General features: G+C 71.8%; 58 protein-coding genes (2 of these 58 running past the window's edge). 16 read left to right on the top strand and 42 right to left on the bottom strand.

Annotated features, from left to right (window positions below):
- From cmk to AC1ROW_RS06080, 6 genes are all read right to left on the bottom strand, one after another.
- On the bottom strand, positions 1-494 hold the 5' portion of the coding sequence (gene cmk / locus AC1ROW_RS06055) for a (d)CMP kinase (RefSeq protein WP_493017937.1). The gene continues 244 nt to the left of window position 1, outside the view; the window shows 494 of its 738 coding nt (coding positions 1-494); it begins with the start codon at positions 492-494; its stop codon lies beyond the left edge, outside the window.
- Positions 491-1,579, bottom strand: a complete 1,089-nt coding sequence (locus AC1ROW_RS06060; RefSeq protein WP_493017938.1) for a prephenate dehydrogenase — start codon at positions 1,577-1,579, stop codon at positions 491-493. The genes cmk and AC1ROW_RS06060 overlap by 4 nt, the downstream gene beginning before the upstream one ends.
- Before the next feature lie 131 nt (positions 1,580-1,710).
- On the bottom strand, positions 1,711-2,475 hold the full coding sequence (locus tag AC1ROW_RS06065; RefSeq protein ID WP_493017939.1) for a pseudouridine synthase: 765 nt from the start codon (positions 2,473-2,475) through the stop codon (positions 1,711-1,713).
- Positions 2,465-3,079, bottom strand: a complete 615-nt coding sequence (gene scpB / locus AC1ROW_RS06070) for an SMC-Scp complex subunit ScpB (protein ID WP_493017940.1) — start codon at positions 3,077-3,079, stop codon at positions 2,465-2,467. Before scpB ends, AC1ROW_RS06065 begins: the two co-directional genes overlap by 11 nt.
- Positions 3,069-3,896, bottom strand: a complete 828-nt coding sequence (locus AC1ROW_RS06075; protein ID WP_493017941.1) for a segregation and condensation protein A — start codon at positions 3,894-3,896, stop codon at positions 3,069-3,071. The genes scpB and AC1ROW_RS06075 overlap by 11 nt, the downstream gene beginning before the upstream one ends.
- Entirely contained in the window at positions 3,880-4,779 is a 900-nt protein-coding gene (locus tag AC1ROW_RS06080; RefSeq protein ID WP_493017942.1) for a ParA family protein, read from the bottom strand. Before AC1ROW_RS06080 ends, AC1ROW_RS06075 begins: the two co-directional genes overlap by 17 nt.
- A gap of 147 nt (positions 4,780-4,926) precedes the next feature.
- Between AC1ROW_RS06080 and AC1ROW_RS06085 the strand changes: the two genes are divergently transcribed.
- The gene (locus AC1ROW_RS06085) at positions 4,927-5,448 is read left to right on the top strand and encodes a GNAT family N-acetyltransferase (RefSeq protein ID WP_493017943.1); all 522 of its coding nucleotides are present in this window, start codon (positions 4,927-4,929) and stop codon (positions 5,446-5,448) included.
- On the opposite strand, the gene xerD is transcribed toward AC1ROW_RS06085, so the two are convergent.
- The 9 genes from xerD to tyrS all read right to left on the bottom strand — a co-directional run bounded on the left by xerD (position 5,430) and on the right by tyrS (position 15,509).
- A complete protein-coding gene (xerD, locus tag AC1ROW_RS06090) occupies positions 5,430-6,335 on the bottom strand; it encodes a site-specific tyrosine recombinase XerD (protein WP_493017944.1) in 906 nt (301 codons plus the stop codon). The two genes, AC1ROW_RS06085 and xerD, sit on opposite strands and share 19 nt — an antisense overlap.
- Positions 6,332-7,024, bottom strand: a complete 693-nt coding sequence (locus AC1ROW_RS06095; protein WP_493017945.1) for an NUDIX domain-containing protein — start codon at positions 7,022-7,024, stop codon at positions 6,332-6,334. Before AC1ROW_RS06095 ends, xerD begins: the two co-directional genes overlap by 4 nt.
- Positions 7,024-8,784 carry a CTP synthase gene (gene pyrG, locus AC1ROW_RS06100; RefSeq protein ID WP_493018367.1) on the bottom strand — a complete coding sequence of 587 codons (1,761 nt, stop codon included), beginning with the start codon at positions 8,782-8,784 and terminating at the stop codon, positions 7,024-7,026. Before pyrG ends, AC1ROW_RS06095 begins: the two co-directional genes overlap by 1 nt.
- 52 nt (positions 8,785-8,836) lie before the next feature.
- The gene (gene recN / locus AC1ROW_RS06105; protein ID WP_493018368.1) at positions 8,837-10,555 is read right to left on the bottom strand and encodes a DNA repair protein RecN; all 1,719 of its coding nucleotides are present in this window, start codon (positions 10,553-10,555) and stop codon (positions 8,837-8,839) included.
- A gap of 58 nt (positions 10,556-10,613) precedes the next feature.
- Positions 10,614-11,540 (bottom strand): NAD kinase, encoded by a 927-nt coding sequence (locus AC1ROW_RS06110; RefSeq protein WP_493017946.1) that lies wholly within the window; start codon positions 11,538-11,540, stop codon positions 10,614-10,616.
- A 129-nt stretch (positions 11,541-11,669) separates the two neighbouring features.
- Positions 11,670-12,935 (bottom strand): hypothetical protein, encoded by a 1,266-nt coding sequence (locus tag AC1ROW_RS06115; RefSeq protein ID WP_493017947.1) that lies wholly within the window; start codon positions 12,933-12,935, stop codon positions 11,670-11,672.
- 245 nt (positions 12,936-13,180) lie between these two features.
- Positions 13,181-13,972, bottom strand: coding sequence for a TlyA family RNA methyltransferase (locus AC1ROW_RS06120; protein ID WP_493017948.1), 792 nt, complete (start codon positions 13,970-13,972; stop codon positions 13,181-13,183).
- On the bottom strand, positions 13,965-14,150 hold the full coding sequence (locus tag AC1ROW_RS06125; protein WP_493017949.1) for a hypothetical protein: 186 nt from the start codon (positions 14,148-14,150) through the stop codon (positions 13,965-13,967). Before AC1ROW_RS06125 ends, AC1ROW_RS06120 begins: the two co-directional genes overlap by 8 nt.
- 27 nt (positions 14,151-14,177) lie before the next feature.
- On the bottom strand, positions 14,178-15,509 hold the full coding sequence (gene tyrS, locus AC1ROW_RS06130) for a tyrosine--tRNA ligase (RefSeq protein WP_493017950.1): 1,332 nt from the start codon (positions 15,507-15,509) through the stop codon (positions 14,178-14,180).
- 135 nt (positions 15,510-15,644) lie between these two features.
- On the opposite strand from tyrS, the gene AC1ROW_RS06135 reads away from it, so the two are divergent.
- Positions 15,645-16,271 (top strand): DNA-binding protein, encoded by a 627-nt coding sequence (locus AC1ROW_RS06135; protein ID WP_493017951.1) that lies wholly within the window; start codon positions 15,645-15,647, stop codon positions 16,269-16,271.
- A complete protein-coding gene (locus AC1ROW_RS06140) occupies positions 16,268-16,867 on the top strand; it encodes a hypothetical protein (RefSeq protein WP_493017952.1) in 600 nt (199 codons plus the stop codon). The genes AC1ROW_RS06135 and AC1ROW_RS06140 overlap by 4 nt, the downstream gene beginning before the upstream one ends.
- A 3-nt stretch (positions 16,868-16,870) precedes the next feature.
- On the opposite strand, the gene AC1ROW_RS06145 is transcribed toward AC1ROW_RS06140, so the two are convergent.
- The 15 genes from AC1ROW_RS06145 to infC all read right to left on the bottom strand — a co-directional run bounded on the left by AC1ROW_RS06145 (position 16,871) and on the right by infC (position 32,032).
- Positions 16,871-17,500 (bottom strand): DNA-3-methyladenine glycosylase, encoded by a 630-nt coding sequence (locus AC1ROW_RS06145; protein ID WP_493017953.1) that lies wholly within the window; start codon positions 17,498-17,500, stop codon positions 16,871-16,873.
- 120 nt (positions 17,501-17,620) lie between these two features.
- Positions 17,621-19,075: an argininosuccinate lyase gene (gene argH / locus AC1ROW_RS06150; RefSeq protein ID WP_493017954.1), complete on the bottom strand. Its 1,455-nt coding sequence runs from the start codon at positions 19,073-19,075 to the stop codon at positions 17,621-17,623.
- Complete coding sequence (gene argF / locus AC1ROW_RS06155) at positions 19,072-20,010, bottom strand: ornithine carbamoyltransferase (protein WP_493017955.1); 939 nt, start codon at positions 20,008-20,010, stop codon at positions 19,072-19,074. The genes argH and argF overlap by 4 nt, the downstream gene beginning before the upstream one ends.
- Positions 20,011-20,041: 31 nt before the next feature.
- On the bottom strand, positions 20,042-21,271 hold the full coding sequence (locus tag AC1ROW_RS06160) for an acetylornithine transaminase (RefSeq protein ID WP_493017956.1): 1,230 nt from the start codon (positions 21,269-21,271) through the stop codon (positions 20,042-20,044).
- On the bottom strand, positions 21,268-22,203 hold the full coding sequence (gene argB / locus AC1ROW_RS06165; RefSeq protein ID WP_493017957.1) for an acetylglutamate kinase: 936 nt from the start codon (positions 22,201-22,203) through the stop codon (positions 21,268-21,270). The genes AC1ROW_RS06160 and argB overlap by 4 nt, the downstream gene beginning before the upstream one ends.
- A 1-nt stretch (position 22,204) precedes the next feature.
- Positions 22,205-23,359 carry a bifunctional glutamate N-acetyltransferase/amino-acid acetyltransferase ArgJ gene (gene argJ, locus AC1ROW_RS06170; RefSeq protein WP_493017958.1) on the bottom strand — a complete coding sequence of 385 codons (1,155 nt, stop codon included), beginning with the start codon at positions 23,357-23,359 and terminating at the stop codon, positions 22,205-22,207.
- Positions 23,356-24,405, bottom strand: a complete 1,050-nt coding sequence (argC, locus tag AC1ROW_RS06175) for an N-acetyl-gamma-glutamyl-phosphate reductase (protein WP_493017959.1) — start codon at positions 24,403-24,405, stop codon at positions 23,356-23,358. The genes argJ and argC overlap by 4 nt, the downstream gene beginning before the upstream one ends.
- A 342-nt stretch (positions 24,406-24,747) precedes the next feature.
- Positions 24,748-27,291, bottom strand: a complete 2,544-nt coding sequence (gene pheT, locus AC1ROW_RS06180) for a phenylalanine--tRNA ligase subunit beta (protein WP_493017960.1) — start codon at positions 27,289-27,291, stop codon at positions 24,748-24,750.
- On the bottom strand, positions 27,291-28,331 hold the full coding sequence (pheS, locus tag AC1ROW_RS06185) for a phenylalanine--tRNA ligase subunit alpha (RefSeq protein ID WP_493017961.1): 1,041 nt from the start codon (positions 28,329-28,331) through the stop codon (positions 27,291-27,293). The genes pheT and pheS overlap by 1 nt, the downstream gene beginning before the upstream one ends.
- 73 nt (positions 28,332-28,404) lie before the next feature.
- Positions 28,405-29,445, bottom strand: coding sequence for an SRPBCC family protein (locus tag AC1ROW_RS06190; protein WP_493017962.1), 1,041 nt, complete (start codon positions 29,443-29,445; stop codon positions 28,405-28,407).
- The gene (locus AC1ROW_RS06195) at positions 29,442-29,834 is read right to left on the bottom strand and encodes an ArsR/SmtB family transcription factor (protein WP_493017963.1); all 393 of its coding nucleotides are present in this window, start codon (positions 29,832-29,834) and stop codon (positions 29,442-29,444) included. Before AC1ROW_RS06195 ends, AC1ROW_RS06190 begins: the two co-directional genes overlap by 4 nt.
- Before the next feature lie 46 nt (positions 29,835-29,880).
- Positions 29,881-30,684: a TrmH family RNA methyltransferase gene (locus AC1ROW_RS06200; protein WP_493017964.1), complete on the bottom strand. Its 804-nt coding sequence runs from the start codon at positions 30,682-30,684 to the stop codon at positions 29,881-29,883.
- 80 nt (positions 30,685-30,764) lie between these two features.
- Positions 30,765-31,148: a 50S ribosomal protein L20 gene (gene rplT / locus AC1ROW_RS06205; protein ID WP_185278177.1), complete on the bottom strand. Its 384-nt coding sequence runs from the start codon at positions 31,146-31,148 to the stop codon at positions 30,765-30,767.
- A 33-nt stretch (positions 31,149-31,181) separates the two neighbouring features.
- Positions 31,182-31,376: a 50S ribosomal protein L35 gene (rpmI, locus tag AC1ROW_RS06210; protein WP_493017965.1), complete on the bottom strand. Its 195-nt coding sequence runs from the start codon at positions 31,374-31,376 to the stop codon at positions 31,182-31,184.
- On the bottom strand, positions 31,376-32,032 hold the full coding sequence (infC, locus tag AC1ROW_RS06215) for a translation initiation factor IF-3 (RefSeq protein ID WP_185278829.1): 657 nt from the start codon (positions 32,030-32,032) through the stop codon (positions 31,376-31,378). Before infC ends, rpmI begins: the two co-directional genes overlap by 1 nt.
- Positions 32,033-32,315: 283 nt before the next feature.
- Here infC and AC1ROW_RS06220 point away from each other — a divergent pair, with 283 nt between their 5' ends.
- On the top strand, positions 32,316-32,690 hold the full coding sequence (locus AC1ROW_RS06220; RefSeq protein ID WP_493017966.1) for a DUF1844 domain-containing protein: 375 nt from the start codon (positions 32,316-32,318) through the stop codon (positions 32,688-32,690).
- An 8-nt stretch (positions 32,691-32,698) separates the two neighbouring features.
- Positions 32,699-33,031: an MmcQ/YjbR family DNA-binding protein gene (locus AC1ROW_RS06225; protein WP_493017967.1), complete on the top strand. Its 333-nt coding sequence runs from the start codon at positions 32,699-32,701 to the stop codon at positions 33,029-33,031.
- A 166-nt stretch (positions 33,032-33,197) separates the two neighbouring features.
- Here AC1ROW_RS06225 and AC1ROW_RS06230 read toward each other — a convergent pair whose 3' ends face one another.
- A complete protein-coding gene (locus AC1ROW_RS06230; RefSeq protein WP_493017968.1) occupies positions 33,198-33,932 on the bottom strand; it encodes a YoaK family protein in 735 nt (244 codons plus the stop codon).
- 56 nt (positions 33,933-33,988) lie between these two features.
- Here AC1ROW_RS06230 and AC1ROW_RS06235 point away from each other — a divergent pair, with 56 nt between their 5' ends.
- Complete coding sequence (locus tag AC1ROW_RS06235) at positions 33,989-35,785, top strand: gamma-glutamyltransferase family protein (protein ID WP_493017969.1); 1,797 nt, start codon at positions 33,989-33,991, stop codon at positions 35,783-35,785.
- A 7-nt stretch (positions 35,786-35,792) separates the two neighbouring features.
- Here the strand turns inward: AC1ROW_RS06235 and AC1ROW_RS06240 are convergent, their stop codons facing one another.
- The 3 genes from AC1ROW_RS06240 to AC1ROW_RS06250 all read right to left on the bottom strand — a co-directional run bounded on the left by AC1ROW_RS06240 (position 35,793) and on the right by AC1ROW_RS06250 (position 39,312).
- A complete protein-coding gene (locus AC1ROW_RS06240) occupies positions 35,793-37,166 on the bottom strand; it encodes a pyridoxal phosphate-dependent decarboxylase family protein (RefSeq protein ID WP_493017970.1) in 1,374 nt (457 codons plus the stop codon).
- Positions 37,167-37,304: 138 nt separating this feature from the next.
- Positions 37,305-38,714 (bottom strand): amidase, encoded by a 1,410-nt coding sequence (locus AC1ROW_RS06245; RefSeq protein ID WP_493018369.1) that lies wholly within the window; start codon positions 38,712-38,714, stop codon positions 37,305-37,307.
- Positions 38,715-38,907: 193 nt separating this feature from the next.
- Positions 38,908-39,312 (bottom strand): VOC family protein, encoded by a 405-nt coding sequence (locus AC1ROW_RS06250; RefSeq protein ID WP_493017971.1) that lies wholly within the window; start codon positions 39,310-39,312, stop codon positions 38,908-38,910.
- Between the two features lie 32 nt (positions 39,313-39,344).
- Between AC1ROW_RS06250 and AC1ROW_RS06255 the strand changes: the two genes are divergently transcribed.
- Positions 39,345-39,683 (top strand): DMT family transporter, encoded by a 339-nt coding sequence (locus AC1ROW_RS06255; protein WP_493017972.1) that lies wholly within the window; start codon positions 39,345-39,347, stop codon positions 39,681-39,683.
- A gap of 24 nt (positions 39,684-39,707) precedes the next feature.
- Here the strand turns inward: AC1ROW_RS06255 and AC1ROW_RS06260 are convergent, their stop codons facing one another.
- Genes AC1ROW_RS06260 through AC1ROW_RS06280 form a run of 5 tightly spaced genes read right to left on the bottom strand, consistent with a single transcriptional unit; the run spans position 39,708 to position 42,354 of the window.
- Positions 39,708-39,932 (bottom strand): hypothetical protein, encoded by a 225-nt coding sequence (locus AC1ROW_RS06260; RefSeq protein WP_493017973.1) that lies wholly within the window; start codon positions 39,930-39,932, stop codon positions 39,708-39,710.
- Between the two features lies 1 nt (position 39,933).
- A complete protein-coding gene (locus AC1ROW_RS06265) occupies positions 39,934-40,482 on the bottom strand; it encodes a DUF2781 domain-containing protein (protein ID WP_493017974.1) in 549 nt (182 codons plus the stop codon).
- A gap of 26 nt (positions 40,483-40,508) precedes the next feature.
- Complete coding sequence (locus AC1ROW_RS06270) at positions 40,509-41,087, bottom strand: GNAT family N-acetyltransferase (protein ID WP_493017975.1); 579 nt, start codon at positions 41,085-41,087, stop codon at positions 40,509-40,511.
- Between the two features lie 35 nt (positions 41,088-41,122).
- A complete protein-coding gene (locus AC1ROW_RS06275) occupies positions 41,123-41,815 on the bottom strand; it encodes a uracil-DNA glycosylase (RefSeq protein ID WP_493017976.1) in 693 nt (230 codons plus the stop codon).
- 17 nt (positions 41,816-41,832) lie between these two features.
- Entirely contained in the window at positions 41,833-42,354 is a 522-nt protein-coding gene (locus AC1ROW_RS06280) for a phosphoribosyltransferase (protein WP_493017977.1), read from the bottom strand.
- Positions 42,355-42,396: 42 nt separating this feature from the next.
- Here AC1ROW_RS06280 and AC1ROW_RS06285 point away from each other — a divergent pair, with 42 nt between their 5' ends.
- Positions 42,397-43,857 carry an MFS transporter gene (locus AC1ROW_RS06285; RefSeq protein WP_493017978.1) on the top strand — a complete coding sequence of 487 codons (1,461 nt, stop codon included), beginning with the start codon at positions 42,397-42,399 and terminating at the stop codon, positions 43,855-43,857.
- A 23-nt stretch (positions 43,858-43,880) separates the two neighbouring features.
- Positions 43,881-44,672 (top strand): nucleotidyltransferase domain-containing protein, encoded by a 792-nt coding sequence (locus AC1ROW_RS06290; RefSeq protein WP_493017979.1) that lies wholly within the window; start codon positions 43,881-43,883, stop codon positions 44,670-44,672.
- Between the two features lie 94 nt (positions 44,673-44,766).
- On the opposite strand, the gene AC1ROW_RS06295 is transcribed toward AC1ROW_RS06290, so the two are convergent.
- The gene (locus AC1ROW_RS06295; protein ID WP_493017980.1) at positions 44,767-46,089 is read right to left on the bottom strand and encodes a bifunctional o-acetylhomoserine/o-acetylserine sulfhydrylase; all 1,323 of its coding nucleotides are present in this window, start codon (positions 46,087-46,089) and stop codon (positions 44,767-44,769) included.
- A 130-nt stretch (positions 46,090-46,219) separates the two neighbouring features.
- Here AC1ROW_RS06295 and AC1ROW_RS06300 point away from each other — a divergent pair, with 130 nt between their 5' ends.
- Entirely contained in the window at positions 46,220-46,996 is a 777-nt protein-coding gene (locus tag AC1ROW_RS06300; RefSeq protein WP_493017981.1) for an SDR family oxidoreductase, read from the top strand.
- Positions 46,997-47,006: 10 nt separating this feature from the next.
- Positions 47,007-47,723, top strand: a complete 717-nt coding sequence (locus AC1ROW_RS06305; protein ID WP_493017982.1) for a potassium channel family protein — start codon at positions 47,007-47,009, stop codon at positions 47,721-47,723.
- 6 nt (positions 47,724-47,729) lie between these two features.
- On the opposite strand, the gene AC1ROW_RS06310 is transcribed toward AC1ROW_RS06305, so the two are convergent.
- The gene (locus AC1ROW_RS06310; RefSeq protein ID WP_493017983.1) at positions 47,730-49,232 is read right to left on the bottom strand and encodes a flotillin family protein; all 1,503 of its coding nucleotides are present in this window, start codon (positions 49,230-49,232) and stop codon (positions 47,730-47,732) included.
- Positions 49,233-49,234: 2 nt separating this feature from the next.
- Positions 49,235-49,726 carry an NfeD family protein gene (locus tag AC1ROW_RS06315; RefSeq protein WP_493017984.1) on the bottom strand — a complete coding sequence of 164 codons (492 nt, stop codon included), beginning with the start codon at positions 49,724-49,726 and terminating at the stop codon, positions 49,235-49,237.
- Positions 49,727-49,848: 122 nt separating this feature from the next.
- Here AC1ROW_RS06315 and metX point away from each other — a divergent pair, with 122 nt between their 5' ends.
- The 5 genes from metX to AC1ROW_RS06340 all read left to right on the top strand — a co-directional run.
- A complete protein-coding gene (gene metX / locus AC1ROW_RS06320; RefSeq protein WP_493017985.1) occupies positions 49,849-51,054 on the top strand; it encodes a homoserine O-acetyltransferase MetX in 1,206 nt (401 codons plus the stop codon).
- A 16-nt stretch (positions 51,055-51,070) separates the two neighbouring features.
- Positions 51,071-52,237, top strand: a complete 1,167-nt coding sequence (locus AC1ROW_RS06325) for a sensor histidine kinase (RefSeq protein ID WP_493017986.1) — start codon at positions 51,071-51,073, stop codon at positions 52,235-52,237.
- Positions 52,234-53,532, top strand: a complete 1,299-nt coding sequence (locus tag AC1ROW_RS06330) for a hypothetical protein (RefSeq protein ID WP_493017987.1) — start codon at positions 52,234-52,236, stop codon at positions 53,530-53,532. The genes AC1ROW_RS06325 and AC1ROW_RS06330 overlap by 4 nt, the downstream gene beginning before the upstream one ends.
- A gap of 61 nt (positions 53,533-53,593) precedes the next feature.
- Positions 53,594-54,247 carry a response regulator gene (locus AC1ROW_RS06335; protein ID WP_179607489.1) on the top strand — a complete coding sequence of 218 codons (654 nt, stop codon included), beginning with the start codon at positions 53,594-53,596 and terminating at the stop codon, positions 54,245-54,247.
- Positions 54,248-54,356: 109 nt separating this feature from the next.
- Positions 54,357-55,399, top strand: partial view of an MFS transporter gene (locus AC1ROW_RS06340; RefSeq protein ID WP_493017988.1) — the 5' portion only. The gene runs 238 nt beyond the window's last position; only the first 1,043 of its 1,281 coding nucleotides appear in the window; it begins with the start codon at positions 54,357-54,359; the stop codon falls past the right edge of the window.

The following is a 55,399-nucleotide window of genomic DNA, read 5'->3' on the forward strand; positions in this document are numbered from 1 at the left end:
GCATCGGGGCAGACCACGGTCGTGATGTCGCGGCCCTCCACGACGATGCCGCGCTTCTCGCCGTGCGCGATGATCGCGCGGAACAGCCCGGTCAGGAACGTTCGCACCTCCGGGACGCGCGCGATCGCGCTCACCACCGCGGTCACCTCCGGCTCGCGGATGACGTCGGTGACGTCGTGGTCGCCGACGAAGACGTGGTAGGTGTCCGGGTCGGTCCCGATCCGGTAGTCGAAGTCGGGCAGAGCGTCGATGACGGCCGCGGAGTCGGTCGGGTCGAGCCGGCGCTGCACGACGAACCAGCTGAGCGCCCGGTAGGCGGCGCCGGTGTCGAGGTACGACCAGCCGAGCTTGCGCGCGGTCGCCTTCGAGACGGACGACTTGCCGCTCCCGGCGGGCCCGTCGACCGCGACGACGATCGGGAGGCCGGCGGCCTCGGTGTTGTCGGCGGCGTTGGTGCGGTCGGCGGTGTCGGTGGGGTTGGTCGGGTCGGTCATCCGGCGATCCTCCAGCCGCGGTCGGTCAAGTCGGTCACGGTGCGCTGCCACACCTCGGGGAGCACGGCGATCTCCGCCAGGCCGAAGGCGGCGCCCGGCGAGTGCTCCAGGCGCAGGTCCTCCAGGTTCACGTCCAGCTCGCCCAGCTCGGCGAGGAGGCGCGCGAGTTCGCCCGGGCGGTCGTCCACCATGACGACGAGGCTGGAGAAGCGCTTGTCCTGCCCGTGCTTGCCCGGCAGGCGCGAGACGCCGAGGTTGCCGCCGGCGATCTCCTCCGCGATGGTGCGACGCGCGCCGGCGGCGTCCACGTCGTCCAACGCCGCGAGCACCCGGTCGAGGTCGTCGCGGTACGCGCGCAGGATCGAGACGATCGCGGGCGCGTTCGCGCCGAGGATCTGCACCCACAGCTCCGGCTCGCTGCCCGCGATGCGGGTCACATCGCGCACGCCCTGGCCGGCGAGGCCGAGCGCGGCGTCGGTGGAGGCCGCGAGGCGCTTCGCCATCAGCGAGGACACGATCTGCGGCGTGTGCGAGACGAGCGCGACGGCGGCGTCGTGGTCGTCCGCCGCCATCTCGACCGGCGTCGCGCCGAGGTCGAGGATGAGCGCCTCCACCAGGTTGACCGACGCGCGGGCGTTCTCGGGCCGGGCGGCGACCACCCACGGGCGGCCGATGAAGAGGTCGGCACGGGCGGCGCTGGGGCCGCCGCGCTCCCGGCCGGCGAGTGGGTGCGAGCCGACGTAGCGGGACAGGTCGACGCCGGCCTCCACCAGCTCGGCGAGCGGCTGGCCCTTGACGCTCGCGACGTCGGTGACGACGGCGGCGGGATGCGCGGCCAGCTCCTCCGCGACGACGCGCGACACCAGGTCCGGCGGCACCGCCACGACGATCAGTGCGGGTTCGGCGGCCCCGTCGTCCGGGCGCCCCGCGCCGTAGTCGGCGGCGAGGCGCAGGTGGGCCGGAGAGGCGTCGGCGAGCAGCACGTCCACGCCGCAGGCGCGCAGCCCGAGCCCGACGGACGCCCCGAGCAGCCCCGCACCGACCACGCGGACGGGTCCGGCAACCCGAGAGGCGGTATCAGTCACGCATCCACCTTAGTCGGGGCGGAATCCGCGCTCCTCCCGAAGGAGCTTCGCGCCGACGCGCCGCCTGGACTCCTTCGGAACGCGCTTCGGAAGGAGGATCCAGCCGAGTCTCCTGATGAAGCGCTCGCGGGCTATTGCCGCGAGATCGTCAGGAGCGCGCCCAGCTCCTCCTTCGTCAGGTCCCGCATCGCCCCCACCTTCAGCGTCCCGAGGTGCAGCGGCCCGAACTGGCGCCGCACCAGCTCGATCACGGGATGCCCGACCTCCGCCATCATCCGGCGGACGATCCGGTTGCGGCCGGAGTGCAGGGTGATCTCCACGAGGCTGTCGCCGCCGCCCGACCGCGACTGCAGCAGCCGCGCCTTGTCGGCGGCGATCGGGCCGTCCTCCAGCTCGACGCCCTTGGTCAGGCGGGCGATCGTCTGCGGGGCGACCGTGCCGCGCACCCGGGCGATGTAGGTCTTGGTCACGCCGAAGCTCGGGTGCGCGAGCACGTGCGCGAGTTCGCCGTCGTTGGTGAGGATGAGGAGGCCGGACGTCTCCGCGTCCAGGCGCCCCACGTTGAACAGTCGCTCCGGGTAGTCCGCGGTGAAGCGGGACAGGTCGGGGCGCCCCTGCTCGTCGCGCATCGAGCTGACCACGCCGACCGGCTTGTTGAGCATCACGTAGCGGCGGGAGGTGTCCAGCTGCACCGCGGTGCCGTCCACGGCCACCCGGTCGGTCGCGGGGTCGACGCGGCGGCCGAGCTCGGTGACGACCTGCCCGTTCACGGTGACGCGCCCGGCCACGATCAGGCCCTCGGAGACCCGGCGGGAGGCCACGCCGGCGGCGGCCATCACCTTCTGGAGGCGCTCGCCCTGCGCGGCCGCGCCGCCGTTCGCACCGTCAGCGGACATCGTCGAACCCTTCCGCGCCGTCGGCCAGCAACGGCGAGATCTTCGGCAGCTCCTCGATCGAGTTGATGCCGAGCTGGGTCAGCAGCAGGTCGGTGGTGCCGTAGTTGATCGCGCCGGTCTCGCTGTCCGTGAAGAGCTCGGTGATGAGCCCACGGCCGAGCAGGGTGCGGACGACGGAGTCCACGTTGACGGCACGGATGGACGCGACGGCGCCGCGGCTGATCGGCTGCTTGTAGGCGATCACCGCGAGCGTCTCCAGCGCCGCCTGCGACAGCCGGGTGGGGTTCTGCTGGAGGACGTAGCCCGACACGACCGCGTCGAACTCCGGCCGCACGTAGACGCGCCAGCCGCCGCCGACCTCCCGCAGCTCGAAGCCCCGGCGCACGCCGGGCGTGCCGTCCGGTCCGGCCGCGCCATCGAAGTCGGCCACCAGGGCGTCGACCGCCGCACGGACGCGCTTCACCGGCGCGCCCACGGCCGTCGCGAGCGTCACGAGGCTCATCGGCTCGTCGGCGACCATCAGGATGGCCTCCAAGGCGCGCTCGATCTGGGCGTCCTCGACGCCCGCCGGCTCGGTCTCCAGCTCGGTTCCGTCAACCGTCATAATCCGCTCCCAGGTTCGACAGGTTCTCCTCCGACCAGTGCTCGGCCGTCCAGCGCAGCGTCAGCTCGCCCAGGGGCTCCAGCTGCTCGAACGCGATCGCCGCGTGCCGGTACAGCTCCAGTACGGCGAGGAACCGGGCGATCACGACGCCCTTCTGCTCCGCTCCCGCCACGAGCTGCCGGAACGACAGCGGCTCCCCCGCTCGCAGCATGCCGACCACCACGGCAGCCTGCTCGCGGATGCTGACCAGAGGGGCGTGCAGATGGTCGAGCCCGACGACGGGGATCTCGCGCGGCGTCATCGCCAGCGTCGCGAGCGCCGCGAAGTCCTCCGCGGTCAGGGTCCAGACCAGCTCCGGCGTGCGCTGCCGGTACTTGTCCTCGAGCCGCACCGCGCGTGCGTGCCGCGAGCTCTCGGCGTCGAGGCGCGCGGCGAACCAGGTCGAGGCCTCCTTGAAGGCCCGGTACTGCAGCAGCCGCGCGAACAGCAGGTCGCGCGCCTCCAGCAGCGCCACGTCCTCGGCGTCGACCAGCTCGCCCTGCGGCAGGAGGCCGGCGATCTTCAGGTCGAGGAGTGTCGCCGCGACGAGCAGGAACTCGCTCGCCTCGTCCAGGCTCTCGTCCGCGTCGAGGCGGCGCAGGTAGGCGATGAACTCGTCGGTGACGCGGCTGAGCGAGATCTCGGTGATGTCGAGCTCGTGCTTGGAGATCAGCGACAGCAGGAGGTCGAACGGCCCCTCGAAGTGACCGACGGCGACGCGGAAGCCGCCTTCGCCGGCGGTGTCCTGATCCTGCGGCGCGTCAGGCGACGGCGCCACGGAAGATCAGTTCCCTCGCGAGCTGGCGGTAGGCCTCCGCCGCCTGGTGCTCGGGCGCGAACTGCGTGATCGGTGTCGCCGCGACCGAGGCGTCCGGGAACTTCACCGTGCGCGAGATCACCGTCTCGAGCACGCGGTCGCCGAACGCGTCGACGACGCGCTCCAGCACCTCGCGCGAGTGCAGTGTGCGGGAGTCGTACATCGTCGCGAGGATGCCGTCCAGCTCGATGGCCGGGTTGAGCCGCTCGCGCACCTTGTCGATGGTCTCGATCAGCAGCGCGACGCCGCGCAGGGCGAAGTACTCGCACTCCAGCGGGATGAGCACGCCGTGGCTGGCGGTCAGCGCGTTGACGGTGAGGATGCCGAGCGACGGCTGGCAGTCGATGAGGACGACGTCGTAGTCGGCCGACACCTTGCGCAGCACACCCGCGAGGATCTGCTCGCGCGCGACCTCGTTGACCAGGTGCACCTCGGCGGCCGAGAGGTCGATGTTCGCCGGGATGATGTCCAGCCCGGCGACGCCGGTGGTCTGGATGGCCTCCTGCACGTCCGCGTGGCGGTTCACGAGCAGGTCGTAGATGGTGGTGACGTCGTGGGTCTTCGCGCCGAGCCCGGCCGAGAGCGCACCCTGCGGGTCGAAGTCGACAGCGAGCACCCGGCGGCCGTATTCGGCCAGCGAGGCGCCCAGGTTGATGGAGGTCGTGGTCTTGCCGACCCCGCCCTTCTGGTTGCACAGCGCCACGATCTTGGCGGGTCCGTGCTGCTTCAGTTCGGCGGGCGCGGGGAACGCGCGCAGCGGGCGCCCGGTGGGTCCGAGCGGCGCGGCGATGGATGCGGTGTCCATGCCGGGAAGCTCCGTCCTGACCTCGTCGTTGCGCGTCACCTGGCTGATCCTCGTCCCTTTCGATCGTCGGCCGTTCACGGCCTGTTCACGGGCTCCATCCTATCCGCGAGCACCCCTGTCCGCGGGCCGCGACGGCGGCGGGTCACGGCGTCGGTCGCTGACCGGCCCCAGGGGTACGCTGTGCGGATGCCGACGATGCCTGCCGAGCTCGCCACCGAGCGCCTGCGCCTGCGCCTCCGCGACGGGCGCGACGCCGAATGGAATCTCGCGCTGCTCGCCGAGGACCCCGCACAGGAGGCCCGCACCGTCGAGGAGGAGCGCGAGCGCCTGGACGCGCAGCGGCGCGCCGCCGACGAGCGCGGCTTCGGCGTCTACGCGGTCGAGCTCACGGACACCGGCGAGGCGATCGGATACTGCGGCCTGGTCACCAGGCGCACGAGCGACGCGCAGCCGGAACTCGCGTACGAGCTGCTGCGGCGGCACGTCGGCAGCGGCTACGCGACCGAGGCCGCCGCGGCTGTCGCCGATGCGGCGTTCGACGCAGGATTCCCGTTGCTGTGGGCGGTCGTCGAGCGCTGGAACGCGCCGTCGTTCCGCATCCTGGACAAGCTCGGGTTCAGGCCGTCACGGGTGACGGGCGAGGGCGGGAAGGTGCTGGTCTGGCTGTACCGGAAGGCGCCGCGGGGGCGTCACCGCGCCCGCGGGTGAGCCGTCACGTACACGTCCCGCAGCGCGTCGGCCGTCACCAGCGTGTAGATCTGCGTCGTCGCCACCGAGGAGTGGCCGAGCAGCTCCTGGACCACGCGCACGTCGGCACCGCCGGCGAGCAGGTGCGTGGCGAACGAGTGCCGGAGGGTGTGCGGCGAGATCTCCACGCCGAGCTGTGCACGCTCGGCCGCCGCCCGGATGATCAGCCAGACGTTCTGGCGTGACAGCCGCGCGCCGCGCATCCCGAGGAACAGCGCGGGCGTCGCCCTCCCCCGCGCCGACAGCACCGGACGCGCCCGCACCAGGTAGGCGGAGACCGCGGCCTGCGCGAAGCTGCCGAGCGGCACGATGCGCTGTTTGGAGCCCTTGCCGGTGAGGCGCACCACGTCGGTGTCGATCACGTCGTCCACGTTGAGGCCGACCGCCTCGCTGACCCGCGCGCCGGTCGCGTACATCAGCTCCAGCAGCGCCTTGTCGCGGAGCTGGTCAAGCTCGTCGCCGTCGGTGGCCGCCAGCAGCGCCGTGACCTGGTCGACGCTGATCGCCTTCGGGAGGGTGCTCGGCTGCTTGGGCGGCCGGATGTCGCGGGCCACGTCCACCTCCACGCGGCCCTCCTCCAGCAGGAAACGGTGGAACCCGCGCACCGTGGACAGCATCCGGGCGAGGGACGTCGCGGTCAGCGGCGACTCCTCGCGCGAGGCGAGATGGGCGAGGTAGGTCGAGACTGTGGCGGGCTGGACCTCCCGGACGTCGCCGATCCCCTCCTCGTCCAGCCAGAGCGTGTAGACCGAAAGGTCGCGCCGGTACGCGGCGACGGTGTTCGCCGAGAGGCCGCGCTCGATGGCGACGTGCCTCAGGAAGGCGTCCGCGTCGGCCGCGACCGTCATCCCGCGGCGCTCTGCTCGCTCAGCTCGGTGGCGCCGGCATCGCCCAGCTTGGGGTTGCTCGGCCACGGCGCGTCGGCGGCGCCGAGGGTCGCCCAGCCCTTCTCGCGCGCCACCCGCGCCGCGAGCACGGCGATGGTGAGCGGGGCGTTGTGCAACCGCTGCTCCAGCACCGCGTCGACCGCGTCCTCCAGCGGCACCCAGGCCACCTCGATGTCGGCTTCCTCGGCCTCGCGCGCGAACGCCTCGCCGGTCGGCCGGACGTCGCGCGCCAGGTAGATGCGGATGGCCTCGTCATTGCCGCCCGGGCTGGTGAAGATGTCCGTCAGGACGTTCCACCGGCCGGCCTGGAGGTCGGCCTCCTCGGCCAGCTCGCGCTGCGCCGCGGTCAGCGGGTCCTCGCCGTGGACGTCGAGGAGCCCGGCCGGGATCTCCCAGTCGCGGTGGCGGACGGGATGCCGGTACTGCTTGATCAGCAGCACCCGGCCCTCGTCGTCCAGCGCGAGCACCGCGACGGCGCCGGTGTGGTCGACGTACTCGCGGGTGATCTCCTCGCCGTTGTAGCGGAAGGTGTCGCGCCGGACATCCCAGATCTTCCCGTCGAAGACGACCTCCGAGGCGACGATCTCCGGGCGGAAGGGCTCATCGCGCAGCACGCCGGGTTCCCGCGCGCCGCCCGCCTCCGCCGCCATCAGGCGTCCGCGCCGACTTCGAGCGCACCGTCCACAGCGGCGCCGACCTCGTCGTCCGCCGGGACCTCGAACAGGAGGCTGGCCTTCTGGCGGTCGAGGGCCGCGCCGACGAGCCCGGCGAACAGCGGGTGCGCGTGGTTCGGCCGCGACCGCAGCTCCGGGTGCGCCTGGGTGCCGATGTAGAACGGGTGCACGTCGCGCGGCAGCTCCACGTACTCGACCAGGTGGCCGTCCGGCGAGGTGCCGGAGAACCAGAGGCCGGCGTCGGCGATCTGCTCGCGGTAGTTGTTGTTGACCTCGTAGCGGTGCCGGTGGCGCTCGCTCGCCTCCGGGGCGCCGTACAGGTCGGCGGCGAGGGAGCCCTCGGCGAGGACGGCCGGGTAGAGGCCCAGGCGCATGGTGCCGCCCAGGTCGCCGCCGGCGATGATCTCGACCTGCTCGGCCATGGTGGCGATCACCGGGAACTCGGTGTCCGGGTCGAACTCCGACGATGACGCGCCGGCCAGGCCGGCCTCGTGGCGGGCGTACTCGATGACCATGCACTGCAGGCCCAGGCACAGGCCGAGCGCCGGGATGCCGTTCTCGCGGGCGAACTTCAGAGCGCCCACCTTACCCTCGATGCCGCGGACGCCGAAGCCGCCCGGCACGCAGATGCCGTCGACGTGGCCGAGCTGGGCGGCCGCGCCCTCCGGCGTCTGGCACTCGTCGGACGGGATCCACTTCAGCTTCACCTTGGTGCGGTGGGCGAAGCCGCCCGCGCGCAGCGCCTCGGTGACCGACAGGTAGGCGTCGGGGAGGTCGATGTACTTGCCGACCAGGCCGATGGTGACCTCGTGCTTGGGGTCGTGCACGGCCTCCAGCAGGCGCGCCCAGCCGTTCCAGTCGACGTCGTTCGCCTTGTCCAGGCCGAGCTGGTCGATGATGTAGGCGTCCAGGCCCTGCTCGTGCAGCATGGTCGGGATGTCGTAGATGCTCGGCACGTCGACGGCGTTGACGACGGCCTGCTCGTCCACGTCGCACATCAGCGCGATCTTGCGCTTGTTCGACTCGGACACCGGCCGGTCGCTGCGCAGCACGAGCGCGTCGGGCTGGATGCCGATGGAGCGCAGCGCCGCGACGGAGTGCTGCGTCGGCTTGGTCTTCTGCTCGCCGGAGGCGTTCATGAACGGCACGAGAGAGACGTGCACGAAGAAGCAGTTCTTGCGGCCGAGCTCGTGGCGCACCTGACGCGCGGACTCGATGAACGGCTGCGACTCGATGTCGCCGACCGTGCCGCCGATCTCGGTGATGATGACGTCCGGCGCGGGCTCGCCGTCCGGGCCCGGCTGGGCCTGGAGGCGCATCCGGCGCTTGATCTCGTCGGTGATGTGCGGGATGACCTGGACGGTGTCGCCCAGGTACTCGCCGCGGCGCTCCTTGGCGATCACGTTCGAGTAGATCTGGCCGGTGGTGACGTTCGCCGACTGGCCGAGGTTGATGTCGAGGAAGCGCTCGTAGTGGCCGATGTCGAGGTCGGTCTCGGCGCCGTCGTCGGTGACGAACACCTCGCCGTGCTGGAACGGGTTCATCGTCCCCGGGTCCACGTTGAGGTAGGGGTCGAGCTTCTGCATGACGACGCGGAGGCCGCGGGCCGTCAGGAGATTGCCGAGGGAGGCCGCTGTCAGGCCCTTTCCCAACGAAGAAACGACACCACCTGTCACGAAGATGTGCTTGGTAGTGCCGTTTTTGCTGTTGGTCTGCGCCGCGTCTGAATAATCCACCACGGGCTCTCAGCTTATCACCTGAAGCGGGGCGTCCCGCGCGTGTCGCGGCTCAGCGTGCGGCCGCCGCCATGTCCACGAGCTCGCGCGCGTGGGCGAGGCCGCTCTCGGAGTCGGGCAGGCCGGACAGCAGCCGCGCCATCTCCGCGATCCGCTCGTCGCCGTCCAGCCGGCGCACGCTGGAGGCCGTGACCGCGCCGTCGTTGCCCTTGACGACCGTGAGGTGGTTGTTCGCGAACGCCGCGACCTGCGCGAGGTGCGTCACCACGATCACCTGGGCGCTCTGGGCGAGGCGTGCGAGCCTCCGCCCGATCTCGATGGCCGAGGCGCCGCCGACCCCGGCGTCGACCTCGTCGAAGATGAACGTCGGCACCGGGTCGGTGGCCGCAATGACGACCTCGATGGCGAGCATGACGCGCGAGAGCTCGCCGCCGGACGCGCCCTTGCCGAGCGGCCGCGGCTCGGCGCCCGGGTGCGGGCGCAGCAGGATCGCGACCTGGTCGCGGCCGCTGGCGGTGTAGCTCTGCGGGTCGTCCTGGTCGCGCTGCGTGACCTCCACGACCACGCGGGCGTCCGGCATGGCGAGGGCGGACAGTTCGTCGGACACGGCCGCGGCGAGCCGTTCGGCGGCGGCCCTGCGGCGCTCGCTCAGGTCGGCGGCGAGCTCCACGACGAGCGCCTGGTCGGCCGTCACCTCGTCGGTGAGCTCCTGGATGCGGTCGGCGTCGCCGTCCAGCTCCAGCAGCCGCAGGCTCCCGGTCTCGAGCGTGCTGATCACGTCGTCCAGGGTCGGCCCGTACTTGCGGACCAGTGCGGACAGCTCCGCCCGGCGCTCCTGCACGGCCTCCAGCTCGCGGGAGCCGTCGGTGTCGAGCGCGGCGAGGTAGGTGGAGAGCTGGGCGGCGACGTCGGAGGCCAGGTAGCTGAGGTTGGCCACGGCCTCCACGGTCGGGGCGAGTTCGGCGTCGTGCGGCGCGACCCGCTCGATCTGCCGGCGGGCGGCCTCCAGGAGGCCGACCACGTCGGGCTCCTCGGACTCCTCGGCCGAGAGCAGCTCGCGCGCGCCTGAGGCGGCGAGCCGCAGCTCTTCGAGGTTGGTCAGCCGTTCGGCGCGCTCGCCCAGCTCGTCGTCCTCCCCCGGCTGCGGTGCGACCGTCTCGATCTCGGCCATGGCGACGCGGAGGTCGTCGGCCTCCCGTGCGCGCCGGTCGCGGTCGGCAAGGAGCTCGTCCAGCTCGCTCGCGTTCTCCCGCCAACGGTGGAAGACCTGCGCGTAGCGCTCGAGCGCGCCCGCGAGGTCGGGACCGGCGAACCGGTCGAGCGCCTCGCGCTGCGCCACCGCGGAACGCAGCCGCAGCTGGTCGGACTGGCCGTGCACGACGACCAGCTGCTCGCCGAGCTCTGTCAGCACGCTCACCGGCGCGCTGCGGCCGCCGACGACCGCGCGCGACCGGCCCTCGGCCGAGACGGACCGGCTCAGGACGAGTTCGGCAGCGCCGTCGCCGATCGGGTCGACGTCGCCGCCGGCGTCCCGGACGCGGTCCACGACCTCCCCCGGCTCCTCGACGCGCCAGCGTCCCTCGACCCAGGCCTGCGAGCTGCCGAGCCGGACGGCGCCGGTGTCGGCGCGCTCGCCCAGCAGGAGGCCGAGGGCGGAGACGACCATGGTCTTGCCTGCGCCGGTCTCGCCGGTGATAGCGGTGAACCCGGGCCCGAGCGGGAGGGCGGCCTCGGCGATGACGCCGAGGTCGCGGATGGAGATCTCGTCGATGCCGCCGCGGGGTGCGGTGGCCTGCGTGCGACCCGCGGCGGCGCGGGCGGTGGAGCGCTCAGTCACGTCCGGCCGGCCCCCGCCATCCCGTCACCGGGAGGTCGAACTTGTGCACGAGCCGGTCGGTGAACGGCCCGGGGTGCAACCGCGCGAGCCGCACCGGGATCGGCGAGCGGCGCACCACGACGCGGGAACCGCGCGGCAGGTCGAACTGGCGGCGGCCGTCGCACCAGAGGATGCCTTCCCCGCCCGCGCGGTCGAGCAGCTCGATCGCGAGCGAGGAGTCGGCGTCGACCACGAGCGGCCGGGAGAACAGGGCGTGCGCACTGAGCGGCACGAGCAGCAGGGCTGCGACACCGGGCCAGACCACGGGTCCGCCGGCCGAGAACGAGTAGGCGGTGGACCCGGTCGGCGTCGACATCACGACGCCGTCGCAGCCGAAGCTCGACATCGGCCGCCCGTCGACCTCGATGACGACCTCGAGCATCCGCTCCCGGCTCGCCTTCTCGACGGTCGCCTCGTTCAGCGCCCAGCTCTCGTAGACGACCTCCTTGCCGACCTTGACGCGGGCGGAGAGCGTCATGCGCTCCTCGACCTCGTAGTCCTTCGCGAGCCCGCGCGCGACCGCGATCTCCAGATCGTCGCGCTCGCTCTCGGCGAGGAAGCCGACGTGCCCGAGATTGACGCCGAGCAGCGGCGCCGTGCACCCGCGGACCAGCTCGGCCGCGCGCAGGATGGTGCCATCGCCGCCGAGCACGATCACCAGTTCGAGGTCGCTCGCCTGCACTTCGTCGCCGAGCACGGCGACGGCGTCCAGATCGGGCGCCGCGGCGAGCAGATCGCGCCGCTCGTCCTCGCTGAGCACCGGCACGACGCCCGCACTGATGAGCTGACGGCACACCTGCACGCCGGCGTCGAGGGAGTCCTGCCGGCCGGTGTGCGCGACGACCAGAATGTATCGCTGCGCCTCACCCGATGCCGCCACGTCGCCTCCCTGTGCTCGCCAGTGTGCCTGTGCTCGCCTCTGTGCCTCCGCGCCCGTTCCGGGCCGTCCCACTATTCTGTCGGTTTTCGGGGCGGGATGTGCCGGGGACGGGGAGATTGTGGAGAACGTTCACTCAGGGGCGGGCGTCGGGGCGGCCGGGTTCATCGACGCGGCGCGCCCGCGACCGTTGCGGCGCAGTTCCCGAAAGCGCGTGCGGATAGCGAGCAATTGCACGAGCAGGACCGCTGTCTCAGCGATGAGCTGGCCGCCGAGCGCACCGGTTCCGTGGAAGAGCAAGGCACCGACGAATATCGAGGGCAGACCGACCACAGCGCCGATGGCCGCAGAGCGAGAGATCGCCGACATGCGCCCTAGCGCGACCAGGAGCACGGGCCCGGAGGCCATGCTCGCACAGACGATCGCGAGGTTCGCGCCGCCGAGCGCTGCCGCAAGCGGCGGAATGTCGACCGTGCCCGAGAAGACCGCGTGGGCGGCCGTCGATGCTCCGACAGCGAAGCCGATGCCGCAGAGCACGCCGATACTGGAACTGATGAGCGTCACTCGGACTGCGCGGGTGATGCGCAGACCGGGGTCGACCTCCCGACCGACCCACCCTTTGAGGACGTATTGCTGTGTGGAGATGACCTGTTGGACCATCCGTTTGAGTCGGTCGACAGACGCATAGAGCAGCGTCGCGTTAACCGAGCCGAGCGTGGCAACTGTCGTGCCGAGCGACAGATACATCGACGAGAAGACGTTCGTGCTCAGCGCGTGACCTTGCATGCCGATGACACGCGCGATACGACGCGGCCCCAGTGCGACGAAGTCAGCGCCGCGCACGCCGAGCACGAGAGCAGCGGCCACCGGCGAAATCAGAGCCCCCAGTAGGAGGGCGATCGGGTAGACGTACAACGAGAGGCCAGCGGCAACGGCAGCCGCCGACAGAGCGATCAGCGCGGTTCGCGGGAGCACCTCGGTGAACAGGAAGAGCCGGGGCCGCATCATCCCGATGAAAATCCATCCGCCTCCCATGACCGCCAACCCTGTCGCCAGGGAGATAAGGGCGGCAAGGCCGCCTGGATCCGGCGCGAGGAGTGCCGCCACGGGGATGACGATTCCAAGCACGGGGACGGCGACCGCCGCCTTCGTGACGAGCGAGGTGGCGAATACGCGAGCGCGGTTGCGCTCCGACATGCGCGCGACGCGCTGTGTCCCGCTCAGGCCCCAGCCGAGTTCTACGAGAACCCCCGCGGTGCCGCCGAGGGACTGGCCGAGAGCGATCGCCGTCCATGCGCCGCTGCCGTGCGTCGCGGTGATCGCCGGCAGCGCTAGCAGCGGAGAAACCGCGTTGAGCACCGGAACAGCGAGATAACCGACGAAGACCGTGAACAGCATCCGAGCCTGGACGAGTCGGGCTCGCCACGAAACCGCGGGGATCAGACTCACGGGGCGGCCTCGTTTCGGATTCGAGCGGCACGGATCACCGATTGGAGTGGGGAGTCGGAGTTTCACATTTCGATTCGGCTCGACAGAGGATATCGACCGACTTCAGCGACGGCGCGCGCGGTGCGGCCGATCCGCGTGCGCGAGACGCTCGCTTCGCCTTGGAATTCACACGCGGGACGGCGGGCCTCTGGCGCTCACCCCGTGACCGAACGCACCCGCTCCAGCCACTCCGTTGGATTGCTCCCGCGCTCCGTCAGGTGCACCAGCGCCTCCCGGTTGCCGTAGGACCCGGCGATGGGCGAGGCGATCACTCCGGCGGTGCCGAGGCCCGCGTCCCAGGCGCTCCACAGCACGCCGCCGACGGCGTCCGCGCGCAGTCCGGCGTCGCGGACGATCCCCTCGCGGACACCCGTGCGGCCGACCTCGAACTGCGGCTTCACCAGCAGGACGAAGTCCGCGTCCGGTACGGCGACCTCCCGCAGCGCTGGGAGCACGTGCGTGAGAGAGATGAACGACAGGTCGGCGACGACCAGGTCCGGACGCAGCTCGGGGCCGACCAGCGCACCGAACGACTCGCGGGTCAGCTCCCGGACGTTCACGCCCTCATAGGAGAACAGCCGGCCTTGGCGTGCCAGGTCGGGAGCGAGCTGCCCGTGCCCGACGTCGACGGCGATCACCAACCGCGCGCCGCGCTCCAGCAGCACCTGGCTGAACCCTCCCGTCGAGGCCCCGGCGTCGAGCACGACGCGGTCCTGCACGGCGATCCCGAACGCATCCAACGCCGCGATCAGCTTGTGCGCTCCGCGGCTCACGTAGTGGTCGGCGCCCGCGACGACGATCACCTGCTCCTCGCCCACCTTGGTGGAGGCCCGCACGACGGGTTTGCCGTCGACGGTCACCAGGCCGTCCGCGATCAGCGTCGCGGCGTGGGTCCGCGACCGCGCCAGCCCGCGCGCGGCGAGCGCGACATCCAGCCGTTCAGCCATGCCGTGGGGCGTCGGCGCCTTCGAGCCGGGCGGACAGCTCCTCGTGGAGCTGCGCGTACGCCTCGGCGCGCGCGGCGAGCGGCTGCTCCTCGATCACCTCGAGCTGCGACAGGAGGCCGTCCGAGGTGGCCGAAGCGTCGTCCGGGCGGTCGCCGTCCCCTGCCGCTTGGCTCTGCATGTCCGTCACCTTACCCGCGCGCGTCCGCTACTCCACGAACACGCCGCTGAGCGTCTTCTTCCCGCGGCGCAGCACCACCATGCCGCCCGGCAGCAGGTGGTCCCCCACCGGCGACTCCGCGTCCTCGACCTTGACGTTGTTCACGTAGACGCCGCCCTGCGCGACCGCGCGGCGGGCCTCGCCGAGGCTCTTGGTGAGTTCGGTGTCGACCAGGGCCTGGGCGATCGTGGTGGAGGAGGCCGTCGTCGTGTTGGGGAGCTCGCGGAGGGCCGACTCCAGGGTGCCGCGGTCCTGGTCGGCCAGGTCGCCCTGGCCGAAGAGGGCCTCGGACGCCGCGATCACGGCCTCCGTCGCCTCCACGCCGTGGATGAGCGCCGTCACCTCGTAGGCCAGCCGGCGTTGGGCCTCGCGGCGGAACGGCTCCTCGGCGACCGCGCGCTCCAGGCGCTCGATCTCGTCGCGGTGGAGGAAGGTGAAGACCTTGAGGCGGTCGATCACGTCGGCGTCGTCGGCGTTGAGCCAGAACTGGTAGATCCGGTAGGGGCTCGTGAGGCTCGCGTCCAGCCAGATCGCGTTGCCCTCGCTCTTTCCGAACTTGGTGCCGTCGCTGTTCGTGATCAGCGGGGTGCCGATCGCGTGGGCGTGCACGCCCTCCACCTTGCGGATCAGGTCGGTGCCGCTGGTCAGGTTGCCCCACTGGTCGCTGCCGCCGGTCTGCAGCACGCAGCCGTACTGGCGGTACAGCTCCAGGAAGTCCATGCCCTGCAGGATCTGGTAGCTGAACTCGGTGTAAGAGATGCCCTCGTCGGAGTTGAGGCGCGCCGCCACGGCGTCCTTCTTCAGCATCGTGCCGACACGGAAGTGCTTGCCGATCTCGCGCAGGAAGTCGATCGCCGACAGCGGCGCCGTCCAGTCCAGGTTGTTGACCAGGCGGACGGCGTTGTCGCCCTCCGACGACAGGAAGCGGGTGACCTGCTGCTGGAGGTAGCCGACCCACTCGGAGACGGTCTCCTTGGTGTTGAGCGTGCGCTCCGCGGTGGGCCGCGGGTCGCCGATCAGGCCGGTGGAACCGCCGACCAGGCCGAGCGGCTTGTGGCCGGCCAGCTGGAGGCGGCGCATGGTCAGGAGCTGCACGAGGTTGCCGAGGTGCAGGCTCGGCGCGGTCGGGTCGAAGCCGCAGTAGTAGGTGATGGGGTCGCCGGCCAGGAGCTCCTTGAGCGCGGTCTCGTCCGTGGAGACGTGGACGAGTCCGCGCCACTTCAGCTCGTCCCAGATGTCGTCGAACGACGGGTCGTTGGTCTGCGCGCTGAGCCTCTGCTCTGCGCTGCTCTGCTCTGCTGTGGCGGCGGTTTCTGGCACTCCCACAGAGTAGCAGCGGCGGCCCTCCCGCCCCGGTCGTCCATCAGGTCTGTAAGCCTGAGTATGCTTGAGACAGGCTCCACGGCCTGATATCATCTTGATCAGGCTCAGAGTCCTGACACGGAAGAAGCGTCCATGTTCGTCGTCACCGCCGACCAAGTCGACAGCCGCAGCCGGCCCGACATCGTCGCGCCCGCACTGGCAGCACTGAACGAGCGCCACGGCGACCGCCTCGCGCTGCCCGCCGATCGGAACGCCGGAGACGAGCTCCAGGCACTGACGGCCGACCCGGCCACCGCCCTCGACATCGTCACAGCGCTCACCCGCGGGGGCGCCTGGAGCGTCGGCCTCGGCATCGGCGGCGTGCGATCGCCGTTGCCCGGCGCGACCAGGGAGGCCAGCGGCGACGCGTTCGTCGCCGCCCGGGCCGCGGTCACCCGCGCCAAACGCGCGCCCCTCCGCTTCGCCGCGGAGGCCGTCGTCGCGCCGGACCCCGCAGCGGACGCCGAGGCCCTCATCGGACTCCTGCTGACCCTCCGGGCGGCACGGACCGACGCGGGCTGGGAGCTGTACGACCTGGTCGCCGGCGGCCTGACGCAGGCCGAGGCGGCAGCCAGGCTCGGCATCACCCCGCAGTCCGCCAGCGATCGCGCCCGCGCGGCCGGCCTGCGCGCCGACCTGGCGGCGCAGCCGGCCCTGGTTAGGCTGTTGGGGACCGCCGACGCAGCCCAGCAGTCGGCCGAACGACCGGAGGATGGATGACGCCCCTGCCCGTGCCGCAGCTCCTCGCCGCCGTCCTGCCGATCATCCTCTGGGCCCTCGCGCTGATCAGCGCCATCGCCGCCGTGTGCTGCATGATCGCCACGCTCCGCGCGCCGCGCCGGCCACTGGTCTACACCGCGGTCGGCCTGCTCGGGCTCGCATTCCTCCTCGTCGCGCTCCCCCAGCACGGCGCCCCCCTCGTCTTCCGCATGCTGATCGGCGTCGTCGCCCTCGCGCTGAGCGTCGTCGGCGGGGGTCCGGCCGCACAGCTCGCCCTCGCGCTCGCGACCCGGAGCACATCGGTGCCGGGCGTCCACGGCGGCATCGTCGTGCACGACCGGGTCAGCGGGATCGAGGAGACGCGCGAGGTGCTGCGCGGCGGGATGACGATCGGCTACCTGGAGCGCTTCGCGACCACGGGCTCGATCATGGCCGGCTTCCCGGAGGCGCTCGGCGTCATCGTCGCGATCAAGGGTGTGGGCCGCTTCACCGAGCTTGAGGCGCCGGAGGCTCGCGAGCGCTTCATCATCGGCACCCTGGTCAGCCTGATCTGGGCGTGCGTCTGCGCCGGGCTCTTCCGCTTCGCCGTCGCCTGACCGTCAGTCGTGCGACTTCGGGTGCCGCTTGTAGGGGCTCACCGTCGGGTCGCCGGGCAGCCAGTACCGCCACGGGAACGTCACGCTCCCGCCGGCGCCGGAGACGCCGGTGCGCGGCCCGGTCTCATAGGCCGGCTGCACGCTCGGCAGCTCCAGCTCGAACGGGGGCGCGAACAGGTCGGAGCCGTTCTCGGACAGCAGGATGCCCGCGGCCACCACGAGCCGCGCAGGGCCCCGGGCCAGGTCGCGCGCCGGGATCGCCCGGCCGACGGGACCGCCACGCCGATGGGCCGCCAGCTCGGCGCCCTCCACTACCTCCCCGGCGCGGAGCAGCACCGCCGACGAGAACCCCTCCGGCGAGCACACCACGTTCGCGCAGACGTGCATCCCATACGTGAAGTACGTGTACAGGTGGCCGGGATCGCCGTACATCACCGCGTTGCGCTTGGTGCGGCCTCGGAACGAGTGCGAGCCGGGGTCCACGCCGTCGCCGACGTAGGCCTCCACCTCGCTGATCCGGATGCCGACGACGCCCTCCTCCGTCTCGTGGCGGAGCACAGCGCCGAGCAGTTTCGGGGCGACCTCCAGCGCCGACGCGGTGAACACGTCGCGCCCGGGCCGGTAGAGCGTCATCGGCCCCCGCTCAGAAGATCCGGCCGCCGGCCACGACGGTGACGATCAGGCCGACGACGATCACCGCGACCGCCACGACGACGATCAGCGGGATGAGCCAGGCCGGGCGCCTGCCGGCCATCAGCCCAGGTCCCGCCGCGTCGCGACGAGCGCGCGGGTGAGGGCGCGAACCCGTTCCGTCAGCGCCGCGAGCTGGTCGGCGACCCGGTCGGGAGCGGTCCCGCCGGCCCCGGTACGGCTCGCGACAGAACCCTCGACGGTGAGCACCGAACGCACCTCCGGGGTGAGGAGCGGCGAGACAGCCGCGAGCTGCTCGTCCGTCAGGTCGCTCAGCTCCAGGCCGTTGTCCTCGGCGAACTTCACCAGGCTGCCGGTGATCTCGTGCGCGTTCCGGAACGGCACGTGCTGCTTCACCAGCCACTCGGCGACGTCGGTCGCGAGCGAGAAGCCCTGCGGCGCGAGCTCCGCCATCCGGTCGGTGTGGAAGCGCAGCGTCGAGACCATGCCGGCGAACGCGGGGAGGACGACCTCCAGCGTCTGCACCGAGTCGAACACCGGCTCCTTGTCCTCCTGGAGGTCGCGGTTGTACGCCAGCGGGAGGCCCTTGAGCGTCGTCAGCAGGCCGGTCAGGTTGCCGATGAGACGGCCGGCCTTGCCGCGCGCGAGCTCGGCGATGTCCGGGTTCTTCTTCTGCGGCATGATCGACGAGCCCGTGGAGTACGAGTCGTCCAGGGTCACGAAGCCGAACTCGCGCGTGTTCCAGAGGATGATCTCCTCGGCGAAGCGCGACACGTCGACGCCGATCTGAGCGGCGACGAACGCGAACTCGGCCACGACGTCGCGCGCGGCGGTGCCGTCGATCGAGTTCTCCGAGCTGGTCGCGAAGCCGAGCTCGCGGGCGACCAGCAGCGGGTCGAGGCCGAGCGTGGAGCCGGCGAGCGCCCCGGAGCCGTACGGCGAGACGTTCGCGCGCCGGTCCCAGTCGGCCAGCCGCTCCAGGTCGCGCACGAGCGGCCAGCAGTGCGCGAGCAGGTGGTGGGCGAGCAGCACGGGCTGCGCGTGCTGCAGGTGGGTGCGTCCGGGCATGATCGCGGTGGGATGCGCGTCCGCCTGGGCGGCGATCGCGTCGATGAGGGCGATCAGCCGCTCCGCGATGATGCCGGCGTGGTCGCGCAGGTAGAGGCGCACCAGCGTCGCGATCTGGTCGTTGCGGCTCCGGCCCGCGCGGAGCTTGCCGCCGAGCTCGGCGCCCGCCCGCTCGATCAGGCCGCGCTCCAGGGCGCCGTGGACGTCCTCATCGCTCTCGGCGGCGGCGAAGGAGCCGGAGATCACGTCGGTCTCCAGGACGTCGAGGGCGCCGATCATCCCGGCGAGCTCCACGTCGTCGAGATAGCCCGCGGCCGCGAGCGCGCGGGCGTGGGCCCGGGAGCCCGCGATGTCGTAGGACGCGAGCGCCCAGTCGAAGTGGGTGGATTTGCTCAGCGCGGCCAGCTCGGGCGAGGGTCCGCCCGCGAAGCGCGCGCCCCAGAGCTTGCCCTCGTCGGTCTTGCCGACGCCGTCGTTCGTGTCGGTCATGCCGCCCCCTCCTCGTTCTTCGCAAGCAGCCAGGCGAGCAGCGCCTTCTGGGCGTGGAGGCGGTTCTCGGCCTCGTCCCAGATCACCGACTGCGGCCCATCGATCACGTCGGCCGTCACCTCCAGGCCGCGGTAGGCGGGCAGGCAGTGCAGGAACACGGCGTCGTCCGCCGCGAGCCCCATCAGCTCGGCGTTCACCGTATAGTCGCCGAAGACGGCGACGCGCTCGGCCTTCTCGTCCTCCTTGCCCATCGACACCCAGGTGTCGGTGATGACGACGTCGGCGCCGGCCGCGGCCTCCCGGGCGTCAGTGAAGACGCCGACCGAGCCGCCGGTGCGCTCGGCGATCGCGGCCGCGTCGGCGACGACCGCCGCGTCGGGCGCGTACGCCGCGGGCGCCGCGACACGCACGTGCATCCCAGCGGTCGCCCCACCCAGCAGGTAGGAGTGCGACATGTTGCTGGCGCCGTCGCCGAAGAACGCGAGCGTCAGCCCCTCGGTGCGGCCCTTGTGCTCGCGGACGGTCTGCAGGTCGGCGAGGATCTGGCAGGGATGGAACTCGTCCGACAGCGCGTTGATCACGGGGACGGTCGTGCCCTCCGCCATCTCCTCCAGCCCGGTCTGCGCGAAGGTGCGCCAGACGATCGCGGCGACCATGCGCTCCAGCACGCGGGCGGTGTCGGCCAGCGACTCCTTGCCGCCGAGCTGGCTCTCGCCGCTCTGGATGATCAGCGGGCTGCCGCCGAGGTCCGCGATCCCGACGGCGAACGAGACGCGCGTGCGGGTCGAGGTCTTGTCGAAGATCACGGCGACTGTCTGCGGGCCGGAGAGCGGCTTCGCCGAGAAGCGGTCGGCCTTCAGGCGCGCGGCCAGGTCGAGCACCTCGGCCTGCTCGGCCGGGCTCAGGTCGTCGTCGCGGAGGAAATGACGGGTCATCGGGAGTCCTTGGTCTGCGTCGGTCGGAAGGTCAGGAGGCGTGGACGTCGGCGAGCGCGCGGCCGAACCGCTCGCGGAACTCCGCCAGCTCGGCGTCGCCCACGATCAGCGGCGGCGCGAGCCGGATGCTCGCCTCGTTCGGCGCGTTGATGATGAGGCCGTTGGCGAGCGCCGCGTCGGAGAGCCGGTGCGCCTCGCCGTCTGTGAGCCCGACGCCGATCAGCAGGCCCGCGCCGCGGATGTCGCCGATCAGCGGCGAGTTGTAGGAGCGCAGGATCGCACGCAGCTCCTCGCCGCGACGGGCGGCGTTGCCGACCAGGTCGGCGCGCTCGATCTCGCCGATCACCGCGTTGCCCGCGGCCGTCGCCAGCGGGTTGCCGCTGAACGTCGAGCCGTGCTGGCCCTGGCTGAACAGCTCCGAGGCGCGCCCGAAGGTGATGAGGGCGCCGATCGGCACGCCACCGGCGATGCCCTTCGCGACCGTGATCGCGTCGGGGAGGATGCCGGCGTGCTGGTATGCGAACCAGCGACCGGTGCGGCCGATGCCGGTCTGGATCTCGTCGATGATCAGCAGCGCGCCGTGCTGCTCGGTGAGCTCGCGGGCCCGCTGGAGGAAGCCCTCCGGGAGGTCGAGCACGCCGGCCTCGCCCTTGATCGGCTCCACGAACAGCGCCGCCACGCGGTCGTCGATCGCGGCCTCCAGCGCGTGGATGGTCGAGTCGATGTGCTCGACACCGCCGGGCAGCGGCTCGAACGCCTCGCGCATCGGCGGCTTGCCGGTCAGCGCGAGCGAACCCATCGTGCGGCCGTGGAAGGCGTTGTGCAGGGCGAGCACCCGCGTGCGCTTGCCGTGCGGTCCCTTGTTGAGCCGTGCAAGCTTGAAGGCGGCCTCGTTGGCCTCGGCGCCGGAGTTGCCGAACAGGATGCGGCCGTGCTCCCCCGCGCCGGTGATCGCGCGCAGGCGCTCGGCGAGCTCCAGCTGCGGCGCTGTCGAGAAGTAGTTGGAGACGTGCGCGAGCGTCGCCACCTGGCTGCTCACCGCCTCCACCAGCACCGGATGCGCGTGGCCCAGCGAGTTGACCGCGATGCCGGCGAGGAAGTCGAGGTACTCGTTGCCGTCGACGTCCCAGACCCGGCAGCCCTCGCCGCGGGCGAGCATGAGCTTGGGTGTCGCGAGCGTGCGCATCATGGCGTCGCCGAAGCGCGGCTTCCAGCGCCCTTGGGTGTTCGCGTCCATGCTGTGCGTGGCCGATGCGCTCATGCCGGCACCACCTCCGTTCCGATTCCGGACTGCGTGAAGACCTCGAGCAGGATCGAGTGCGCCACGCGGCCGTCGATGATCGCAGCCTTGGGGACGCCGCCGTCGACGGCGTCCAGACAGGCCGCCATCTTGGGGATCATTCCGGACTCCAGCGACGGCAGCAGCTCGCGCAGCTCGGGCGCGGCGATCTTGGACAGCAGGGAGTCGCGGTTCGGCCAGTCGCTGTAGAGCCCGGCGACGTCGGTCAGGATGACGAGCTTGGCCGCCCCGAGCGCGACGGCGAGCGCGGCCGCCGCGGCGTCGGCGTTGACGTTGAGCGCCTGGCCCGGGTCGTCGATGTCCGGCGCGATCGAGGAGACCACCGGGATGCGGCCGGCGTCGAGCTGGGCGAGCACGGCCTCCGGATTCACCCCGATGACGTCGCCGACCAGGCCGAGGTCCACCTCGTCGCCGTCGACCACGGCGCCGCGCTTGCGGCCCTGGAACAGGCCGGCGTCCTCCCCGGAGAGCCCGGCGGCGAGCGGCCCGTGCTTGTTGATGTTGCTCACGATGTCGCGGTTGATCTGCCCGGTCAGCACCATACGGACCACGTCCATCGCCTCGGGCGTGGTCACCCGGTAGCCGCCGCGGAACTCGCTCTCGATGCCGAGCCGATCGAGCATCGCGGAGATCTGCGGGCCGCCGCCGTGCACGACCACCGGGCGCAGGCCGGCATAGCGCAGGTAGACGATGTCCTCGGCGAAGGTGCGCTGGAGGTCGTCGTTCACCATCGCGTTGCCGCCGAACTTCACCACGATGATGCGGTCGTGGAAGGTCTTCAGCCAGGGCAGCGACTCGATGAGGGTCGCGGCCTTGTCCGCGGCGGCGGCGTGCTCGGCGGCCTCTGCGGTGTCGGTGTCGGCGGTGGCGGTGTCGTCGGTCACTGTGGTCATCTCAGCTGGAGTAGGCACTGTTCTCGTGGACGTAGTCGTGGGTCAGGTCGTTGGTGAGGATGGCCGCCGTCTCGTCGCCCGCGTGCAGGTCGATGAGCACATGCACGGCACGCGGCGTCAGGTCGACGAGGTCGCGCGGCTGGTCCGGCTCCCCCGCCGTGCACACCTGCACGCCGTTGATCGCGACGTCGATCCCGTACGGGTCGAACTCGGCGTCGGTCGTGCCGACTGCGGCGAGCACCCGGCCCCAGTTCGGATCGTTGCCGAAGATGGCCGCCTTGAACAGATTGGACCGGGACACCGCGCGGCCGACCGCCACGGCGTCGTCCTCGGTGCGGGCGTTGACGACCTCGATCGTGACGTCGTGGGAGGCGCCCTCGGCGTCTTCCTGGAGCTGCTTGGCCAGGCTGCGGCACACCTCGGTGAGCGCGAGCGTGAACTCCGCGAGATCCGGCGTGACGCCGCTGGCGCCGGAGCCGAGCAGCGCGACGGTGTCGTTGGTGGACATGCAGCCGTCCGAGTCGAGCCGGTCGAAGGTGACCCGGGTGGCGGCGCGGAGCGCGGTGTCGAGCTGCGCGGAGTCGAGCACGGCGTCGGTGGTGATGACCACGAGCATCGTCGCCAGCCCTGGTGCGAGCATCCCCGCGCCCTTGGCCATGCCGCCGACCGCCCAGCCGGCCGGCGAGACCTGCTCGGCCTGCTTCGGCCGGGTGTCGGTGGTCATGATCGCCTCGGCGGCGCCGAGCCCGGAGTCGCCCGCGAGCGCGGTGGCCGCCTGGGCGACCCCCGCGGTCAGCTTGTCGACGTCGAGCTGGTCGCCGATCAGGCCTGTGGAGCAGACCAGCACGTCGCCGGCGGAGACGCCGAGGGCCGAACCGACGGCCTCCGCCGTCGCGTGCGTGGTCTGGAAGCCCTGCGCGCCGGTGTAGCAGTTGGCGCCGCCGGAGTTGAGGACGATGGCGGACACGACGCCGTCCGCGATGACCCGCTCGCTCCAGAGGACGGGGTTCGCCTTGCAGCGGTTCGTCGTGAAGACCGCCGCCGCCGCGGTGAGCGGCCCGCGGTTCTGGACGAGCGCGAGGTCGCGCTTGCCGCTGGACTTGAGGCCGGCGACGACGCCCGCGGCCGAGAATCCCTTGGCGGTGGTGACGCTCATGGCGCGACTCCGTTCACACTGAGGCCGGCGGTCTCGGCGAGTCCGAGAGCGAGGTTCGCGGACTGGATCGCCGCGCCGGCCGTTCCCTTGTACAGATTGTCGATCGCGAGCACGGTGACGACCCGGCCCGCCGCCTGATCGAGGGCGACCCCGATCAGCACGGTGTTCGAGCCCAGCACGTCCGCGGTGCGCGGCACACTGCCGGCCGGAAGGACGTGGACGAAAGGCTCGTCGGCGTAGGCGGCCTCCCAGACCTCCTGGACGTGTGCGGCAGTCACCCCCGGCTTCACCCGAGCAGTGGAGGTCGCCAGGATGCCGCGCGACATCGGCACGAGCACCGGCGTGAACGACAGGGTCGGCGCGACGGCACCGGCCTTGCGCAGGTTCTGCTGGATCTCCGGGATGTGCCGGTGCGTCCCGCCGACCGCGTACGGGTTGGCGGAGCCGAGGATCTCGCTGGCCAGGTACATCGTCTTGAGCGACTTCCCGGCGCCGGACGGCCCGACGGCGAGGACGCTGACGATGTCCTCCTCCTCGATCACGCCGGCGTGGATACCGGGCGCGAGGGCGAGCGAGACCGCGCTCGCGTTGCAGCCGGGTGCGGCGATGCGGGTGGCGGCGGCGAGGTTCGCGCGCTGCTTGGCGCCATCCGGTCCGACCAGGAGTTCGGGGACGCCGTACGCCCAGGAGCCGTAGTACTCGCCGCCGTAGAACGCCGCCCAGTCGGCGGGGTCCTCCAGCCGGTGGTCGGCGCCGGCGTCGACCACGAGCGTGTCGTGGGGCAGCTGCGCGGCGACCTCCCCCGAGCGGCCGTGCGGCAGCGCCAGGAAGACGACGTCGTGGCCGGCGAGGTTCTCCGGCGTGCTCTCGGAGAGGGTGAGGTGGGCGAGCGAGCGCAGATGCGGCTGGTGCGCGGCGAGCGGATGACCGGCGTTGTTGTGCGCGGTCACGGTGCGGATCTCGAAATCGGGGTGATCGGCGAGGATGCGCAGCAGCTCGCCACCCGCGTACCCGGAGGCACCGGCGACGGCAACCGAGAAAGTCATGCTTGTTCCTTGATGAGGTGGACGACAGGGGGCCGAGGATCCGGCGACGCCCCTGTCCGACCGCGAAGGGTCGCCCGAGCGCCGCCTAGATTCGGCGGTCGCGCAGGCGTCGGCGCATCGAGGGGGCACCGACGTTAAGCATGTAGACCACCCTAGCGCCCTGGCCGGGTCGGCCGCCAAATCGCGCCCGTCACACAACGCCCCAGGGCGCCGCGATTCGTGCCGAATGTCGCGTCTGGCGGCGCGAGAGTCGACATTCGTGCCGAATGTCGTCGTCGCGATTCGTGCCGAATGTCGTGATTGGCGGAGGCTAACGCGACATTCGGCACGAATCGTCGGTGGCTACTCGCGGATGTGGGCGCCGAAGAGCTCGTCGGCGCGAGCGGCGCCGGCGAGCTTCGCCTCGCTGGCCTCGGCTGCCGTCAGCGTGCGGTCGTCGGCACGGAAGCGCAGCGCGAAGGTGATGCTCTTGTGGTCGGCCGGGAGGCCGGCGCCGCGGTAGTCGTCGACCAGGCGGATGTCCTCCAGGAGCGTGCCGGCGCCCTCCCGGACCGCGGCCATCAGTTCGCCGGCCGGGACCTCGTCGCGCACGACGAGGGAGAGGTCCTGCGTCGCCGCCGGGAAGCCGGCGATCACGCCCGCGACGATGTCGGCGGGCGCCACGGCGATCAGCGCGTCCAGGTCGAGCTCGTAGACGGCCACCACGCGCGGGAGGTCGAGGTCTTCCGCGATCGCGGGCAGCAGCTCGCCGGCGTAGCCGACCGTGACGCGCGTGCCGTCCGCGGCGTGCGCGACCAGCTGGGCCGTGCGCCCCGGGTGGAGGGCCTGGTGGCGGCTCTGCACCGGCTCGACGCGCACGCCGACGGCGGTCGCGGTCTGCTGAACCGCCGTGAGCGCGTCGGCCACGCCGGCGGCCACGGGAGCCTGGCCCGGCTGCTTCTCCACCGTGTTGCCGACGATCAGACCGGCCAGGTGGCGCGGCTGCGCGGGGATGCCCGCGTTGAGGCCGGCGAGCACGTCATCGCCAGGAAGGGCCGCGCCGAGCGGCAGCTCCTCGCTGCCGAGCACGCCCCCTCCGGGCAGGAACACGGTGCCGAGCTCGTAGATGCGGAGGTCGACCAGGCCGCGCGCGAGGTTGCGCTTGGCCACGTCGATGAGGCCCGGGAGCAGCGACGTGCGCAGGTAGGGGGCGGTCGCGTCGAGCGCGTTGGCCAGCCGCACAGCGGGCACGCCGCCGGCCTCGGGCGAGCCGAACAGGTCGTTCTCCGCCTCCGAGACGAACGGGAAGGCGAGCACCTCGGTCGCGCCGTTGTCGGCGAGCATCTGGGCGACGGCGCGGCGCAGCTTCTGCGCGCGCGTCAGGCCGCGGCCGGGAGGCGCGACGGGCAGCACCGACGGGATGCGGTCGAACCCGACGATCCGGGCGACCTCCTCGGCCAGGTCGGACTTGTCGCGCAGGTCGGGACGCCAGCTCGGCGGCACGACCAGCAGGCCGTCGGCGTCGCCGGTCACGGTCCCGCCGATCTCGGCGAGCGCGCCGCGCACCTCGTCGTCCGTGAACTCCACGCCGATCAGGTTCGGGATGTAGTCGCTCGGCAGGCGGATCGGCTCGGCCTCCCCGGCCGTGTCCAGCAGCGAGCCGAGCTCGTCGGCGTGGCCGCCGGCCAGCTGCTCCAGGAGCTGCACGACGCGTGCGGCCGCCGCGACGGCGACGCGCGGGTCGACGCCGCGCTCGAAACGCTTGGACGCCTCGCTCGGCAGCTTGTGCCGGCGGGCGGTGCGCGCGATCGACACCGGGTCGAAGTTCGCCGCCTCCACGAGCACGTTCCTGGTGCCTGCGCCGATCTCGGTGGACGCGCCGCCCATCACGCCGGCCAGGCCGATGGCACCGGACTCGTCGGTGATGAGGAGGTCCTCGACGTCCAGCCTGCGGGTCTGGTCGTCCAGGGTCACCAGGGTCTCGCCCGGGTGGGCGCGGCGCACGACGATGCCGCCGGACAGCTTGTCCAGGTCGTAGCCGTGGATCGGCTGGCCGAGCTCGAGCATCACGTAGTTGGTGATGTCCACGATGAGCGAGATGGAGCGGACGCCGGCGAGCTTCAGCCGAGCCACCATCCACGGCGGGGTGGGCCGGGAGCCGTCGACGTCGCGGACCACGCGCGTCACGAAGACCGTGGCCCCGACGCGCCCGCGGATCGGGGCGCGGTCGTCGATCGTCACGCTGAAGCCGTGCGCGTGCGCGCCCGCGGAGTGCACGCGGACCGCCTCAGCCGGGTCACGGAACGCCGCCCCGGTCGCGTGCGAGTACTCGCGGGCGATGCCGCGGATCGAGAAGGCGTAGCCGCGGTCGGGGGTGACGTTGACCTCCACCGCGGTGTCGTCCAGCCCGAGCAGCGAGATGGCGTCGGTGCCGACCTCCGGGTCGAGACCCAGCGTCTTCAGCCGCAGGATGCCCTCGTGGTCGTCGCCGAGGCCGAGCTCGCGCGCGGAGGCGATCATGCCGTCCGAGACGTGGCCGTAGGTCTTGCGCGCGGCGATCGGGAACGGGCCGGGCAGGATCGAGCCGGGCAGCGTCACGACGACCTTGTCCCCGGCGAAGAAGTTGCGGGCGCCGCAGACGATGCCGCGCACGTCCTCGCCGCCGTCGGCGGCCTTCTGCCCTTCGGGCGCGACGCGCACGCGGCACCAGCGGATGGTCTTGCCGTTGCTCTGCGGCTCCTCCTCGAACTCCAGCACCTGGCCGACGACCACCGGGCCGGTGATCTCGAAGGTGTGGACGTCCTCCTCCTCGAGCCCGACGGACACGAGGGCGGCGTGGACCTCCTCGGCGGTCGTGCCGGGCTCCAGGTCGACGTACTCGCCGAGCCAACTCAGGGGGACGCGCATCAGACCACCATTCCGAACTGCTGGGAGAACCGGACATCGCCCTCGGCCATGTCACGCATGTCTTTGACGTCGTTGCGGAACATCAGCGCCCGCTCGACGCCCATCCCGAACGCGAACCCGGAGTAGACCTCCGGGTCGATGCCCGCCGAGCGCAGCACGTTCGGGTTCACCATGCCGCAGCCACCCCACTCGATCCAGCGCGCGCCGCCCTTGAAGGTCGGGTGCCAGAGGTCGAGCTCGGCACTCGGCTCGGTGAACGGGAAGTAGTTGGGGCGCAGGCGCACGCGCGCGCCCTCGCCGAACAGCGTCTTGGCGAAGTGGTCGAGCGTGCCGCGCAGGTGCGCCATGGTCAGGCCCTTGTCGACGGCGATGCCCTCGGTCTGGGTGAAGACCGGGAGGTGCGTGGCGTCGAACTCGTCGGTGCGGAACACCCGGCCCGGCGCGATGCGGTAGACCGGCAGCTCGTTCCCGAGGAGGGCACGGAGCTGCACCGGCGAGGTGTGCGTGCGCATCACGAGGTGCGCGTTCGTGGGCTCCACGAAGAACGTGTCCTGCATGGCGCGCGCCGGGTGGTCGGCGTCGAAGTTGAGCGCGTCGAAGTTGTACCACTCGCTCTCCAGCTCCGGGCCCTCCGCGACCTCCCAGCCCATGCCGACGAAGATGTCGGCGATGCGCTCCTGCAAGAGGCTCAGCGGGTGCCGGGCGCCGGGCGTCCAGCGGGTCGGGAGCGCGGTGACGTCCACAGCCTCGGCGGCGAGCCGGGCGGCGTCCTCCTCGGCCGCGATCACGGCCTCCTTGGCGGCGAGCGCCTGGTTCACGCGGCCACGCGCGCCGCCGACGAGCTTGCCCGCCGCGGCCTTCTGGTCGCCCGGGAGCGAGCGGATGGCCGCGTTCAGCCGTGCGAGCGGAGAGCCCTCCGCGGTGTGGTCGTGGCGGACGGCCTTCAGCGCGTCCGAGGTGCCGGCGGCGTCGATCGCGGCGAGCGCCGCGCCGACGGCCGCGTCGACGGTCGCCTCGGTGAATTCTGTGGTTTCAGACACGGTTCCCCAGTTTAGTCGGTGGACGAGGAGGGCTCTGCGGCCGAGTCGGGAGGTTCGGCGGCCGGACCGAGGGCTATTCCGCCGAGTACACCAGGTACGCGGCCTCCCACAGCCGGTCGGGCGCCGGGACGGTCAGCCCGGAGAGCAGCAGGGTCAGCTGGTCGATCAGCTGGTGCCAGCCCGCCGCGAAGTCGGGCGCCGAGCGCAGCCGCCCGGCGCCGAAGGTGTCCTCTACTCCGTCTTGCTCGAGCGACAGCAGCGTGCCGTCGCCTGTCTCCGTGAGGCGGATGCTCACCGCGGCGTCGCCCCAGCTGAAGCGGAGGTGCGCGCACTCCTCGAGCTCCAGCACCTCCAGGACCTGGACCGCGCCCGCCACGTTCTCGTCGCCGAGCCGCATCACGTCGCCGAGCCGCAGCCGGCGCTCGCGCGCGGGATCGTCGGGCCACTCCACCACCGGCCACAGCCAGCGGCCGACCCGGTCGGGCAGCGTGAGGGCGTCCCAGACCTCGTCCACGGGAGCGTCGAGGAGGCGCTGAAGCGAGACGGCGGACCGACCGCCGGTGCGTTCCATCCTCGCGGGGACCAGCGCGGCCTCCTCGCGGCGGTACTCGTCCAGCGCCGCGTCGAACGCCGCCGGATCCGCAGCCTCGCCGAGGTAGCCGTCGTGCTCCTGCGGCGACGCGTCGGCGCCGAGCTCGCGGGCCAGGTGGGTGAGAACGTCCTGCCAGCCCGCGCCGTACACGGAGGCCGTGATCGCCTGGACGCGCCGGTGCGTCAGCGTGAGGAGGACGCGGCCCTCGCCTGCTGGCTCGATGACGGCCTCCAGCTCGGTCGGCGCCTCCACCTGGCCGGCGCCGCTGAACCGCCAGGTCACCAGGAGGCGCCGTTCCGGCTCGCACGCCAGAACGCGACCGTCGACAACGGCGTCGGCGTCCGGGCCGCCCATCGCGAGCCGGAATCCCTCGGCGGTCTGCTTGTAGCGGCCGATCCAGCGGGCCAGCCGCTCGGGTTCGGTGAGCGCAGCCCAGAGGTCGGCGGCGGTCGCGGGATACTCACGCTCGACCGTCAGCGAGCGGCGCGCGCCGTCGAGGGCGAGCTCTCCCCAGAGGGTCACGATGCGGCCTTTCCTCTGCCCTGGGGCTGGGGCCGGGTTCCGCGGACTACGCGCGAGGCGTCTCCCCGCTGCAGCCGCCGTCCGCGCGCCAGTTCGGTTCCGAGCGCGTCCAGCCGCTGCTCCCACATCGCCCCCAAGCCGTCGAACCAGGCCGCCGCCGCCGCCAGCCCCTCCGGCTCCAGCGCGTAGACGCGGCGCTGCCCGTCCACCCGGGAGGCCACCACGCCCGACTCCCGCAGCACCCGCAGGTGCCGGGACGCCGCCGGCTGCGTGATCCCGAACTCGTCGGCGGCGAGCGTCGCGAGCTCGCCCGCCGTGCGCTCACCGCGCGCGAGCAGCTCCACGAAGCGACGACGCACGGGGTCGCCCACCGCTTCCAGACCGTCCATGCACGCAATCTATCAAGACGGTGTTATATAACGCAAGCCTTATGGGTTACTCTGACCGCTGTGCGAAGGCCGACTCGTACAGGCAGACCGACGCCGCGGTCGCGAGGTTCATCGACTCGGCCCGGCCGTAGATCGGCACCGTGACCACGCGGTCGACCAGCCCGAGCAGGTCGTCGGCGAGCCCGTGGGCCTCGTTCCCGAACACCCACGCGGTCGGCCGGGCGAGCTGGCCCTCCTGACGCGCGGCGAGGAGGTCCTCCCCCTTGATGTCGGCGGCCAGCACCTGCAGGCCCGCACTGTGCGCCCGGCCGACCACATCGGCGAGGTCGGCGCCGACCGCCACCGGGACGTGGAACAGCGACCCCGTCGTGGAGCGCACGACCTTCGGGTTGTAGAGGTCCACGGTGCGACCGGTGAGCACGACGGCGTCGGCGCCCGCGGAGTCGGCGGCGCGGATGATCGTGCCCGCATTGCCGGGGTCGCGCACCTCCTCCAGGATCGCCACCAGCCGGGGCTCGTCGGCGAAGATGTCGCGGACGGAGGTCGGGAACTGCCGGCACACGGCCACGAAACCCTGCGGCGTGACCGTGTCGGCCATCGTGTCGAGCACGTGCTCGGTGACGAACTCGACGTCGACACCGGCCTCCACGGCGGTCTGCGCGATGTCCTGGTAGCGCTCCAGCGCCGTCGGCGTCGCGTAGAGCTCGACGACCAGTTCCGGTCGGTAGGTCAGCGCCTCGGAGACCGCCTGCGGCCCTTCGAGGAGGAACAGCCCGGTCTCGGCACGGGCGGGACGCTTCGCGAGCTTCGCGACGGCGCGGACGCGCGGCGAGCGCGGGTTGTCAAGCATGCGCACAGCTTATCGGCGGGGAACGCCGAACGGCCCGGCCGACGCGAGGTCGGCCGGGCCGTTCGTGGTGGTGCAGCTGCTTACGCGGCCTTCGGGGCCGAGGTGTCGGCCGGGAGGGCCTTCTTCGCGGTCTCCACGAGCGCCGCGAAGGTCGCGGGCTCGTTCACGGCCAGCTCGGCGAGGATGCGACGGTCGACCTCGACGCCCGCCAGGCCCAGGCCCTGGATGAGGCGGTTGTAGGTGAGACCGTTGGCGCGGCTCGCGGCGTTGATCCGCTGGATCCAGAGACGGCGGAAGTCGCCCTTCTTCTGGCGGCGGTCACGGTACGCGTAGACGAGGGAGTGGGTGACCTGCTCCTTCGCCTTGCGGTAGAGGCGCGACCGCTGACCGCGGTAGCCCTCGGCGCGCTCGAGGATGACCCGACGCTTCTTGTGGGCGTTGACGGCCCTCTTCACTCTTGCCATTAGTCGATATTCCTTACGTGCGTGTCGGGGGGATTACTTGCCGAGCATCCGGCGGATGACCTTGGCATCCACCTCGGGGACGACCTGCTCCGCGTTCAGGCGGCGCTTGCGGTCGCTGGACTTGACCTCCAGGTTGTGGCGCATGCCGGCCTGCTGCTTCATGACCTTGCCGCTGCCGGTGATCTTGAAGCGCTTCTTGGCGCCGGAGTGGGACTTCTGCTTGGGCATTACTTCTCCTCGTTCGTCGCCTGGGCGGGCGAACTCTCTTCGGACTGAGCAGCGTCGGCTGTCTCAGCAACCGCCTCCTGGTCGCGCCCCTGGGCGCGCGCCTTGGAAGCGGCACGTACTGCGTTTGCCTCGGCCTTGGCCTCGGACTTGTTCTTGAGCGGGCTGATGATCATCACCATGTTGCGACCGTCGATGGTCGGGTTCGACTCGACCTGGCCGAACTCGGCGACGTCCTCCGCGAAGCGCTGCAGCAGTCGGACGCCCTGCTCGGGGCGCGACTGCTCGCGGCCGCGGAACAGGATCATGGCCTTGACCTTGTCGCCGGACTTCAGGAAGCCTTCGGCGCGCTTGCGCTTGGTCTCGTAGTCGTGCTTGTCGATCTTGAGGCGGAACCGGACCTCTTTGAGGATGGTGTTCGCCTGGTTGCGCCGGGCCTCCTTGGCCTTCTGCGCAGCCTCGTACTTGAACTTGCCGTAGTCCATGATCTTCGCGACCGGCGGCTTGGAATTGGGCGCGACCTCGACCAGGTCGAGATCCGCCTCCTGCGCGAGTCGGATGGCGACCTCGATCTTGACGACGCCGACCTGCTCTCCGCTGGGGCCGACGAGTCGAACTTCGGGGACGCGGATACGGTCATTCGTACGGGGTTCGCTGATGTCAGTCTCCTCTGATGAGCGATGCTTCGAGTGCTCGGCCGTCCTTCGACGGTTCGGAGAAAGCGGGGATTCCACGCACCAGCGCAGCCCCGCGACCCGATTTTCCCGAAGGATTCGTCTCGCAGGGCTGGTGCAGCACCCTGGCTACCGCCGTGCTGACGCACGTCGGCGGAGTGCAACGACCCGGTAACCTGTAAAGCGGTCAAGCGCGGGTGGGAGGAATCTCCACTTTCGTCCCGAGGCAGATGCCCCGGAGCCCGAACGATTCTAGCAGAGGAAAGCAGTGAGCGACACATCCCCCATCCCTGACGGTCACAGCCACGAGGAGGAGGCGATCGCGGGAGCCACCCGCGACATCGCCGAGGTCCCCGCGGTGGAGGTCATCACGACCACCGCCGTGCACCTGATGAGCGCCGCCGCGGTGAAGACCGGGCTGGCGGACGACCCCGAGCACCAGACCGATTTGGACGAGGCCCGCAAGCTGATCGACGCGCTCGCCGGCCTGGTGACGGCGAGCGCCGCGCACCTCGGCGACCAGCACGCGCGCAGCCTGCGCGACGGCCTCCGCTCGCTGCAGCTGGCGTTCCGCGAAGCGTCGCCGTTCCCGGACGAGATCGGCAAGGGACCGGGCGAGAAGTACACCGGGCCGGTCAACTAGGGGACCTGATGGACGCCGCCGCCGTGCACGCGCTCGCTCTGGGCCTCCCGGAGGTCGAGGAGTACGAGCACGGCGGCCTCCCGGCGTTCCGCGTGCGCGGGAAGCGCTTCGCGACGATGCTCGACCCGGACACCTCGACGGTCAACCTGATGCTCGGCGAGGCGGGCATCAGGGAGGCTGCGGCGGCGTGGCCGGAGCACTGTTCCGAGCAGTGGTACGCCGGGCGCCTGTCGTCGGCGCACGTCGACTTCTCCGACATCGAGCCGGGGCTGCTGCGCGAGCTGATGACGGACGCCTGGCGCAACCGCGCCCCAGTGTCCCTGCGCCGCCTCCTCGACTGACGTCGGCAACGGAGGAGATCGGCGCCCGAAACCGTGCCCGGGACAGCTAACGGAGGACATCCGGGCCTCGGGAGGTCGGGCCTCCTCCGCTAGCGACGCGCGGCGCGGCGCCCCGAGGCGTCGGCAACGGAGGACATCCGGGCCTCGGGAGGTTGGGCCTCCTCCGTTAGCTGCCGGCGGCCGGCGTGTCGAGCGGGGACTCCTCCGTTGCCGACGCGCGGGCGCGGTGGCCCGTGTGGCCGAGCGAGGCGACCGCGATCGTGATCGCCGCCGACACCAGCACCCCGAGCGACACGTGCACGAGCAGCGCGAGCGCGCCCGCCGCAGCCCCCGCGGTGATGAGCAGCACGGCGAGCGCGCGCCGCACCCAGAACGAGCCGTTCCCGCCGGCGAGGCGGCTGTCGGCGGCGAGGCCGGTCAGCGTGGAGGTCACGACCACCGTCGTGACGTCGGCCACCTTCACCCGGCGCGCGAGTGCTGCCTGCATCCCCATCGCGAAGCCGAGCGCGGAGGTGGCGATGGTGCCCACCAGTTCCGGGTCGAGGTGCAGCGCGAACGCCAGCAGCACCGCGATCGCGGTCAGGAGCCCCGCGATCACCCAGAGCGTCGCGGTCACCCGGCCCGACCAGCCGTCGTCCCGGCGCACGAGCCGGCTGCCGACGACGGCGCCCGCGAGGAACGCGCCGAGTGCCAGCAATGGCCGGAGGATCGGGAGGTTCGTGGTCCCGGTCAGCGCCATCCCGAGCAGCACGACGTTGCCGGTCATGTTGCCGGTGAAGACCCGGTCGAGGCCGAGGTAGCCGGTGGCGTCGACGACACCGGTCGAGAACGTGAGGGCGAGCATGAGGGCCAGGTGCAGCCGATCGGCGTCGGTGCGGCCCAGACGGTGAGTGACGGACACGGAGGTCCACCCTATTCGAGTCCGGGTCGGGCCCGCGGCGGTGCAGGATGGGGTCCATGACGTTCACCCCTCCCCCCGCCGTCACTTCCCGCCCCACGCTCACCGGCACGTTCGGGATGTCGGCCTCCACGCACTGGCTGGCGACGGCGAGCGCGCAGGCCGTCCTGGAGCGCGGCGGCAACGCGTTCGACGCCGCCGTCGCCGGCGCGTTCGTGCTGCACGTGGTGGAGCCGCACCTGAACGGCCCGGGCGGCGACCTGGTGGCGCTGTTCGCGACGGCGGACGACCCCACACCGGTGGTGCTCGCGGGCCAGGGCCCGGCCCCGGCGGGGGCGACTCGGGAGCACTACCTGGCGGAGGGGCTGGAGCTCGTCCCCGGCGCCGGCGCGCTCGCGGCGGCGGTCCCCGGCGCCGTCGACGCGTGGCTGCTCCTGCTGAAGGACCACGGCAGCTGGGAGCTCGCCGACGTCCTGGCGTTCGCGATCGGCTATGCCGAGGACGGCCATCCCGTGCTGGAGCGGGTCTGTACGACGATCCGCACCGTCTCCGGGCTGTTCGCCGAGCACTGGCCCTCCTCCGCCGAGCACTGGATGCCGGGCGGCCGCGTCCCGGAGGCCGGCGAGCTCATCCGCAATCCCGCGTACGCGCGCGTCCTGCGCGGGCTGATCGCGGCGGGCGACGCCGCGGCGACACGCGAGGACCGGGTGGAGGCCGCCCGCACCGAGTGGGCGACCGGCCTCGTCGCGCGGGAGGCGTCCGCGTTCGCGCGCATCCCGCACCGGCACTCCCCCGGCACCGACCACGCCGGCGTGATCGCGGAGTCCGACTTCGCGTCCTTCCGCGCCGGGTACGAGCAGGCGACGACGCTGGAGTTCCGCGGTCACACGATCGCGAAGACGGGCGCGTGGGGCCAGGGGCCCGCGCTGCTGGAGACGCTGGCCATCCTCGACGGCTTCGACGACGAACGCCTCGACCCGTCCACCGAGCTCGGCGCGCACACCATCCTGGAGGCGCAGAAGCTCGCCTACGCCGACCGCGACGCGTACTTCGGCGACGCCCGCGTCCCCGTGGCGGAGTTGCTGGCGCCGGAGTACATCGCCGCCCGTCGCGCGCTCATCGGCGACCGAGCCTCAGCCGTGTTCCGTCCGGGCCGGGTGGCGGGCGCCGAGCCGTTCCTCCCGCCGCTGCGCACGTCGTACGAGCCGCCGCTGGCGGAGGCCATCGCTGGCGTCGGCGAGCCGACCGTCGCGCGCGACGGGACCACCCGCGGCGACACGTGTCACATCGATGTAGTGGACCGCTGGGGCAACATCGTCTCCGCGACGCCCTCGGGAGGCTGGCTGCAGTCGTCGCCGACCATCCCGGCGCTCGGCTTCTGCCTCGGCACCCGCCTGCAGATGACCTGGCTGGAGGAGGGCTCGGCCTCGACCCTGCAGCCCGGCAAGCGACCGCGGACGACGCTCACCCCGACGCTCGTGCTGCGGGACGGCCTCCCGGTGACCGCCCTCGGCTCGCCGGGCGGCGACCAGCAGGACCAGTGGCAGCTGCTCTACCTGCTGCGCACGCTGGTCGGCGGTTACACACCGCAGCAGGCGATCGACGCGCCGGCGTTGCACACCACGTCGCTGGCGGAGTCGTTCTGGCCGCGCACGTGGGTGCCGGCCGGCGCCGTCGTGGAGTCGCGGCTCGGCGAGGATGTCATCGCGGGGCTGGAGGCCCGCGGCCACGTGGTGACGCGGGCCGGCGGGTGGACGCTCGGCCGGCTGTCGTCGGTGGGGCGCGACCCGGAGACGGGCGTACTGAGCGCGGCAGCGAACCCGCGCGGGATGCAGGGCTACGCGGCGGGGCGGTAGGAGCGCCTTACGCGGTCGCGGCCACGGCCGCCCGCACCGCCTCCAGAGTCCGTCCGGCCTCCACGCGGTCGGTGAGCCAGTTGCTGACCGAGAACCGCAGCACCGCCCTCCCGTGCCACTCGGACGGCGACGCCAGCGCGACCCCGCCCTGCCGGAGCGCCTCCCCCACCCGGCGCGTTCGGTCGTCGTCGCCGAACGTCGCGCAGACCTGCGTGTAGACCACGTCGTTGAGCACCTGCGCCCCGGGGATGGTCGCAAGCCCGTCCGCGATGATCCTCGCCGCGTCCGCGAGGCCCTGGACGAGGTCGGCGACCCCTGCGCGGCCGAGTTGGGCGAGCGTCGCGTACACGGGGACTCCGCGCGCGCGGCGGCTGAGTTCCGGGACCCGGTCCTCGGGATCCGCCGCACCGGACATCGCCGCGAGGTAGGCGGCGTGCTGCGCCATCGAGGCGTGCAGCACCTCCGGGTGCGCGACGATCGCGAGGCCGCAGTCGTACGGGACGTTCAACGTCTTGTGCGCGTCCGTCGCCCAGGAGTCCGCGCCTGCCAGTCCCGCGGTGAGGTGGCGCAATCGCGGGGCGGCCGCGGCCCACAGCCCGAACGCGCCATCGATGTGCACCCACGCCCCCGCGTCGTGCGCGACCTCGATCGCGTCGGCCAGCGGGTCGAACGCGCCCGAGTGGACGTTGCCCGCCTGCAGGCACACGACCGCCGGGCCGTGGCCCTCAGCAAGCGCCTCGCGGAGCGCGTCCACGCGGAGGCGGCCCTGCTCGTCGGTGCCGACCGGACGTCCGGCGCCGAGCCCGGCCAGCATCGCGGCGCTGTCGACCGAGCCGTGACGCTCGGCGCCGACCAGGAGGCGTACACGGGGCCCTCCCGCCAGCCCGTCCGTCCGCGCGTCCCAGCCGGCGCGGCGCAGCGTCTCGTCGCGGCCGCAGATCAGGCCGACGAGGTTCGCGGCGGTCGCGCCCGTCACGTAGCCGACCTCCGCCTGAGCGGGGAGCCCGAGGAGGTCGAGCATCCACTCGGCGGCGAGTTCCTCCGCGGCGACCACGCCGGGGGTGACCGCGCGCAGGGCGGTGTTCTGGTCCCAGGCCGCGACCAGCCAATCGGCGCCGAGCGCGACGGGCTGCGCGCCGCCGATCACCCAGCCGTGGAAGCGCGGCGAGTCCATCCGGATCAGCCCCGGCTCGACGGCCGACGCCAAGTGCGTCAGCACCTCTGTCGCAGCGGGCCCGCGCTCCGGGAGCCGCCGGCCCAGCGCGTCCTTGACCGTCTCGACATCGGCGGTCGGCGGGATCGCCCCGTCGCGTACGCCGTCCAGCCAGCGCCCCGCGAGCACGGCGGCTTCGCCGAGCACAGGGCGGAACTCATCGTCCACACGGGCAGGGTAGCGCTGCCCGGTTGCCGTGGACAACGGAGGAGAGCCGATGCGACACGCCAGTGCGGAGCGGTCAGCGGAGGAGATCGGTGGTGAGGGCGGGCCGGTCTCCTCCGGCGCCGACGCGAGATGGCCGGGTCACCAGAGCGGCGGGCGGCGGGTCTCCCAGTGGAGGCGGCGCTCCAGCTGCGCCGCCAGGGACAGCAGCGTGCGCTCGCCTCCGGGGCGGCCGATGAGCTGCACGCCCATCGGGAGGCCGTCCGCCGTCTGCGCGACCGGGAGCACGATCGCGGGCAGGCCGCTGACGTTCAGCATCGAGGTGAACGGCGTGTACAGCACCTGCTGCTCGAAGTTGCGCTCGCCGTCCTCCTGGTCGTACCAGCCGACCGGCCGCGGAGTCAGGGCGAGCGCCGGCGTCAGCACCGCGTCGAACGACGCGAGCTGCCGGATGAAGGAGCGCTCGTACGCGGTCAGCGCGCTGAGCGCCTCGCTCAGCTCCCGGGCGAGGATGCTCCGGCCGCGCCGCACGAGCCAGGCGGTGAGCGGTTCCAGCAGAGCCAGCGCATCGCCGTCCGCCGGGATGCGCGCGGCTCCGGCCTGCCAGATCGTCCGGAACGCGGGGGCGTAGGTCGGGTCGGGCTCCAGGGCGGTCTCCTCGATCCCGTGCCCCATGGCCGCGAACGCATCGACCGCCGCGTCGAGCGCCGACCGGGCCTCCGGGGAGACCACGATGTCGTAGGCGTCGTCCCACGCGGAGGTCGTCATCACGCCGAGCTGGAACCTCCCCTCCCCGCGGATCGCGGTGCCGAGGAAGGGCCCGTCGTCCTCGTACGGCGCCCGCAGCGTGAAGTGGTGGTCGATCCGGCCGCCGACCTTCGCGATCATCCCGTCAAGGAGCAGCGCCGCGTCCGCTGTGGTGCGCGCGAGCGGGCCCGCCACGACGAGCCCGGCGAGCGAATCGATGCCGCTCCCGGCGGGCACCAGCCCGCGCGAGGGCTTGAGCCCGACCAGGCCGCACGCCGCGGCGGGGATCCGGACCGACCCGCCGCCGTCGGAGCCGGGCGCGAACGGCAGCATCCCGCTGGCCACCGCGACGGCCGCGCCTCCGCTCGACCCGCCCGCGCCGAGCTCGGGGTTCCACGGGTTGCGGGCGGGCGGCGCGACCAGCGACTCGGTGTAGGCGGGGAGGCCGAATTCGGGCGCGTTCGTCTTGCCCAGGCTCACGGCGCCCGCCGCGTCCAGCGTCTCCACGATCTCGTCGGAGCGGTCGGGCACGAAGCCGGCCATCACCCGCGAGCCGAACCCCGCCGGGACGCCCGCGCGCAGCCAGAGGTCCTTGTCGCCGGAGGGCAGCCCCCAGAGCGGCGCGGTTTTGGGCACGCGGGCGGCGACCTCGTCCGCCCGCTCCAGCGCGCGCTCGCGGGTGACGGTGACGAACGCGCCGAACTGCGGGTTCAGCCGCTCGATGCGGTCGAGGTAGTGGGAGGCCAGCTCCCGCGGCGACACCCTCCCCGCCTGCAGTTCCTGCCACAACGCCAGCGCCGTCATCTCATGGAGTTCCACGGGACCACGCTATGCCCTCGGACATGGACGTGGCCGGGAGCCCTGCTCCCGGCCACGATTTGTGCCATCGGCCTCACTCGGCCGACCCGCCACGCGGGCCGCCCGACGATGTCGTCGAGGTGAGCCTAGGTCGCCGCGAACGACATGGCCGCGATACTCGGCAAACCCATAGTGGACGTCAGCCCAACTCCTGGAACACCGTCACCTGGAGGTCGCCCGGCGTGCCCAGCCGCGCGTTCAGCGAGTTCCACGGCGTCACCGTCGGCGGCGCGATCAGCTCGGCGCCGGCGTCCACGAGCCGTGCGGTGACCGTGCGCCCGTCGTCCACCTCGAAGGCCAGCCGAATGCGCGGGGCGACCGGGCGGCCGACCTCCACGTCGTCGATCATCGCCTTCTGCGCCGGGTTGGCCAGCTCCAGCGTCGCGCGGCCCGCGTCGAGGATGGCGACCCGCGCGCCCCCGTCGCCGGCGTAGCTCGCCTGCTCGGGCAGCCCGAGGACGTCGCGGAAGAACGCGAGCGCCTCGTCGTAGTCCTCGGCCTCCACCACGATGCGCAACTGCCGCACCGGTGCTGTGTCGTTCATCCCTGTGTTCCTCCGATCGGTACCGTGGACCCGTGCTGGGTTACATCTTCCTCGCCGTCGCCATCGCGACGGAGGTCGTCGCGACGACGTTCCTGAAGTTCACGTCGGGTGAGAACTCCAAGTGGTGGGCGTTCGCGATCGTCGTGGTCGGCTACGTCGCCTCCTTCATCGCGCTGTCGCAGTCGTTGTCGCGCGGCGTCCCGCTCGGCGTCGCCTACGCGATCTGGTCGGCGGTGGGCGTCGCGGCGATCGCCGTCATCTCCTGGGTGTTCTTCCGGGAGTCGCTGACCTGGGTGCAGATCCTCGGCCTGGTGCTGCTGATCGGCGGCGTCGGCCTCCTGGAGCTCGGCGGGCGCCACCCGGCGGCGTGAGCCGGCCGGATCGTTCCCGGGGCCTCAGCCGACGAACGCGGCGAGCGCGTCGTCGATCGTGCGCGCAGGCGACACCCACGCGAACATCGCGCCGGGTCCCTCCGGGACGTAGCCGCCGTCCGCGGTCCGCGCGACGGTGCCGAGCAGCCTCCCCCGACCGGGCTCGGCGTCCTCATCCTCGTAGGAGTGGTCGTACACGGTGAACGTGTCACCGTCCTCGTAGACGGACAGATCTTCCAGTAGCGGCATCTCAGAACCTCCTGGTGAACGGCATCGGCTTGCGCATCCGGATGAGGAGCAGCAGCGGCACGAGGACATACGGGCCGTTGTAGAGCAGGAAGACGACCGGGTTGGGCGTGCGCTCCCCGACCGGCCCGAAGAATTCGACGCCGAAGATCGGGATGGCGGTCAGGCTGATGATCATGGTCGCGTAGATCACGCAGAACAGCTGGATCCAGTTGAAGCCCTTGACGAGGCAGACGATCAGCAGGATGTAGAACGGCAGGTACACGAACGCGCTCGTGCCGGTGATGAACCGCAGCCAGAGCGCCTCGTGCTGGTAGAGCGGGTCGTACTGCGACGAATACGTGTAGTTCCACTGCGCGAGGATGTTGGTCGTCGTCGCGGTCTGCGGGATGCCGAGCGTCGGGATGGCGTCGCTGATGACGCAGGTCAGGCTGAACAGCGAGAACATCACGACGAAGAAGATGTCGAACGGGCGCTTCCGGAGCGGGAGGTTCGCGGGCGTCGCCGGGGCGGCGGAGGCGACCTCGCCGGGGCGCGGGGAGGCGGTTGTCACGGGTGACACCCTAGCGGCGACAAGCCCTACTTGAGCGATTTCTGCATCAGCACCGTCCCCAGCCAGCGCTCGAACTTGTAGCCGACGCGTCCCATCCGGCCGATCTCGGTGAAGCCGAAGTTCTCGTGCATCTTGATCGAGGCCTCCGCGCCCTTGTCGGCGATGACCGCGATCATCTCCTTCAGGCCCGCGGCCTTGGAGCGGTCGATGAGTTCCTGCATCAGGACCGGGCCGAGGCCTTTCCCGGTGGACGCCGCGCCCAGGTAGATCGAGTTCTCGACCGTGAAGCGGTAGGCGCGCTTCTGCTTCCACGGCGACACCAGCGCGTAGCCGAGTATCTGGCCGCTCGGCGACTCGGCGACGATGAACGGCATCCCGAGCTTGTGGAGGTAGGCGAACTTGCTCTTCCACTCCTTCAGCGTCATGGCGTCCTCGTCGAAGGTGACGGTGCTGTTGGCGACGTAGTGGTTGTAGATCTCGCGCACGTGGGGCAGGTCCTCGGGCCGCGCCTCGCGGATGGCGTAGTCGAACGGCGCCTCGTCGGGCTCCGGCTTGCGCAGGTGGCGCGGCAGCACCCGGCGGGTCTCGTATTCCTCTTCCAGCACGGTTCCAGGGTACGTCGTCGCGCGTTTCGCCGGGGTTACGGCGTCAGCGACCAGTCCACCGGCTTCTCCCCCGCCGCCTCCAGCAGCGCGTTCGCCCGCGAGAACGGCCGCGACCCGAAGAACCCCCGGGACGCCGAGAGCGGACTCGGATGCGGGGACTCGATGACCGGGTTGCCGCCGAGCAGGGGCTTCAGCGTGGCCGCGTCGCGACCCCAGAGGATGCTCACGAACGGCCGGCCGCGCTCCACCAGGGCGCGGATCGCGTGCTCGGTCACTGCTTCCCACCCCTTGCCGCGGTGCGAGGCAGGCGCGCCGGGACGCACGGTCAGGACCCTGTTCAGCAGCATCACGCCGTGGTCCGCCCACGCGCTCAGGTCGCCATGCGGCGGCGGCACGACGCCGAGGTCGTCGCGGAGCTCGCGGTAGATGTTCTGCAGGCTGCGCGGGATCGGGCGCACGTGCCGCTCCACCGCGAACGACAGCCCGATCGGGTGGCCGGGCGTGGGGTACGGGTCCTGGCCGACGATGAGCACACGCACGTCCGAGTACGGCGCACGGAACGCCCGGAGCACGTTCTCCCCCGCCGGGAGGTACGGCCGGCCCGCCGCGACCTCGGCGCGCAGGAATTCGCCCATCCCGGCGATGCGGTCGGCGACCGGGGCGAGCGCCTGCGCCCAGCCCGGGTCCATCGAGCCGTCGGCGGCGAGCTCCGCCAGAGTCTTCGGCATGGCGCGGGCAGCCCTGCTCAGTGCGTGGAGGCCGTGACCGGCGGCAGCGCCGACCACGGGAACGTGATCCACCGGTCGGTGCGGCGCCAGACGAAGTCGGGCTCCAGCACCGTGCGCGGCTTGGAGTACAGGCACACCGTGCGCACGTCGGCGCCGGAGGCCGCGATCAGGTCGACGACCATCGCGAGGGTGCGGCCGGAGTCGGAGACGTCGTCCACCAGCAGGACACGCTTGGCCTCCAGCGCGGAGGAGTCGAGCATCGGCGGGAGGACCACCGGCTCGGGCAGCCGGGTGTCGACGCCGGTGTAGAACTCGACGTTCAGGGCGCCGCACGCCTTGATGCCGAGGGCGTACGAGATCGCTCCGGCGAGCAGGAGGCCGCCGCGCGCGATGGCCACGACCATGTCGGGTTCGAAGCCGGACTCGACCACCTCACCGGCCAGGTGCCGGGCCGCGTCGCCGAACTCGAGCCAGCCCAGGACCTCCCGTTCCGTCGCTTCGAGGACGTCTGCACCTGAATCGTCGAGTTCGCTGGCCACGCATCTACCGTACAAGGGCGCGGCAGGTGTTAGCATCCGCGCATGACCTCGGAGAAGACGGTCGCCCAGCGCCGGGCGTCCACCGCGATCGGCGCGACCGCCGCCCTCATCGGCTGGCTCGCACTGGTCGAGCTCACCAGCGGCATCCTGCAGGGCTACTACGTGCCGCTGATCTCCGACATCGTCAAGCATCTGGGCATCCACGACGCCGACTACAACTGGTTCGAGGCCGCCCAGCTGCTCCTCTCCGCGCTCGTCGTCCCGGTGCTCGCCAAGCTCGGCGACATGTTCGGGCACAAGCGCATCCTGCTGGTCGCGACCGTGCTCACCGCGCTCTCGAGCTGGGCGCTCGCGTTCTCGCACGACTTCACGACCTACCTGGTCGCGTTCGCGCTGCAAGGCTTCTATGTGGTCTGGCTGCCGTTGGAGATCGCGCTGATCTTCGACCGCGGCCGTCGCACCGACACGGCGGCCTCGCGCACCCGGCGGGCGGCCGGCCTGCTGGTGGTGGCCCTGGAGTTCGGCGCGATCGTGGGCGCGATCGGCGCCGGGCTGCTCTTCGAGGCGTTCGGCGGTAACGTGACGACCACCCTCATGGTGCCCGCCGCGGCGGTCACCCTCGTGTTCTTCGCCATCCTGTTCGGCGTCCCGGAATCGGAGCCCGTGGGCGGCCGGACGCTGGACGGTGTCGGCTTCATCCTCCTGACGCTCGCCCTTCTGCTCATCACCTCGGGCCTGACGTTCCTGCGGATCGACGGCGTCGGCGCCTGGTGGGTCTGGGCGCTCATCCTCCTCGGGGTGCTCGCCTTCATCCCGTTCGGCCGCTGGGAGCTGAAGCAGAAGGATCCGGCGATCGACCTGCGTGTGCTGCGCCAGCCGAACATGTGGCCGGTGCAGCTCACGGCCGGTCTCATCGGGATCAGCCTGCTCGGCGCGCAGGCCCCGCTCAGCACCTACGCGGGCACCGATCCGGTCAACGGTTACGGCCTGGGGCTCAGCGCCGGCCAGCGCAGCATCCTGATCGGCGCGTACCTCATCTCGATGATCGTCGGCGCGGTCCTCTTCCCGGTGGTGTCGTCCTGGCTGAACCCGCGCGTGACGCTCATCGGCGCGTCCTTCCTGGTGGCGATCGGGTACCTGCTGTTCCTGCCGTTCCACCAGGAGACCTGGCAGGCCTTCACCAACATGGCCATCGCCGGCATCGGCTCCGGCGCCCTGGTCGGGGCGCTCCCCGCCGCCGCGGCCGCCGCCGCCCCGCGCGGGCAGACCGGCGTCGCCACCGCGATGACGAACACGACCAAGACGATCGGCGGCTCGTTCGCCTCCGCCGTCTTCGGCGTCGTCCTGCTCACCGGAGCCGCGACCGTCACCGCCACGGCGGCCAGCCTGTTCGGCTACATGCTGGTCTGGACCATCTGCGGACTCGGCGCTCTGGTGGCGGCGGTCCTGCTGTTCTTCGTGCCGCGCCTGGCCTTCGCCGACGCTGAGGCGACGATCGTCTGACAGGACTCGATCAGAGGGGGATCATGGACACGCAGCTACCGCCGCAGGTCGGCGAGGCACTCACCCGGTTTCTTCTCGAGCAACGCCGCCTCGCGCCCGGCCTGGTCAGCCGAGCGATCGTGACCGGCTCGGCGGCGACCGGCGACTGGTACGACGGCGTCAGCGACATCGACGTGGTGTTCGTCGTCACCCGCGACCCGGTCGACGACCTCCCCGCGCTCGCGGCCCTCCACGCCGAGTCGTCGCCGCACATCGACGGGGTCTATCTCACCGAGTCGGAGATCGCCCGCGGCCCCGACCAGGTGGAGACGGCGCCGCAGGTCGTGGAGGGCGTGCTGCTGAGCGCCCTCGCCGGCGGCAGCCTGAGCTGGGCGACCTGGCGCGAGCTGGAGGACGGCGTGCAGGGCGTCGTGGACGGCGGCGACGTGATCTGGACGCCCACCGCAGACCGGCACCCGGACACCGCGACCCACCTGGCGGACCGCGCCCGCAGCGACCTCATCGAGTTCTGGGCCCCGGTCGGCGACAGCGCGGAGGCCGAGATCGCCGACCGGAAGCCCGGCGACCCGGTGCGCCCTGAGACGGTCCGCTGGCTCGCCCTCAGCCCGATCCGCCTGGTGGAGACGATGGAGTCCGGGCGGATCGTGTCCAAGACCGCCGCGGCTCGCAGTGCGTCCGAACGCTGGCCGGAGCACGCCGAGCTGCTCGACCGGGCGGTGCGCGACCGGGCCGGCGAGCGGCAGACCTTCGTCACAGCCGACGCCCGCCAGGCCATCGCGCTCCTCCGCCAGTGCGTGGAGCTCGCCCGCCGCTGACCCGCCCCACCGCACAACGACGAAACGTGAGTCGTTGCGGATTCCAGGTCACTGGTTTCCGCAACGACTCACGTTTCGATGGATGGGGGGGGGGTTAGACGCGGGCGGCGTCGGCGACGGCGCGGGCGGCGGCGAGACCGGCCGACAGGTCGGCCTTCAGGTCGTCGATGTTCTCCAGGCCCACCGAGAGGCGCACCAGGCCCGGCGTGACACCCGCGGTGAGCTGCTGCTCCGGGGTGAGCTGGGAGTGCGTGGTCGAGGCCGGGTGGATGACCAGGCTGCGCACGTCGCCGATGTTGGCCAGGTGACTGAACAGCTTCAGGCTGTCCACGAGGGCCGCGCCCGCGTCGACGCCGCCCTTGAGCTCGAACGACAGCACCGCGCCGACACCCTTCGGGGCGTACTTGTTGGCCGCGGCGTACCACGGGCTGGTCGGCAGGCCGGAGTAGTTCACCGAGGCGACGTCCGGGTGGGCCTCCAGGAACTCCGCGATCTCCTGCGCGTTCTGGGTGTGCCGCTCGACGCGCAGCGAGAGGGTCTCGATGCCCTGGATGAGCTGCCAGGCGCTGGCCGGCGCGATCGCCGAGCCGAGGTCGCGGAGGAGCTGGACGCGGGCCTTGATGATGTAGGCCAGGCCGTCGCCGACCGCAGCCGTGTAGACGGCGCCGTGGTACGACGGGTCCGGCTGGGTCAGGCCCGGGTACTTCTCGGCGTTCTTCGACCACTCGAACGTGCCGCCGTCCACGACCACACCGCCGATGACCGTGCCGTGGCCGCCGAGGAACTTGGTGGCGGAGTGCACGATGATGTCGGCGCCGTGCTCGAACGGGCGGATCAGGTACGGGGTCGCGATCGTGTTGTCCACGATCAGCGGGACGCCCGACTCGTGCGCGACGTCGGCGACGAGCGCGATGTCGAGGATGTTGATCTTCGGGTTGCCGATGGTCTCGGCGAAGAACAGCTTGGTGTTCGGGCGGACCGCGCGGCGCCACTCCTCGGCGTCGTCCTGGTTCTCCACGAACGTGGTCTCGATGCCGAGCTTCGCGAGCGTGTACTTGAACAGGTTGTAGGTGCCGCCGTAGATCGAGCTGGACGACACGATGTGGTCGCCGGCCTGCGCGATGTTCAGCACCGCGAAGGTCTCCGCTGCCTGGCCCGAGGCGACGAGGAGGGCGCCGGTGCCCCCTTCGAGCGCGGCGACGCGCTCCTCGACGACCGCCTGGGTCGGGTTCTGGATGCGGGTGTAGATGTTGCCGAACTCGGCGAGCGCGAACAGGTTCTTGGCGTGCTGCGCGTTATTGAAGACGTAGGAGGTCGTCTGATAGATCGGGGTCGCGCGCGCGTTGGTCACGGGGTCCGGCGCGGCGCCGCTGTGGATCTGCTTGGTCTCGAACTGCCAGTCGGCGGCGTCGGTCATGGCTTGAGCTCCTTCTTCGGGTGATGGCCTTCGGGTGGTGTCACCGAAAGGTGGTCGCTCACACGCTAGACTCGCGGCCGCGCGTGGGCAACGTGCCCGAAACATGCCGTAACCCATGAGAATAGGCAGCATGAGCAGCAGACGTGTGGTCGTGACGGGAGCGAGTTCGGGGATCGGGGCGGCGACGGTCCGCCTGTTCCGCCGGCGGGGCTGGGAGGTCGTGGGCGTCGCCCGCCGGCAGGAGCGCCTGGACGAGCTCGCCGCCGAGACCGGCGCCGAGGTCTTCGCCGCCGATCTGACCCGCCAGGAGGACGTGGACGCGCTGCGCGACCGCCTCGCCGCGACCGGCCCCATCCACGCCCTGGTCAACAACGCCGGCGGCGCGAAGGGGCTCGACTCGGTGGAGGCCTCCAGCGTCGACGACTGGGTGTGGATGTACGAGATCAACGTCATCGCCACCAAGCGCGTGATCAGCGCTCTGCTGCCGCTGCTGCGCGACGGCGCTCGGGAGACCGGCCACGCCGACATCCTCAACCTGACGTCCATCGCGGGCCTCAACGCCTACGTCGGCGGCGGCGGGTACAACGCGGCGAAGTTCGCCGAGCACGCGCTCACCGAGGTGCTGCGCCTGGAGCTGAACGGCGAGCCCATCCGCGTGGTGGAGGTCGCCCCGGGCATGGTCGCCACCGAGGAGTTCTCGCTGGTCCGCTTCGGCGGGGACAAGGAGAAGCGCGACGCGGTCTACGAGGACGTGCCGGAGCCGCTGACCGCGGAGGACGTGGCCGAGACGATCGTGCACGCGCTCGAGCTGCCGCGGCACGTGGACCTCGACCTGATCGTCGTGAAGCCGGTCGCGCAGGCCGCCTCCTACCGCTTCGCCAAGGGCGAGCTGAAGGTCAAGGACTGACGGGCCGACCATGGCGGACGACGCGAAGCGCAGACGCTGGGAGGCGTCCACGGCATGGCCCGGGGTCGTCGCGAGCGTGGCCTTCCTCGTCGCCTACTCGTGGACCGTCCTCCAGCCGGACATGGGGCGGGTGCTCTACGGCGTCCTGATCACCCTGCTCGCGCTCATCTGGGTGGCGTTCCTGGTCGACTACGTGGTGCGCTTCCGGCTGGCGGAGGACAAGCGGAGCTTCGTGCAGCACAACGTCGTGGACCTGCTGTCGGTGCTGATTCCCGTCGCACGGCCGTTCCGGCTGATCACGGACCTCTTCCGCCTCCCGAGCCTGCGCGGCGGCAGCGGGAGCCACCTGCGCCGGCGCATCATCATCATCGCCGGCACGTTCGTGGTGATGTTCATCTACGTCCTCTCGCTCGCCGTGTACCAGGTCGAGCGCTACGCCCCCGGCTCCAACATCCGCTCCTTCGGCGACTCGATCTGGTGGGCGTGCGTCACGATGGCGACCGTCGGCTACGGCGACTACTACCCGGTCACGGTGACCGGACGAATGCTCGCCGTCGTGCTGATGATCGGCGGCATCGCGATCGTCGGCACCGCGAGCGCCACCATCGTGAACTACCTCAGCGAACAGACCCAGCAGGCCAGGGAGCGCCGGGCGCGCGAGCACGAGCGGCCGGACGGGCCGAGGCCCGTGGAGGACCCCGGCCCGCGCGACGGCGAGGACGGCTGAGGCAGGTCAGCGCTCGGCGGAGGCCGGATCGGCCGGGCCGGCGCCGGCCAGTGGGCCGCCGGCGAGAGCGCTGCCGGCGAGAGCGCTGCCGGTGAGCGATCCGAGCATCGCGCCGAGGTCGAGCCCGGTCAGGTCCTTGACGACCTTCGGCACCTCGCTCGCCACCTGGCCGATGGTCTTGGTCACCGCGGCGGCGCCCTCCGTGCTGATCACGGTCAGCGAGTCGATGTTGCCGAGCGGCTCCGCGACGGCCCGCGTGATCTCCGGGAGGCGGTCGATGATCTCGGAGGCCAGACCGGCCTCGCCGAACTTGCGCAGCGCCTCGGCCTTGGCGTCGGTCGCCCGGGCCTCGGCCATGCCCTCCGCCTCGATCGCGGCCGCGCGGGCCTCGCCGTCGGCGCGGACACCGGCGGCGAGAGCGATCTGGCGGTCGCGCTCGGCCTCTCCGGCGAGCCGGACGCCCTCGGCCGCCGCTTGCGCGTCCTGCACCGCCGCCACCTTGTTCGCCTCGGCGATCGTGCGGCGCTTGAAGGCGTCCGCCTCGGTCGCGGCGTTCGCGGCGTCGCGCTCGGCCTGGGCGCGCTGGACGGTCGCGTAGGCGTCCGCCTCAGCCGGCTTGCGCACCTCGATGTCCAGCCGCTCCTGCTCGACCTTCGCCTTCTCGGCCAGGGCTTCGCGCTCCTCGGCGGCGACGATCCGGTCCTGCTCCGCCGTCGCGAGCTGCCCCGCGGCGTCCGCCTCGGCGTTCGCGCGGTCGGTCTGCGCCTTGATCGCCGCCTGCTTGAGGCTGAGCGCCTTCTGCCGCTCCGCGATCTGCTCGGCGGCGTCGATCCGGGCGAACTCGCTGGCGCGGGCGGTCTCGGCCTCCTTGATCTCGGCGTTCTGCTTCGCGAGTGCCGCCTCCGCGCGTCCGAGATCGGCGAGGTAGTTCGTGCCGGGGGTGGAGATGTCGGAGATGTTGAGCAGGTCGACCTGGAGGCCCTGCTCGGCGAGGTCGACCTTGGTCGCCTCGACCACGGCCTCGGACAGCGCGTTGCGGTTCGAGATGATCTCCGTGACGGGCATGTTGCCGATGATCGACCGCAGCGAGCCCTCCAGCGACTGCTGGATGATCTCGGTCAGCGAGCTCTGCTGCGAGAGGAACCGCTGGGCGGCGCGCCGGACGCCCTCTGGCGTGCCGGACACCTTGAAGTTCACGCTGGCCTGGATCGCCAGCTTGATGAAGTTGGCGTCGACGCCCTCCACGACGATCCCGATCTGGCGCTGCTCCAGCGAGATCGGGAAGCCCTGCTGCAGGATCGGCCAGATGAACACCCGGCCGCCGATCACCACGCGCTGGCCGCCGTCCGGCTCGCCCGCGCCGGGCCTGCGACCGGCGCCGCGGCCGACGATGACGAGCGCCTCGTTGGGCGCGACGCGCCGGATGCGGCCGGCGATGAACAGGAACACGGCGAGCACGGCGACGAGGATCGCGCCGCCGGCGACGATTCCGATGAGGGAGGAGTCCACGGTCAGTCCTTTCGATGGAGGGAGGGGTCGACAGGTTCGAGGGGTTCGACGCGGACGCGCGGGCCGCTCACCGCGATGACACGGATCGGGGCGCCGCTCGGGATGTCGACGTCGCTGGCCGCGAGCCGCGCCTCGAACTCGTAGGGGCCGTCCAGGCTGACCTCGCCGCCGGACCGGGTGACCGTGGTGCGCGCGACACCGGTCATCCCGGCCGGGTCGCTCGGGGCGCCGTCGTCGCCGCGCACGAAGCGGCGGACCAGGACCTGCACGCCCGCGAGCGTCACGACGCCGGCGAGCGCGGCGATCAGGTAGGCGGCGCCGGCCGGCCAGTCGTTGGCGAGCGCGAGCACCCCCGACGCGCCGAACAGCGTGAGCCCGGCGCCGAGGCCGGTACCGGACAGCGCGCCGTCGAGGAGGTCGAAGAGCTCGCCGAACAGCAGCGAGACGAGCAGGACGACGAGTCCTGCGACGCCGATGGCGATGAAGACGAGCACGGACTCCCCCTGGCTTCCTTGTTACATTCCGCATCTGACATCTTGCCACGTTGAGGGAGTCGGCACTGCCAGCCCGGCGTAACACAGCACCGCACACAGCGCCGTTCCGTGAGAATGGGGCAATGGAGTGGCAGACCTCGGCGGACACGGCACCCTCGAGCTTCATCACGGAGGCTCAGGCGCGGTCGCTGCTCGGCAAGCCCGCGGCGAGCGGGGCGTGGAAGGAGTCCGACCCCGCCGGTTCGCGGTCGTTCGCGGGGATCGGCGCGTTCTCGTTCGAGAGCGGCGAGAGCCTGCCGTTCGTCCGGGTCGCCTACGAGACCTGGGGCGAGCTGTCCGAGACCGGCGACAACGCGGTGCTCGTGCTGCACGCGCTGACCGGCGACAGCCACGCTGTCGGCGCCAACGGGCCGGGGCACCCCACCGCCGGCTGGTGGCAGGGCATCATCGGGTCGGGCAAGGCCATCGACACGGACCGCTGGTTCGTCGTCGTCCCGAACATGCTGGGCGGGTGCCAGGGCACCACCGGCCCCGCCTCGATCGCCCCGGACGGCGCCGAGTGGGGGCCGCGCTTCCCGTTCACGACCATCCGCGACCAGGTGAACGCGCAGGCCGCGTTCGCCGACGCGCTCGGCATCGGGCGCTGGGCCGCCGTGATCGGCGGCTCGATGGGCGGCATGCAGGCGCTGGAGTGGGCCGTCACGTTCCCGGAGCGCGTCGAACGGCTCGCGGTCATCGCCGCGCCGCCGTTCTCCACCGCCGACCAGATCGCGCTCAACTCGGTGCAGATCGAGGCGGTGCGCACCGACCCGCTGTTCCACGGCGGGTACTACTACGACGAGAAGGACGGCGAGGGCCCGCACCGCGGCCTCGCGCTCGCCCGCCGGATGGCGTTGCTCAACTACCGCAGCCCGTCCGAGCTCAACGAGCGGTTCGAACGCGCCTGGCAGAGCGGGATCAGCCCGCTCGGCGGCGGCGGCCGGTTCGCGGTGGAGTCGTACCTCGACTTCCACGGCAACAAGTTCACCCGGCGTTTCGACGCCAACAGCTATCTGACCCTGGTCGAGGCGATGAATTCGCACGACGTCGGTCGCGGCCGCGGCGGACTCGCGGCCGCGCTCTCACGCGTGACGGCGCGCACCCTGGTGGTCGGGATCGACAGCGACCGGCTGTTCCCCCTGGAGGGTCAGGAGCTCATCGCCTCCCACCTCCCGGAGACGATCGACGGTAGGCTGCCGGTGGTGATCCGCTCCGACTTCGGTCACGACGGGTTCCTGATCGAGGACGACGCCGTCAGCGAGCAGCTCAGGAGGCTGTTCGCGGCGTAGAGGGGAATGGAGGGGCATGTCGCGCATCCAGAAGGAGCGTGATCGGCTGCTCGCCACCACCGCCCGCACCGTCGGCCTCACGGCCACGGCGACGACGCTGCTCACGGTGAGCGTCCCCGGCACCCTCCCGGCGCCGCTCTACTTCGCCTCGCTCGTCCTGCTGGCCTGCATGGGCGTCGCCCAGTTCCAGTTCGTCGCGCTGGGCCGCCTCACGGTCTGGATGTGCGTGACGGTGGTCGCGGGACTCGGGTTGATACTCCTGTACCTGCTCCCGCAGTCCGAGTTGCGTCCGTCCGCGGTGACCACGGTCGGCGTCGTCGGCGCGGTCGGCATCGCCAGCGTCGCGGTGATCGCGCCGACCTCCCGCGCCCGCACCGTGCTGGCCATGGCAGCCGGCGCGGCGACCATCGGCGCGACGGTGCTGACACTGCTCGTCACCGGGTCGCGGCTCCTCGAGATCCTGATCTTCATCGCGGCCGGCTGGGTCGCCCTGACCGCCACCGGCATCTGGCTGTCCCGCACGGTGCCCCGCACCCTGAAGCGCATCTCCACGATGAGCCGCGCCTACCGCGTGGAGCGCCAGGCGAGCGAGACGGAGGCGCGCCGCCGCCAGGGCGCCCGCCTGCTGCACGACACGGTGCTCGCCACGCTCACCCTGCTGGCCCACTCCGGGGTCGGCGTGAGCGTGGGCGCGCTGCGCGAGCAGGCCGCGGAGGACGCCGCCCTGCTCCGTCAGCTCCGGCTCGGCTTCACCCCCGACCCGACCCGCTCCGGCGACTACCGGCTGAAGCCCGTCGAGGAGTCCACCCTCGGCAACACCCTGGAGTCGGTCAAGCAGCGCTTCCGCCGGATGGGGCTGGAGGTCAACTGGCACGGCGCCGGCCAGGTGCTGCTGCCGAGCGACGTTCTCGACTCGTTCCTCCTCGCGCTCGGCGAATGCCTGGAGAACGTGCGCAGGCACTCCGGCGTCAACGAGGCGCACGTGACCATCACCGACGACGAGACCACCGTGCGCGCGATGGTCACCGACGCGGGCAAGGGCTTCGACGTGGCGAGCATCGAGGAGGGCAGGCTCGGCTTCACCGAGTCGATCGTGGCCCGGCTGCGCGACGTCGGCGGTAACGCCCGGCTGTTCTCGTCGCCGGGCAGCGGGACCACCGTGGTGCTGGAGGTGCCGAAGTGAGCAGGAACGACCGCACCATCCCGATCTCGCGCGGGATCCTGGGCGGGCGTGTGCCCGGCGCCCCACGGTCGCGGAAGCCCGCTGCACCGGGCACGGCCGCACTGGGCGCCACCGCCCTCCCGCGCGGCCGGCAGGAGCGCGACGCGCTCGGGCGCGCCCGCCTCGACCTCGGCTTCAACATCGCCGCCGTCGCGCTCATCGCCTTCCTGTTCGCCCTCCTGGTGATCACAGCCCCGTACTACCCGGCCCTGCCGTTCACCATCGCCGCCTGGGGGGTGCTGCTTGTCACGCTGGTGACCGCGCTCGTCCTCCGCTTCCGGCTGCCCGACCTGCTGCCAGACGGGCTGTTCATCGCCGCCCTGGTGCTGTGGGCCGCTGCCGTGGTGCTCGACATCCTCGGCACGACGTCGCCGACGGGCTGGCTCCCGCTCACCGCGGCGGCCGCGGTCGGGCCGGCGCTGCTGCTGTGCGTGCCGGTGCGTCCGTCCCGCGACATCCTGATCGCGACCGCGGTCCTCGGAGTGGTGCTCGCGGTCGTCCTGCTGCTGCGGTCGATCGGCGACATCCAGATGCTCGGACCCGGGATCGCCGAGGTCGCGATCGCGGTCGCCCCTCCCCTGGTCGGCGTCGAGATCGTCCGCTCGCTCAGCACCCTCGTTCAGCTCGAACTGGACCTGGTGCAGGTGCAGAGCACCGTCTCCTCCCCCGGCTACGCCGTCGGCATGATGGCCTCGGAGGAGCTCGCCCGGCTCGACCTCGCGGCCGAGCGCCTGCTCGACGGCGTCGCGACCGGCCGCACCGCCCTCCCGCTCGACGAGGCGACGGCGGACCAGGCGGCCTCGATCGCCACCGAGCTGCGCCTGCACCTCATCCAGGGCCGCAAGGAGACCTGGCTGTACCACGCGGTCACGGAGTCCGCGCTGCTCGGCCCGACCGTGACCCTCACCGACCCGGACGGCCTCGCCGCCGGCCTCAACCGCGACCAGCGCGACGGCCTCCTCACCGCGGTCTGGCTGCTCATCAGCGACCCGGTGCGCTCCGGCGCCGGCCAGGCCCGCAGCCTCTCCCTCGACATCGTGCGTGCCGCCGGGCCACAGGTCGCGGCCGGATCCGCCGTCGCGACCGGTGCCACAATGGAAATCGTGATCACGACCACCGGTGTGCCGCGAAACGGGGTAGACCCTGCGGCGTGGCAAGCTATCCGTAAGGTGGGACGCCACGCCGAGTCGTTCGGCGACTCGGCGCTCCGCATCGAGATCACCACCGTGGGCGATACGACGGCCGAGCTGACCTGACCCAGCCGGCCACCAGGAAGACCGGTCACGCCGGAAGGCAAGACCGGAGAAAGGGCTGCTCATGAGCGAGACTCCCCCCATCAGGATCGCCATCGTCGACGATCACAAGATGCTCCTCGGCGCACTCACGGAGTGGATCCGGGGCGCGGCGGACGACATCCGCATGGTGGCGGCGGTCGCGAGTTGGCCCGAGCTGCTGACCCACCCCGAGTTCCCGGTCGACGTCGTGCTGCTCGACCTCGACCTCAAGGACAACATCCCGATCTCGCTGAAGCTGTCGACACTGAAGACGACCGGCGTGCGCACCGTGCTGATGAGCACATACTCCGAGCCAGCCGTGGTGCGCGAGGCGCTGGCCGCCGGCGCCCTCGGCTACCTCGTGAAGAGCGAGGACGCCGAGATGATCGTGGAGGCCATCCGCGCCGCCAGCAAGGGCGAGTCGTTCATCTCCGCCGAGCTCGACCTCGCCCTCAATGCGGGCGAGCTGGGCGGCGCGCCGAAGCTGAGCGCGCAGGAGCGCCGCGTGATGGCGCTCTACGGCGCCGGCGAGCCGGTGAAGGCGGTGGCCTTCCAGCTCGGGATCTCGGACGAGACGGCCAAGAGCTACCTCAAGCGCATCCGCGAGAAGTACCGCGTGGCCGGGTACGACGTGGGCACCAAGGTCGCGCTGCGCAAGCGCGCCATCCAGGACGGCATCCTCCTGCAGAACGACTGACGCGCGTCATCCACCTGGCAGGACATGCCGTCCCGCGACGCGCTCGCGCGGCAGGTCGTGACAGGTCGTTGCGCCGTGAGGGTCGAAACGATTCGACTAGACTGACACGGTGAACCCGGTTATCGACGGGCCGACGACGTTGTCGCCGGCCCGTACTCGTCTTGCGCTCCTCGCGCTCGCCCTCGGCGGCTTCGGCATCGGCTCGACCGAATTCGTCGCGATGGGCCTGCTGCCCAACATCGCCCACGACCTGCTGCCCCAGCTCTACGCGGCCTCCCCCACGGCCGCGAACGCGCAGGCCGGCTGGATCATCTCGGCGTACGCGCTCGGCGTGGTCGTCGGCGCGCCGACCATCGCGGCCGTCGCGGCGCGCTGGCCGCGCAAGAAGCTGCTGCTGTGGCTGCTGGTGGCGTTCACCGTCGGCACGATCGGGTCAGCGGTCGCCCCGACCTTTCAACTCGTGCTGGTCGCCCGGTTCCTGTCCGCGCTGCCGCACGGCGCGTACTTCGGCATCGCCTCCCTCGTCGCCGCGTCCCTGATGGGGCCGGGGAAGCGCGGCCAGGGCGTCGCCTTCGTGCTCTCCGGGCTCACGATCGCGAACGTCATCGGCGTCCCGTTCATCACCTGGATCGGGCAGCAGCACGGCTGGCGCATCGCCTACCTGGTCGTCGCCGCGATCTTCGCCCTCACTTTCGTCGCGGTCGCCCTGCTCGTGCCGTGGCAGGCGGGCGACCCGCGGGCCACGCTGCGCAATGAGCTGAGGGCTTTCACCCGCCTCCAGGTCTGGCTGGCGCTGCTGATCGGCGCGATCGGCTTCGGCGGCTTCTTCGCGGTGTACACGTATGTGGCGCCGATGGTCACGACGATCACCGGGCTGCCGGCGTCGGCCGTCCCGCTGGTCCTGATCCTGATCGGCGTCGGGATGACCGTCGGCAACCTGCTCGGCGGCCGGATGGCCGACCGCAGCGTGGAGCGCGGGATGCTGTCGTTCTTCGCGATCATGCTGGCCGGGCTGGCGGCGCTGTTCTTCAGCGCGCATCTTCTCGCCGGCCTCCTGATCTCCGTCTTCGTGATCGCCGCGGCGGCATCGGCGCTGTCGCCGATGATCCAGACCCGGCTGATGGACGTCGCCCACGACAGTCAGTCCATCGC

Source organism: Leifsonia sp. GW821-FHT13C09 (assembly GCF_058806435.1).

Excerpts from the sequence above, each read along its gene's own strand:
- argF (WP_493017955.1), bottom strand. The coding sequence starts at position 20,010 with ATGACCCGTCATTTCCTCCGCGACGACGACCTGAGCCCGGCCGAGCAG.
- AC1ROW_RS06335 (WP_179607489.1), top strand. The coding sequence starts at position 53,594 with ATGAGCGAGACTCCCCCCATCAGGATCGCCATCGTCGACGATCACAAG.
- xerD (WP_493017944.1), bottom strand. The coding sequence starts at position 6,335 with ATGACGGTCGCGGCCGACGCGGACGCCTTCCTGAGGCACGTCGCCATC.
- AC1ROW_RS06200 (WP_493017964.1), bottom strand. The coding sequence starts at position 30,684 with ATGCTTGACAACCCGCGCTCGCCGCGCGTCCGCGCCGTCGCGAAGCTC.
- metX (WP_493017985.1), top strand. The coding sequence starts at position 49,849 with ATGGAGTGGCAGACCTCGGCGGACACGGCACCCTCGAGCTTCATCACG.
- AC1ROW_RS06245 (WP_493018369.1), bottom strand. The coding sequence starts at position 38,714 with ATGACGGCGCTGGCGTTGTGGCAGGAACTGCAGGCGGGGAGGGTGTCG.
- rplT (WP_185278177.1), bottom strand. The coding sequence starts at position 31,148 with ATGGCAAGAGTGAAGAGGGCCGTCAACGCCCACAAGAAGCGTCGGGTC.
- AC1ROW_RS06115 (WP_493017947.1), bottom strand. The coding sequence starts at position 12,935 with ATGCTGTTCACGGTCTTCGTCGGTTATCTCGCTGTTCCGGTGCTCAAC.
- AC1ROW_RS06120 (WP_493017948.1), bottom strand. The coding sequence starts at position 13,972 with ATGGCTGAACGGCTGGATGTCGCGCTCGCCGCGCGCGGGCTGGCGCGG.
- AC1ROW_RS06065 (WP_493017939.1), bottom strand. The coding sequence starts at position 2,475 with ATGTCCGCTGACGGTGCGAACGGCGGCGCGGCCGCGCAGGGCGAGCGC.
- argJ (WP_493017958.1), bottom strand. The coding sequence starts at position 23,359 with ATGAGCGTCACCACCGCCAAGGGATTCTCGGCCGCGGGCGTCGTCGCC.
- AC1ROW_RS06285 (WP_493017978.1), top strand. The coding sequence starts at position 42,397 with ATGACCTCGGAGAAGACGGTCGCCCAGCGCCGGGCGTCCACCGCGATC.
- rpmI (WP_493017965.1), bottom strand. The coding sequence starts at position 31,376 with ATGCCCAAGCAGAAGTCCCACTCCGGCGCCAAGAAGCGCTTCAAGATC.
- AC1ROW_RS06140 (WP_493017952.1), top strand. The coding sequence starts at position 16,268 with ATGACGCCCCTGCCCGTGCCGCAGCTCCTCGCCGCCGTCCTGCCGATC.
- argH (WP_493017954.1), bottom strand. The coding sequence starts at position 19,075 with ATGACCGACACGAACGACGGCGTCGGCAAGACCGACGAGGGCAAGCTC.
- argB (WP_493017957.1), bottom strand. The coding sequence starts at position 22,203 with ATGACCACAGTGACCGACGACACCGCCACCGCCGACACCGACACCGCA.
- AC1ROW_RS06085 (WP_493017943.1), top strand. The coding sequence starts at position 4,927 with ATGCCGACGATGCCTGCCGAGCTCGCCACCGAGCGCCTGCGCCTGCGC.
- AC1ROW_RS06250 (WP_493017971.1), bottom strand. The coding sequence starts at position 39,312 with ATGAACGACACAGCACCGGTGCGGCAGTTGCGCATCGTGGTGGAGGCC.
- AC1ROW_RS06095 (WP_493017945.1), bottom strand. The coding sequence starts at position 7,024 with ATGGCGGCGGAGGCGGGCGGCGCGCGGGAACCCGGCGTGCTGCGCGAT.
- AC1ROW_RS06235 (WP_493017969.1), top strand. The coding sequence starts at position 33,989 with ATGACGTTCACCCCTCCCCCCGCCGTCACTTCCCGCCCCACGCTCACC.
- scpB (WP_493017940.1), bottom strand. The coding sequence starts at position 3,079 with ATGACGGTTGACGGAACCGAGCTGGAGACCGAGCCGGCGGGCGTCGAG.
- pheT (WP_493017960.1), bottom strand. The coding sequence starts at position 27,291 with ATGCGCGTCCCCCTGAGTTGGCTCGGCGAGTACGTCGACCTGGAGCCC.
- AC1ROW_RS06290 (WP_493017979.1), top strand. The coding sequence starts at position 43,881 with ATGGACACGCAGCTACCGCCGCAGGTCGGCGAGGCACTCACCCGGTTT.
- AC1ROW_RS06135 (WP_493017951.1), top strand. The coding sequence starts at position 15,645 with ATGTTCGTCGTCACCGCCGACCAAGTCGACAGCCGCAGCCGGCCCGAC.
- AC1ROW_RS06275 (WP_493017976.1), bottom strand. The coding sequence starts at position 41,815 with ATGCCGAAGACTCTGGCGGAGCTCGCCGCCGACGGCTCGATGGACCCG.
- AC1ROW_RS06195 (WP_493017963.1), bottom strand. The coding sequence starts at position 29,834 with ATGGACGGTCTGGAAGCGGTGGGCGACCCCGTGCGTCGTCGCTTCGTG.
- AC1ROW_RS06145 (WP_493017953.1), bottom strand. The coding sequence starts at position 17,500 with ATGACGCTCTACCGGCCCGGGCGCGACGTGTTCACCGCGTCGGCGCTG.
- AC1ROW_RS06325 (WP_493017986.1), top strand. The coding sequence starts at position 51,071 with ATGTCGCGCATCCAGAAGGAGCGTGATCGGCTGCTCGCCACCACCGCC.
- AC1ROW_RS06260 (WP_493017973.1), bottom strand. The coding sequence starts at position 39,932 with ATGCCGCTACTGGAAGATCTGTCCGTCTACGAGGACGGTGACACGTTC.
- AC1ROW_RS06225 (WP_493017967.1), top strand. The coding sequence starts at position 32,699 with ATGGACGCCGCCGCCGTGCACGCGCTCGCTCTGGGCCTCCCGGAGGTC.
- AC1ROW_RS06305 (WP_493017982.1), top strand. The coding sequence starts at position 47,007 with ATGGCGGACGACGCGAAGCGCAGACGCTGGGAGGCGTCCACGGCATGG.
- argC (WP_493017959.1), bottom strand. The coding sequence starts at position 24,405 with ATGACTTTCTCGGTTGCCGTCGCCGGTGCCTCCGGGTACGCGGGTGGC.
- AC1ROW_RS06295 (WP_493017980.1), bottom strand. The coding sequence starts at position 46,089 with ATGACCGACGCCGCCGACTGGCAGTTCGAGACCAAGCAGATCCACAGC.
- AC1ROW_RS06160 (WP_493017956.1), bottom strand. The coding sequence starts at position 21,271 with ATGAGCGCATCGGCCACGCACAGCATGGACGCGAACACCCAAGGGCGC.
- AC1ROW_RS06125 (WP_493017949.1), bottom strand. The coding sequence starts at position 14,150 with ATGCAGAGCCAAGCGGCAGGGGACGGCGACCGCCCGGACGACGCTTCG.
- AC1ROW_RS06300 (WP_493017981.1), top strand. The coding sequence starts at position 46,220 with ATGAGCAGCAGACGTGTGGTCGTGACGGGAGCGAGTTCGGGGATCGGG.